Consider the following 57,671-nt stretch of genomic DNA (forward strand, 5'->3'; position numbering starts at 1 on the left):
TTTGGCCGTAACGGCCACGTGCGGCAGCACATAGTGCGAATTATTGATGCAGTAATCGATCATTTTGAGTGACAGATACATGGCCTCTTGATACGCCTCGTCGTCATTTTCGTCGATGGAGTCATACGCCGTTGCGCCCAGGGAGCACAGCGCAATTTCAGGCTCTTTGTGCAACTCGACGATACGCACGACCTCATAGCTTGCCCCTTCAGACAATATGGTGTCACCTGCCTGAACTTCGCCGGCAAAAACCACACGGGGCAGCATTGAGCCGGGTACGGCGAGCGTTAGCGGTTCGTTGAAGTTAAACGTTTTGGTCGACGAGTCGGCCAGCTCGACCGTGACATAACCGACCTCGCTGTCTGAGTACAGGTCGCGCATATCTTGGTAAGGCCAGTTTGGCTCACTGATCTCCAGGCACAGGTTACTGGAGTGAATGGTTTCTTTGAACGGCGTATGACGGTTCATCTCATCAATACTGGCCAGGTAGGCGACCCCGGTTTCCAGTGCTTCATTCAGAGAGGTAAGGATCAGGTCACGTGGCTTGAAATATTCTTTCTTGAACGACGGATCTTGTTCCAGACGTTCGTATTCGCGCTTGAAGGCCGCCGTGTCAGCGCTGAAAAACAGCCGGGTCAGCTGGGGTGCCGTGCGCACGTTGAATGAAAAAGCACTTTCGTTGCGTGCAACTTTCTCGGCGAAGAACTTGTTGGTGACCAGGGCGTAATGCAGATCACGGTTTTTGCGGTCTTCGGTGCTGCGCGGGTTGCGCAAGTGGGCGATGATTTCGGCCTCGGGGTCGAAACCTGAGTAGTAAGTGGTGCACGCACCGCCCCGCCCTGCCTGCATGTTGGCATGTACCGCCTTGCCCAGGGAAGCCAGATAGGGCAGCTTGCCCTGATGCTGGATGAGGCCACCACGCACGGAATCGCCCTTGCTGCGGGTGATGAGGTGGCTGCCGATGCCGGCCGATGCAGCCGTCATGCGGTAAGCAATATGGTCACCAATGGCCAGAGATGCTTCGCTGTCATCGACAACGTACAGGCAACACGAGGCGAAACCACGCAGCTTGGTACCCAGGTTTACGTAGTTGGGCGTAGGGGCAGAGATGCGTTTGGCGGCGAATTCGTTATAAAAGCGCCGAACCAGCTCCATACGCTGCGCCTTGGGCTCCTTCTCGGACAGGGCCATGGCCATGCGCATGTAAACAAATTGCTGGGTTTCGTATTCTTGCCGGGTAACGCGGTTCTGCAGACTATATTTCTTACGAATATAGTGCAGGGAAAAATGCGGGGTGTCGTAATCTAGCTCATGGTTGATAAAGGATTGGACCAGATCGTATTCCGACTGGTCGTAATCCATGCGAACCATAACCTGGTCGGCAATCATTTTTTCGTGCAGCGCCTGAACGGTCGGGATCTCTGCACCATGAATGGTTTTGTGCAGGTGCGAGGCATAGAGCCTGCCTGCCATCAGGTAATAGCTCCAGGTGCCTTTATCGAGGCAATTCTGGATCAGTTTTTCTTGAAGGTCAGCGGTTTGGACCGTATCGGGCATGGTGCTGACGGCCTGGATTACAATGCTGCTCCAGTCGACTTTATTACCCAGGTTGGCTGCCGCCCAGCGGCCCCAGCCATTCAGTTTGCTGGGGATATAAGGTTCGATGCGTCCATCACGCTTGACGATATTTTTGATCACTGCTTATTACCTTGGTGTTTGTTTGTTGGTTGGTGGTTTGTTGGCGTATTTATTGGTTTATTGACTTGCTGTTAGCCTATTTGACGTGGCACCGGGTGCCATGGCCGGGCTACAAGGCTGATCCGCTGCTAATGCAGGCCCGCTACATATGGTGCGAAAAGAAGAGTATAACCACAACATCTAGTGTCATCAAATCAAAAACTTGTAAGCGTATCTTCAATCGCGCTATCAGCCCTGCACGACACCGAAGAACAAACTAGCCTGCCCATGCCTGAAAAATGCATAGCCCATTTCGTTAATAAAGGCCCATAAAAATCAAGTTCATAGGGCCCAGACGGAAGCGGAAAAAGCACGTAAGTGCCAATAGCGAGCCGCAAGGCTCGTCAGCACCAGATTTACGTATTTTTAGAGGTTTTAAACTGAGTGCCAACAGCTCGAGACTCAATAAAAACCCGCAGATGCGGCCCTCTTGATACCGACCTGCATTAAAGTGCGCAAGGCCAAAACTATCTCGAAATCCCTGGCTCCACATGTTTGGGCGTCTGTGCCCTGGCCGCAGCCGCAGCCACGGCCGTCAACTGTCCCCCTGAACCAGCGACGACGGGCGTTTCTCCCGCTCCGGGCTGGCGCACGGGGCGGTGATCGAGGCCTGCTGCTACCAGGCTGTAAAGCATCCAGCCTGCGAAGGTAACGAGGCCACCATACAACATGGCCTGAGTGCCCGTTGCGTAGAGCGCGTACAGGCTGTAGAGGCCAGCAATAAAGGCAACCACGTTGGCGGTTCGCGCCGAAGCTGGTTGCACGTTCTCCGCCCTCTGCAAGGAACTGAGCGCGGACATGGATAAAATATACGGAATCAGGTTAGTCATCACCGCCAGGTTCACCAAGGTCGTGAACTGTCCATTCAGCGTGGGGCTGATGGTCAGCAAGGAGAGCAGCGTCTGGGCCCCAGTGATCACGCAAATACCGATAATCGGCGCACCGGATGCGGTCGCTTTGGCGAAAAACGGAAGAAAATACCCCGTTACAGCGGATGACCGCGCCACCTCGGCAATGGTGAACTGCCAACCCAGCAGGGAACCAAAGCATGAGATGACCATCAAGCCAACCACGATCTTGCCAACCGTCGGGTCCAGAATTTGCGTGAATACCAGGCCAAAGGGCGCATTGGACTTGGCAAGCTGGTCGATTGGCACGATGCCAGCGATGACACTGGTCGAAGCAATATAGAGAACTGCCGTGAACCCTGTCGCTATCAAGACCGCCAAGGGTACGTTTCGCTTTGGGTTGTCCACCGTATCTGCGTTAGCACTGGCGGACTCCAGACCCAAAAAAGCCCACAGTGTGATGGATATTGAAGCGCTTAAGGCCTGAAACGTAGGCATATCCTTAGGGTTCCAGGCGTTGGCATAGAGTTGCGGATCAAACCAGAACCAGCCGATCACTGCAATTCCCGCCACTGGGATGATTACGCCCCATATGGTGAAGTTACCGATCTTGCCTGTGATCTTTGGACCACCAAAATTGAGCACCGAGGCCAACCACAGGCAGGCGATGGTGAGCAACCCAGTTGTAATCGGCGACAGTTTCACGCTTAGAAGCGTGGCGCCGTAGCCTACGGTGGTCACAGCGATGGCGATATTGGCGATGGCCAGTGACACAAAATAGGTGTAGTTGGTCAAGAAATTGCCGGAACGGCCGTGGGCATACTCGGCATACCCGCCCATGCCGCCCTGGTGGTTGGAATAGGTACCCGCCCGGGCAAAGCCATAGGCGAGCAACATAGCCCCAATCGCCGTCACCACCCATGACAATACCGAAATATTGCCAACCTGGGCCAAATTAGCCGGCAGCAGAATAATGCCCGAGCCCATCATGTTGATGATGGTGATCACAGTGAGCGAAACCAGGCCCATCCGGTTTTCAGTCTTGTGTGACATGTCTTACCCCTTGCCCTGGTTTTTCAGCACATAGCCGTAAGCACGGATGTGCCCATTGAGCTCAGTTGTTAAATGCACGCCTTGCAGTTCGGGAGCGAAACCCGGCAAGTTATTGATCCCCTCCTCAAGCGTGAGAAAGTAATCACGAGCCAGGTCAGTCCATTGCTCCCCAGGTATCACACAGATAATGCCCGGGGGATAAGGCAGCGCACCTTCGGCGCAGGTGCGCCCGGAAATTTCGGACAACGGCACCAGATCCACCTCGCCTCGCTGAAACTGCCAGTTCGCCTCGTGGACGGGCATCTGAACGGGCGGGAAGTTTCGCTCGCGGAATAAGTCCTTTTGCATCTGTTTGATGTTCTTTTCTTTGTAAAAATCGTGCATCTCCTGACAGAGCTGGCGGATAGCGTAGCCTTGATAGCGACTCGCATAGCGTTCATAGATGCCAGGCAGCACCTGGGCCAAAGGCGCATTTGACTGGATGGCGTCCTCAAAGCGGATAAGCGTGGCCACCAAATTTTGCATCTTGGTGATCAATTCCGCAGGCGTTATCAGAAATAAAATCGAGTTCAGGTCGGCTTTTTCATTGATAACGTTGTTGTCCCGCAGATAGTTGGCCAAAATGTTTGCAGGAATGCCAAAGTCTTCGTATTCAAACGTCTCGGGCTTTAGACCTGGCGTCGTCAACAGCAACTTGTTCGGGTCTACAAAATACTGGCCTTTCTGATAGCCCTCGAATCCATGCCAGTCGTCGTTCGGGTCAAACGCGAAGTAAGCGCGATCGTTCATGATCTCGTCGGTAGGCGCATCTTGCCAGGGACGGCCGTGAACATTTTTGGGCACAAACGGTTTAATCATCGAGCACTGCTCAAGAATCATTTTCCGTGCTTCGATGCCCACTCGTAGCGCATGAGCCCACAGTTTCTCGCCGCTGCCATCGGCATGCATTTTTGCGTTCACGTCCAGAGACGCAAATAGCGGATAAAACGGGCTCGTGGAGTAATGCATCATGTATGCATTATTAAATCGATCGTCGTTGACGTAACGCGCCTGGCCTCGCACGTGGGCGTCTTTCTTATGAATTTGCGATGCCTGCGAAAAACCAGCCTGTTGTTTGTGTACGCTTTGCGTGACGATAATTCCAGGATCATCTGCAGTAAGGTCCAGCAGCAGTGGCGAGCAGTCTGACATGATAGGAATAAACTGCTCATACCCGACCCAGGCACTGTCAAACAGGATGTAGTCACAAAGTTTTCCGATTCGATCTACGACCTGACGGGCGTTGTAAATGGTTCCGTCATAGGTTCCCAACTGGATAACAGCCATCCGAATGGGGCGTTCAGCCTGAGCTTTGGCGGGATCTACCCGTGCTATGCGCTCGCGAATATAGCTTTCTTCAAAACAATGCTGATCTATGCCTCCGATAAGGCCGTAGGCATTGCGCGCGGTCTCCAGATAGATGGGCGTGGCCTGTGACAGAAACAAAGCACCGTGATGCACTGACTTGTGATTGTTACGGTCGAACAGAACAAGGTCGCCAGGCGTCAGAACTGCGTTAAGGCATATCTTGTTCGATGTGGAAGTGCCGTTTAACACCAGATAAGTGTAGTCAGCGTTAAAAACCCTGGCCGCATGCAATTCGGCCTGTTTTGCGGGCCCATCGTGGATCAGAAGGTCCCCCAACTTCACGTCGGCATTGCAAAGGTCGGTACGAAAGATATTTTCGCCGTAAAAATCGTAGAAGCGGCGGCCAGCAGGATGGCGCTGAAAGAATTGACCACCTTGGTGACCTGGGCAGTCAAACTGCGCATAACCCTGGCGTTCATACTGCGCCAATGCGCGAAAAAAAGGAGGCAGAACATCGTGATCAAACTTTTGCGCAGCAACCTCGACCATACGCCCAAAGTATTCTGAGTTGATCGCCTCGCGGGCTATGACACCGCTCAGCCCTTTGATCCTCGGCGTCGTGCTTGGGTCTTCATCTGACACTGTAAAGATCGGGATGCCGTAACCAAGTGAGTGGATGTGGTCCAGCACACCCGCATCGATGTCTTTTTCTGACAAGACCACCGCCGAGACATCGGTGAAATTGGTAGCGCCAACAGCAACCGTCTCTCGCTTGGTCTTCACATACTCCTGCACATCCGGGCTAAATGCGATTTTCCCTTCAGGTAGATTTGTCATGTTGTTCCTTCTGTTTTGATTGGATCTAAAACTCGATACGCGAGAAGCTTCACCCCGTCATTTACCAAAAACCAGATCAACGCATAGCCCCAAACCAACCCGGCCCACGCCCAGCCCAGCGGTGTCATGAACAGCCCATACACTGCAATCAAAGTGGCCGAAATTTGCGTGCCGAGTACCGCGACCCAAAGTATCTTGGCTGGACGAATAGACCAGAACGGACCGCGGGTCCGTGTCAGGAAAATCGTAAGGTGTCCTGCTACCGACAGCATCAAGTACATGAGCGTCTGGAGATGTGGATGATCAAGATGAAATACTCTGTCGCCCAAGAAGAACAGGCCAAATGCGGCGATCGGGCCGATGATGCCCAGCACGGTGGCGATCCCCAGAACCAATCGCATATTCCATGCCTCAGGCTGGTTTTTGTAATGAACATTGTCATAAGCAATGGAAAGAATGGCGCCGTCATTAAGCAAGGCGAGCATCACAATCATCACTGCCGTCAGTGGGTAAAAGTTAAACACCAGAATCGATAGCGTGATGAACAACAGCACCCGCAAGGTTTCGGCGATGCGGTAGATCGCATAGCTGTTCATACGTTGAAAAATACAGCGGCTTTCCTTGATCGCATCGATGATTACCGACAGGCCCGGTTTCATCAGAACGATGGCCGCAGCCGCTCGTGCAGCGTCGGTCGCGCCTGATACAGCGATGCCGCAGTCAGCTTTCTTGAGCGCCGGAGCATCGTTCACCCCATCACCCGTCATGCCAACGATATGCCCTCGCTTCTGCAACACCTCGACGACGTGAAACTTGTGTTCAGGAAACACTTGCGCAAATCCATCTGCTTTTTCGATGGAATCAGCCACTTCCTTGTTCTCCCACGTTTTGGGGTCACCCAGGCTGGCGGCATCCAGGATATTTGCTCCCATGTCCAGTTTTTTTGCAGTTTCCTTGGCAATGGCCAGTGCATCACCGGTCACCATCTTGACCTTGATGCCCATCTGTTCTGCTGTTGCGATCGTTGTCTTGGCGTCTTCCCTTGGCGGATCAAACAACGGCAGCACGCCAACAAACTGCCATGGTCCTTGACCATCTGAGCGCGCCACACCCAACGCGCGAAAGCCGCGTGCTGCGAAATCGTTGACCGCCTTGTCGACTTGCGCCTTTATGCCGTTCGCATTGGCCATCAGCGCCAAAATCACCTGCGGCGCGCCCTTGGTGCATCTGAATTGTTTTCCGTCTTTATCCTTTACGGTGGCTTCGGTGCGCTTGTGCACCGGATCGAACGGCTGAAAATGCAGCACCTGATAACCGTCCAATGCATTTGCATCTTTCAGGCCGGCTAGAACAGCCAGATCAATGGTGTCGTTGTTTTCTTTGCGCGACGCCAGCGCACCGAAAAGGACCACATCCTCGGCGCTGGCATCCTTGATGCAAAAGGGATCGCCCAGCGTCAGCTTATTTTGGGTCAAGGTACCCGTTTTGTCGGTGCATAAGACGTCTACGCCCGCTAACTCCTCAATCGCCACCAGGCGGCTGACAATCGCCTCTTTCTTGGCCAACAAGCGAGCGCCAACCGCCATCGTGACCGACAACACCGTCGGCATTGCGACAGGAATCGCCGCTACGGTCAGCACCAAGGCAAACTGCAGGGTGGTAAGTAGGGGGTCACCACGGTAGACGGCCACTCCAATGATCAACAGCACCAAAACAACTGCAAAGACAATCAGATAATTGCCTATTTTTAAAACAGCTTTTTGAAAATGACTGACCGTGTGCGCTTCCTGAACCAGCCGCGCGGTCTTGCCGAAGTAGGTTTTGTCACCTGTGGCATAGACCAATGCGCTGATTTCTCCACGGCGAATGATCGAGCCGGAAAACACTGCCTCGCCGCTGGCGCGCGTGGTAGGCAACGACTCACCCGTGAGCGCAGACTGATCGACCTCCACATCGTCGCCATCCAGCAGACGGGCATCAGCCGGCACAATGTCGCCTAGACGCATGCGAATTACGTCACCCGGCACCAGCTCACGCGATGCCGGCGTAACCCACTTGCCGTCTCGCATGACGCGGGCCTTGCTCGCCAGCTTGGCCTTGAGCGCCTCGATGGCATTACCTGCCTGGTGCTCTTCCCAAAAACCAACCACAGCGTTGGCCACCAGCAGCAAAAGAATGATGCCAAAGTCGGGCCAATGCTTGGCAATGGCCGAAAGAACCACCGCCGCTTCGATCATCCACGGGATCGGCCCCCAAAAGCACCCCAAAAACTTTAGAAGTGAACTGGTTTTCTTTTCTTCGATTTCGTTCGGTCCATATTGAACCAGTCGCTTCGCCGCCTCGGCTTGCGTGAGGCCGTCTGGTGAAGATTCCAGTTTTTTCTCCATCTCCGGCAAAGACAGGTCTTTAATGCTGCCGTCCAGATCAGGCTTTATTTGGGGTGTCGGACCGGATGTCTTTGGCTGGCTGGAATCGGATTTCATTTTGGATTCCTTGTCCTTATTTTTGTGACATCCATTAGGCGACCAAAACAAGGCTCGACATACCAGCAGGTTATCGATGCTCAAAACTCTCGTCTGTGCGGTGGCACACACGGGCCTCTTCACGTCTCGGGCGGTTACATACCGCGATGCACAGAGCCCAGCCCGGTCGACTCTGCGCGGTACCGCACAGACGGAGCCTGGCACGCAGACCTACAACCAAGTCGATGTAACTCCGAGATCACGCTCATGACAAATGCCGCCCTCAGTCAGGACCTGCTGAACAAGATGGACGCCTATTGGCGCGCCGCTAACTATCTCTCGGTCGGGCAGATCTACCTCTACGACAACCCGCTCCTCAAAGAGCCATTGAAGCTTTCGCACGTAAAGCCCCTGGTGGTCGGTCACTGGGGAACGACGCCAGGTCAGAACTTCATCTACGTCCATCTGAATCGGATAATCAAGGAGCACGACCTGGACATGTTCTACATCGCCGGGCCTGGGCACGGCGGTCCGGCGATTGTCGGCAACGTGTATCTCGAAGGTACCTGGAGCGAGATCTACCCGGACATCACACAGGACGAGGCGGGTCTAAAGAAATTGTTCAAGCAGTTTTCCTTCCCCGGAGGTATCTCCAGCCATGTGGCGCCAACGACGCCGGGCTCGATTCATGAGGGCGGCGAACTGGGCTACTCGCTCAGCCACGCGTTCGGTGCGGCGTTTGACAACCCCGGGCTGATCGTCGCCTGTGTGGTCGGAGATGGGGAGGCCGAGACTGGTCCGCTCGCCACCGCCTGGCAATCGACCAAGCTGCTTGACCCCATGACCGATGGCGCCGTGCTGCCGATCCTGCATCTGAACGGCTTCAAAATTAGCAACCCGACGGTGCTGGCGCGTATCGAGCACGAAGAGCTTGATCAGTTCTTCCGAGGTTGCGGGTGGACCCCGCTGTTCGTCGAGGGCGATGATCCGGCGAAGATGCACCAATTGATGGCCAGTGCGTTGGACGAAGCCATTGCGATGATCCATCAGGCACGGCGCAGCGCATACGAGAACAAAAGCACGAACCGCCCCCGGTGGCCGATGATCGTGCTCAGATCGCCTAAGGGCTGGACCGGACCAAAGATCGTCGATGGACTTCCGAATGAAGGCACGTTCCGGTCGCACCAGGTTCCGCTGCTGGTCGATGCAGAGCACCCTGAGCATCTTGCGCAACTCGAGCGCTGGATGAGGAGCTACAAGGCCGAAGAACTGTTCGACCAGCATGGCCGGTTGATGCCTGAACTGGCGGAGCTGGCGCCGAGTGGAAATCGGCGCATGGGCTCGAATCCACACGCCAACGGTGGCCTGCTACTGCGCAGCCTGCATATGCCAGACTTTCGTGACCATGCGGTATCGGTGCCCTCACCCGGCGCCCGGCAAGAGCAGGACACAATGGTGCTGGGCAAGTTTTTGCGTGACGTGGCGGCATTAAACCGGGAACAGCACAATTTTCGTATTTTCGGCCCAGACGAAACGCTCTCTAACCTGCTGGGCGCGGTCTTCGAAGTAACGAGTCGGCAATGGGACGCATCAACGTTAAAGAACGACGAGTTTCTCGCGCCCGCAGGTCGCGTACTCGACTCAATGCTCAGCGAGCACCAGTGTGAAGGCTGGCTCGAAGGCTACCTGCTGACCGGTCGGCATGGCATGTTCAACAGCTATGAGGCATTTATACGCATCGTCGATTCGATGTTCAGCCAGCACGCCAAATGGCTAAAGGTGACACGCGAACTGCCATGGCGCCGCCCCATCGCGTCACTGAATTACCTGCTGGCCTCTCACGTCTGGCAACAAGACCACAATGGCTTCACACACCAGGACCCAGGCTTTCTTGATCACGTCATCAACAAGAAAGCCGACATTGTGCGGGTGTATCTGCCGCCCGACGCCAACTGCCTGCTCTCGGTCTTTGACCATTGCCTGCGCAGCCGTAACTATGTGAACGTGGTGGTCGCCGGCAAGCACGCGCTGCCACAGTGGCTGACCATGGACGCCGCCGTCGTTCATTGCACCGAGGGTATCGGCATCTGGCCATGGGCAAGCAACGATCAGAACGGAGAACCCGACGTGGTGATGGCCTGCTGTGGTGATACGCCGACCCTGGAGATCCTGGCCGCAGTCTCGATTTTGCGAGAGTATTTGCCTGGGCTAAAGATCCGTGTGATCAATATCGTCGACCTTATGCGCCTGCAATCTAGCTCCGAGCACCCGCACGGCCTAAGCGACGCCGACTACGACTCACTGTTCACGAAAGACAAACACATCATCTTTGGTTTTCACGGCTACCCGTGGCTGGTGCACAGGCTCACTTACCGGCGCACTAACCGCAATCTGCACGTACGCGGCTACAAGGAAGAAGGCACGATCACCACGCCTTTCGATATGCGAGTGCAAAACGAGCTTGACCGCTACCATCTGGTTCAGGATGTAATCGATCGCCTGCCACACCTGGGCAGCCAAGGCGCCTACCTGAAGCAGATGACGCAGGACAAGCTCATCGAGCACAAACTCTACATTAACGCGCATGGCCAGGACATGCCTGAGATCCTGAACTGGAGGTGGACGTCATGACTATTCACGCACTAACGGAGATAGCCAACGCCATGGTGACCGAAGGCAAGGGCCTGCTGGCTATGGATGAAAGCACAGACACTTGCAACCGGCGATTCGCGAGCGCAGATATCTCGCAGACGGAAGCAGCCCGTCCTGGCAGCCTGGGCCGGCGACGACATGCACCGTACTGCCGCACAAGCCGCCCTATTGCACCGAGCTCAATGCAATAGTGCAGCGCTGCGTGGCGAGTATCGATCGGCGATCGAAGACATGTAACCGAATCTTTGAGTGATGAATCAGCCAGCCAGCGGATCCCAGGGGCGACCCATAGATACCTTGGACATAGGATGCTAAGCTACTTGCAGGAATTTCCATCGGGGCTATTTTCATTTCCCCCCCACTTCCGCGCAGGAGTTTATGCATGGCCATTTCTTTTCAGCCCAAAGAAAACCACCTGCTTGCGGCACTGCCAGCGGCCGAATTTGATGCCTGGTTGCCCCATCTGGAACAGGTCGATTTGCCACTGAGCCAGGTGCTGTACGAATCTGGCAGCACCATGACGCATGTGTATTTCCCCATCAACGCCATCGTCTCGCTGCTGTATGTGATGGAAGATGGCAGATCGGCAGAAATAGCCGTTATCGGAAACGAAGGCATTGTCGGAATTTCTCTCTTTCTGGGGGGCGAATCTACGCCCAGCCGTGCGGTGGTACAAAGCGCCGGCGTGGGCTTTCGCCTGAAAGCCCAGATCGTGAAAGATCAATTTGATCGAGCCGGTCCGGTGCTACACCTGCTGCTGCGTTATACCCAGGCACTCATCACACAAATGGGCCAAACGGCCGTCTGCAACCGTCATCATTCCCTGGACCAGCAATTGTGCCGCTGGCTGTTGCTCAGCCTCGACCGCCTGCAAGGCAGCGAACTCATCATGACCCAAGAATTGATTGCCAATATGCTCGGAGTTCGCCGCGAGGGGGTGACCGAGGCCGCTCTGAAGTTGCAGTCCGCTGGACTCATTCAATATGCACGCGGTCACGTCTCCGTGTTGGATCGTGTGGGTCTCGAAAGGCGTACCTGTGAATGCTATGCCGTCGTCAAGAATGAATACGAACGCTTGCTCCCTGGCAAGGCGCCTACGTGACCCGCTTTGTCGCCTTCAGGCTGATGCCCCGTTATGTCGTAAAACCCCGGCTTCATGAGGGCCGATAGCAAGAAACCGTCAGGATGAATGATAACCAATATCGTTCATTATCCAATTTAGCACTCATGCTCTACAGGTATTTACCCAGTCAGATCTGCTTGCCGAAATGCTGAGCCTTACTGTATTCTCGATCAACAGTTATAGTTTTTGCGTGACCCTTGCACCGTTTGCGTTCGCGTACAGTCAAAGCGTATCCACACATAATCAGACCCTCATTCTTCAACGGGAGGAGTCAATGGCTTACAACATTTCTCTTCGACATGGTTTAAGTTCGCTGTCTTTCGCAATTGGTGCTGTAGTTCTTGTGGCACCTGCTATGGCCGATATTGTGTCAGACGGCCAGACGATCGCCACCTCTGGCGTCAAGGGCGTGGTCGCTTGCGCTACCTGTCATGGCGCCAAAGGCGAAGGCATGGCAGCGGCTGGTTTTCCCTATTTGGCAGGACAAGGCGCCGCCTATCTAATGCTGCAGCTGCAGGGCTTTGCCAATGGCACGCGACACAATCCCATCATGGAACCTATCGCCAAAGCGCTTAGTCCCGTTCAGATTGCAGCGGTGACCGCCTACTTTTCGCAGCTACCCAAAATCTTAGATGCAAAAGCCTTAAGCGCGCAAGCCCCCACCTACCCCGACAAAGACGCCATGGGTGCATGGGTGGCCAATCGCGGCGACTGGGACAACAACATACCCGCCTGTGCGCAGTGCCACGGCCCAGGTGGCATTGGTATCGGCCAGAACTTTCCCGCCCTTGCGGGCCTACCTGCCACCTACATTCGAGAGCAGCTCAATGCGTGGCAACAAGAAAAGCGCGCGCCGGGGCCATTGTCTCTCATGGGGGATATTGCAAGCCGCATGAGCGAAGCGCAAATTACCGCTGTCGCCGATTATTTTTCAGGCCTGCCCGAAGCCGTAAAAAGCGCAGCACCGGCGTCTGCGCCTGCATCGCAAGGAGCACAGTAATGAAGCCGACATCCATGCGCATGATCCAGACAGCATTTGCGCTGTCGGTCCTAAGCCTGGCGTGCACAGCCGCTGCGCAGTCCAAGCCGCCCGCAACCGAAAGCGGTACCCCCAGCACGCCCGCAAAGCCGAGCAACAAAGCCTTCACGCCACCACCCGCTACATCCATTCCCGACAACGAATTCGGTCAGGTAGTAAAGAAGGGACAAAATATCTTTCTGCACACTGGGGAGTACGCCAAGGAGTATGTTGGCAACACGCTAAATTGCGTCAGCTGCCATCTGGATGCCGGTCGTCGTGCGAATGCCTCGCCGTTATGGGGCGCATATGTGCTGTATCCGGCCTACCGCTCCAAAAACAAGCATGTCAACACGCTTGCCGAGCGCCTTCAAGGCTGTTTTCAATACAGTATGAATGGCAAAGCGCCGCCAGCAGATAGCGAGACAATCGTCGCGCTTGAAAGCTACATGTTCTGGATGGCTCAGCAAGCACCTACGGGGGTCAAGCTCGACGGTCAAGGGTATCCGCGCCTCGCAAAACCTGATCAAACGCCCAACTATGACCGCGGACTCGCTGTCTACAAACAAAACTGTGCACTGTGTCATGGTGCCGACGGCCAAGGGCAGAGCGTAGAAGGCAAAATGGTTTTCCCGGCCTTATGGGGCGACGAGTCTTTCAACTGGGGCGCAGGGATGCAAAGCGTTTCGACGGCAACGGCGTTCATCAAAGCCAATATGCCGTTGAGCAGAGGCGGATCGCTCTCCGACCAAGAGGCCTGGGATGTAGCGTTTTATATGAACAGCCACGACAGACCGCAAGATCCTCGCTATAACGGCTCGGTGGATGAAACGCGCAAGAAGTATCACGACGACCCTTCTGACCTTTATGGACAGACCGTAAACGGCAAGATATTGGGCGAAAATTCGACCCCCTCAGGCCCAAGATCGCAGCAAAAGCCCGGCTAGGAACTGCGCGCATGGTCGGAACTTGCCCGAAATTCTGAAACAGAGGTAAACCTCATGACTATTCACGCACTCATGGAGACGGCCAACGCCATGGTGGCCGACGGCAAAGGCCTGTTGGCCATGGACGAGAGCACAGGCACCTGCAACCGGCGGTTCGCGAGCGCAGGTATCCCGCAGACAGAAGAAGCCCGACGTGCCTACCGTGAACTGCTCGTCTGCACACCAGGGCTCGCGCAATACATCAGCGGCGCCATCCTCTTTGACGAGACCATCCATCAGCGAACTACGACCGGTGTGCCATTTACCAAGGTGCTCAGCGATGCCGGAATTATTGCCGGCATTAAGGTTGATCTCGGTGCGCAAGCGTTGGCCGGTCACCCCGGCGAGAAGGTTACCGAGGGCCTTGACGGATTGCGCCTACGACTCACGACGTACTACTCAATGGGCGCAAGGTTTGCCAAGTGGCGCGCGGTAATCACGCCCGGAACCGACCTGCCGTCGGCTGCGTGCATGGACGCCAATGCCCACGCGCTCGCTCGCTATGCTGCGTTGTGTCAAGAAGCTTCGCTGGTCCCCATTGTTGAGCCCGAAGTGCTAATGGACGGCGACCACACGCTCGAACGCTGCAGCACGATCACCCATGAGCTACTGCTGCGCGTGTTCGACCAGCTCGATCGGCAAGGTGTCATCCTCGAGGCCATGATTCTTAAGCCCAACATGGTCTTGCCCGGCCTGAGCTGCGCGTTACAGCCTGATGCCGAAACAATTGCCGAGGCTACCGTAAGCTGCCTGCTCAGATCCGTACCGGCCGCCGTGGCGGGCATTACGTTTTTGTCGGGGGGGCAGTCTGCCGAGCAGGCATCCGCACGCCTCAATGCAATGCACCAGCCGCGCTTTTCGATACGGCGTCCCTGGCCGCTGTCGTTCTCGTTCGCTCGCGCACTGCAGCAACCCGTTCTGGCAGCCTGGGCTGGCGACGACGCACACCGTACTGCCGCACAAGCGGCCCTGCTGCACCGAGCCCAATGCAATAGTGCGGCGCTGCGTGGCGAGTACCGATCGGCGATGGAAGACGCGTAACCGAGTTTGGCTATTTTTAAATACCTGCATCTGCCCAAGTGTCATTCAACTCGCTTATTCTTTAGCGGAAAAGAGTGAGCTCGGATCAATAGTGACAGCGGCAAGAAATGACCGTAAAAAATGGGGGGCTACCCACGAACCGTCTTGGCTGGCTATTTTTCCAGCCAGTTCTCTACGTGGAGGCCACGGATGCGGCTGAATTCGCGCGTGTTGCCTGTCACTAGAGTGAGGCCGAGCGCATGGGCGTGCGCAGCGATCAGTAGATCATTCATGCCGATAGGCTGGCCAGCCGCCTCCAGCTCAGCCCGGATGCCGCCATATTCGGCATCAGCCGGAATATCCAGCGGCAGCACCGGGATGGTTTCAAGGATGCCCTCCACCTTAGTGCGCAGTTTGAGCGATCCCTTCTTTGCGCAGCCATAGCGCAGCTCGGATGCGACGACGATGCTGGTGAAAATAACCTTCGCTCCGACCTGCTCAATACGACGTGCGGCAGGCCCGTCTGGGTTGCGGATCACGTCGCTGATGATGATCGTGTCCAGCAAATAGCCTTTCAAAATATGTCATCCGCCCGGGCGGGCATATCATCAATGACGGGAAGCTGATCTTCTGGCCCAAGCGGCGCCTCCTTCCTCCACAGGGCCAGCAGTTCGACGATGTTCGTTGGCCTGGTCACTGGCTCAATGATGAGTTTGCTGCCTTCGCGGTGGATCATTACACGATCCCCTGGCAACTCGAACTCCACAGGAATCCGCACTGCCTGGCTGCGGTTGTTGCGAAACAGCTTGGCCGTTTTGGGTCTGGATGGTGGCGATAGGATAGGCATGTTATTATCCTCCTTTGTATATGTCATATTGTATATACCAGACTGCACTGCGTCAATCGTGATGACGAGGCTTCTACGTACAACTATTGACAGTGTCCTTGTCCGTTAAACGACCAGTAACCGGACAAGGGAACAAGAAACAGTTCCAGCTTGCGTTCGAGCCTGACTGATGTCGAGCGCCACTCACGCGGCTGGCCAGAACGCCCAGGCAGCTCACCCATGCGGCTTCGATTGCCAAACTGAATGACCTAATTGCCAAACTCAGTGGCAAGCAACAAAACCCATATTTAGGCCAAAAAAAACTGCCAGACCGCGCCAATTATGTTTCTTCTTGATCTTGAGAGTTCCAAACTGAGTGACGGAAATTCTAAACTCAATGAAAATCGACAACAAGAACAGCACGCCAAACGTATCAAATTGCAACCGTTTCATCTTGCCCTCTTGAAGAATCAGACTTCGTCCTTATAATTAGCACTCGTAGGGGTAGAGTGCTAACAATGCCAACCGCCCCTCGGCCTTAGGGCTTTATCTCAACTAATTTTATATTTAACAGGAGTTCCTCCATGGCACTGCGTCCTTTGCACGATCGCGTGATCGTCAAGCGTCTGGACAACGAGCGCACAACTGCCTCGGGTATCGTCATCCCTGAAAGCGCTGCTGAAAAACCCGATCAGGGTGAAGTCGTGGCTGTAGGCCCCGGCAAAAGAACCGAAGACGGCAAAGTACTTCCTGTTGACTTGAAAGTCGGCGACAAAGTTCTGTTCGGCAAATACGCCGGCCAATCGGTCAAAATTGATGGCGAAGAGCTGCTCGTTATCCGCGAGGAAGAAATTCTCGCTGTGATCCAGTAATCCGACACCCAATCAACAAAGGAATTTAACAATGGCTGCTAAGCAAGTCCTATTTGGCGATGACGCACGTACGCGCATCGTCCGTGGCGTAAACATTCTCGCCAACGCTGTTAAAACAACACTGGGCCCTAAAGGCCGTAATGTTGTGCTCGATCGCTCTTTCGGCGCACCTACCGTCACTAAAGACGGCGTATCGGTTGCCAAAGAAATCGAACTGAAAGACAAGTTAGAAAACATCGGCGCCCAGCTGGTCAAGGAAGTTGCTTCCAAAACCTCCGACGCTGCTGGCGACGGCACCACCACGGCTACCGTGTTGGCTCAAGCTGTTGTTGAAGAAGGCCTGAAGTACGTTGCTGCTGGCATCAACCCCATGGATCTCAAGCGCGGCATCGACAAAGCGGTAGCTGCTGCTGTGGCCGAGTTGAAAAAGCTGTCCAAGCCTTGCACCACCAGCAAAGAAATCGCTCAGGTTGGCTCCATCTCTGCCAACAGCGATGCCTCTATTGGCGAAATCATTGCCAATGCCATGGACAAGGTCGGTAAAGAAGGCGTCATCACAGTTGAAGACGGCAAGTCGCTCGACAACGAGCTCGACGTCGTTGAAGGCATGCAGTTTGACCGCGGTTACCTGTCGCCCTACTTCATCAATAACCCCGACAAGCAAGTGTCTATGCTTGAAGACCCGTATGTGTTGATCTTCGACAAGAAAATCAGCAACATTCGTGACCTTCTGCCAATTCTTGAGCAAGTTGCCAAGTCCAGCCGTCCGCTGCTGATCATCGCTGAAGACGTCGAAGGCGAAGCGCTGGCCACTCTGGTTGTAAACAACATCCGCGGCATCCTGAAAACGACAGCAGTCAAGGCTCCTGGCTTTGGCGATCGTCGCAAGGCCATGCTCGAAGACATCGCTATCCTGACGGGTGGTGTGGTCATTTCCGAAGAAACCGGTATGTCGCTTGAAAAAGCCACAATCGAAGACCTCGGCCAGGCCAAGCGCATTGAAGTCGGCAAAGAAAACACCATCATCATTGATGGCGCAGGCGACAGCAAGTCGATCGAAGCGCGTGTCAAGCAAGTACGTGTACAAATTGACGAAGCCACATCCGACTACGATCGCGAAAAACTGCAAGAGCGCGTTGCCAAGTTGGCAGGCGGTGTTGCCGTGATTCGTGTTGGTGCTGCTACCGAAGTCGAAATGAAAGAAAAGAAAGCCCGCGTCGAAGATGCTCTGCATGCTACCCGTGCAGCCGTCGAAGAGGGTATTGTTCCTGGCGGCGGTGTAGCACTTATCCGCACCAAGGCAGCCATTGCAGCCGTCAAGGGCGACAACCTCGACCAGGACGCCGGCATCAAGCTGATCCTGCGCGCTGTTGAAGCTCCCCTGCGCACTATTGTCGCTAACGCTGGCGAAGAGCCTAGCGTTGTCGTCAACCAGGTAGCTGGCGGCACCGGTAACTACGGCTATAACGCCGCTACCGGCGAGTACGGTGATCTGGTTGAGCAAGGCGTTCTTGACCCAACCAAGGTTACCCGTACAGCGCTGCAAAACGCTGCTTCGATTGCCAGCCTGTTGCTGACAACTGAAGTTGCAGTGGCCGAAATCGCAGAAGACAAGCCTGCTGGCGGCGGCATGCCCGACATGGGTGGCATGGGCGGCATGGGTGGCATGGGCGGTTTCTAACCTGCCTTGCACACCTGCCAGGGCCCTGTGCCCTGGCATCGCACTGCGTTTACGCACTAACCTCCGGCTTCGGCCGGAGGTTTTTTGTATTGGTGCGCCCGGCATGACGCACTCTCGGAGGTGAAAGTTTGCTGATCAATGAATAAAAGGGCATTTATTCGAATATTTAAAGCTACTTCCAGCACCGCTTCAACACCCATGACCTCTGCATACTTCGCGGCGAGGTCTCAACCTGCGACAACGCTGGTATCAGCAGGCGCAGCGTAAGAAATGGCGGCTGCAGTGAGTCGTTAGGTTGCAGGTACAATCGTTAGCTGGTCGCCTTATCGACCACACCCTGTTCGCCGCATGAAAATCAGGCTTGGTATCCTTTGCCGCTGGGTCAGCAAGAATAGCAATGTTCAAAGGCCAATAAACCTGAAAATGCTGACTGCCGCGAAAGATGCAGCGCTTACCAGAGACGGCCGGGTAATCTCAGCGCCGCCTACCCCCCCCCGGCACTCCACCAAACTGTCGTCGCAGTTCAAGCGGCCGCCTGCCCGACATTGGGGCACGGATATCTGGCCTTTTCAAAGGAGAAACAAACGTGTTACGCATGTTGGCTTTATGGGTATTATTGAGTGTAGTCGCAGGATTTCTGGCTCGAGCCCGCGGCCGCAGCTTGATAACATGGTTGTTGATCGCCCTGCTCGTGTCGCCGCTCATTGCGGCCGTACTGCTGCTGTCCATCAGGAATCTTGCGGTCGAAGATACTCCCCAGCCACAGCCATCCCGCAAAAGCCGCTTTATCCGAAACGTGCTCAATATTATGATGGCCGTGGCTGTGCTGGGAATCTTCTATGGCTTATTTAATCGGGGCCCGATGCCGGTGATTAAACTTTTCTAGCATCAAGATCGCTTCGCTGCCGGGAAGCAGATTGTCAAAATAGTTGTAGATCGCAGGCCCCATCCTACCTCAGCAAACACGGGACGCCGTCCAGCCTCAGCGAGCTGTCCAAGCATGCATAGACTTTATTGCCGCTCATCCCGTCACGACACGGTAAGCGGCGGCACGTCGGTGAAACAACGCGTCTCTCTCTATAATGCAAGGCTGGCATTCCGCCTTTATGATCGATACTGATGCATTCCACCTACAAAAGCAAAGGCGGCCTGGGCCGCATTTTCAAAGCATTCCGCTATTCGGCCCAAGGGCTAAGCGCCGCTATTCGTCATGAGGCGGCGTTCCGGCAAGAGCTATTTCTGGCGCTTGTACTGACCCCCATCGCATTCTGGATTAGCCGCACAGTGGGAGAGCTGCTGTTGCTGCTCGGCACGCTGGTCTTTGTGCTGGTGATCGAGCTGCTTAACTCTGCCATCGAGGCCATCGCCGATGCGGTCACCATTGAGCACCATCCATTAATCGGTCGCGCCAAAGACCTTGGCAGTGCAGCGGTACTGTTGTCTTTGCTGTTTTCTGCCGTCGTGTGGCTGACAGTAATCGGCTCGATAGTGCTCAACCGCCTATAATCGGCTCTGCTTATATAGACAAATACTCATGAACTTTACGCAAAAACTAGAGCACGCCTGGGCAGGCACAGACTCCATGCTCACGATCGGGCTAGACCCAGATCCACAACGCTTTCCGGCAGAACTATCGGGCCGGCCAGATGCCATTTATGAGTTTTGCCGGGCCATCATTGATGTCACCGCGCCTTATGCCTGCGCAGTCAAACCACAGATTGCTTACTTTTCGGCAGCACGCGCCGAAGAGCAGCTTGAAGCGCTATGCGCCTACATTCATGATGAGCATCCGGGCCTACCCATTATTCTGGACGCCAAGCGTGGCGATATCGGCTCGACAGCCGAGCAATATGCACGCGAGGCGTTCGAGCGCTATGAAGCCGACGCGGTCACAGTAAGCCCGTATCTTGGCTATGACAGCCTTGAGCCTTATCTTGCCTGGCGCACCAAAGGCGTTATCGTGCTCTGCCGCACGTCCAACAAAGGCGGTTCTGACCTGCAGTTTGTCGAGTCGCGGGACGGCGTGCCGCTATACCTGCATGTGGCAGGCCTTGCAGCTGATCAATGGAACACCCACGGCCAATGCGCATTAGTCGTTGGTGCTACGTTTCCGGAAGAAATTGCCAAAGTTCGTGCACGCGTTGGTGATATGCCTTTGCTGATCCCCGGCATAGGCGCACAGGGTGGTGACATACCCGCGACCGTAAGAGCGGGGCGCGACAGTAAAGGCACCGGCATGATGATTAACTCGTCACGTGCCATTTTGTATGCAAGCGGCGGAGATGACTGGCGCGAGGCAGCGGCACATGCGGCAAGAATAACCCGTGATGCCATCAATGCAGCGAATGGCAAAGGCCCTGACAACGCCATTGCCCGTTAAACAGCCAGGCGCTGGTTGACCACCGGTTGACCAAGCCCATGCATCAACGCCATGAGACTTGCTGTGGGGCACGCTCGACCGCTGCACGTGCAAGCCCGGGCCATAGCACCCCGACAACGCTTATGGCCCACTACTGACGGCTAGCCAGGCGGTTACAGCTCGATCAGCTCAATGGCCTTACGCAGGGCAAATTCGACCGTAGCGCGACGTATGGCCGCCCGGTCGCCGCCAAAAATGTGGGTAACAGCTCGGGTGGTTACGCCTTGTGCTGTGCGCTGAGCAAAGCCGAAACACACCATGCCCACGGGCTTTCCGGGAGTGGCCCCGCCAGGCCCGGCAATGCCGGTGATCGAGATGGCAAGGCTGGACAGCTGTGTTGTCGTTAGCACACCCGCCGCCATTTCCATGGCGGTTTCTTCGCTGACGGCGCCAAAACGATCAAGCGTGTCTTCATTGACCAGCAATTGCTCTACTTTTGCCGCATTGCTGTAGGTGATAAAGCCACGATCAAACCACTGGCTGGAGCCCGGCGTTTCTGTCATGGCGGCGGCCAGCAGCCCGCCTGTGCATGACTCTGCGCAAGAGAACATCCAGCCGCGATCGATCAGAAGCCGACCCAGATGCGGTGCAAGCGACGTGTCATTGTTTGTGTTCATGCCAACACCCTCGGTAAACGTTAACCCAGCAGCCCAAACCTGACCAGCACAGCCACAACCAGCAAGCTGTAGACGGCAGCGAGGATATCATCCCACATAACGCCAAAGCCGTTTTTTAAATGGCGGTCAAAATAACGTATGGGTGGCGGCTTGACGATGTCAAAGGCACGAAAAAGCACGAATGCCACGACCTGCGCCTCGATGGCCGATGGCGTCAACCACAGCACGATCCAGAACGCGACAATCTCGTCCCACACCATGCCACCATGATCGGGCTGCCCCATTTCTTTGCCGGTACGATGGCAAACCCAGCACCCCAGCGCAAAGGAAAGAGCCAGCACCACCCCAATGAGCGTGTCGGGCAGGCGCGACACGGCAACAAACCACAACAGCCACCCGGCCAGCGTGCCCCAGGTGCCCGGTGCTGGTCGCAGCAGACCACTGCCGAAGCCAAATGCGACTATGCGCGGAAACGACCGGAATACCCAGCCAGCATGTGGCTTAAAACCGCGTTCAGGAACGGAAGAATTGCTGGTATGGAGCATGAAATAGACACTTTCGGCTACGAAAAGAGAAATCGAAGAATCAGGAAAAATGGTCGAAGCCTGCCGCCCCCAACTGCATAAGCGCCCCCTGCGAATTGACCACCTGTGTACCTGAACCCTGAACAATGGTGCCGATACGGGTAACCCGTGTCGCCGTTTGGCTAGCCAGCGCCTGGATGGCATTACGCCGGCCAGGCAACGCTGTAAAGCATAATTGATAGACGTCGCCGCCCGCAAGCACTGCATCTTGTACGACGGCAGCATCCACACGGCTAAGGTCGGCATGCACAGGCAGTGCTGGATACTGCAACTGGGCGCCACAGTGGCTGGACTGCAGGATGTGGCCCAAGTCTTGCAGCAGGCCGTCAGAAATATCAAGCGCCGCGTTGGCTATGCCAGCCAGGCCCGCCGCAAAGGCCAGTGGCGGCTCTGGCCGTTCAAGGCTGGGCCGTACGGCGGCCAGTATGGCATGGTCGACTGGCAGGCGCCCCTGCAGCATGCGCAGGGCGATATCGGGGGCTCCAAGTGTGCCCGTCACCCAGATGTCGTCACTAACCTGGGCAGCGTTGCGGCGCAACGCCTGTTCGGCACGAACCTGCCCCATGACGGTGACACTTATGACAATGCCTGTATTGCTACGCGTGGTGTCGCCACCCACCAGAGGGCAACCCGCTTCATCGGCAATACGGTAAAAACCTTTGGAAAATGCCGCCAACCATTGATGATCAACAACCGGCAGAGAAAGGCCAAGCAGGCACGCCAGCGGCGTTGCTCCCATGGCAGCCAGGTCGGACAGATTGACGGCCAACGCTTTGTGACCAAGCGCCTGTGGATCAACCTCAGGCAAGAAATGACGCCCCTCAATGAGAAGGTCTGTACTCGTGGCAAGCTGGAAACCGGGCTCGACCGTAAATAGCGCGCAATCATCACCCACGCCCAACATACCTGCAGGCGCGGGCCTGGAAAAATAGCGCCCTATCAGGCCGAACTCGCTTTCCATCGAAATACCGCTTTAACGGCGTGCCGCTGCACTGACCTCGGCACTACGCACGTCTGCCGCCATTTTATCGAGCACACCGTTGACGAACTTGAACCCATCGGTGCCACCAAATGATTTGGCCAACTCTACCGCTTCGTTAATGGCCACTTTGTAAGGCACTTCTACATGATTGACAAGCTCAAAGCTACCGATGAGCAAAATAGCATGCTCAATGGGCGAAAGCTCTACGAGAGGCCGGTCTAGATAAGGCGTGAAATGTTCGCGCAATGCGGGCGCTTCACGCATGACACCGTGCAACAGGGTGCTGTACCAGGCCATGTCAGCCTCATGAAACTCAGGATCATCGCGCAGATGCGCGTCGATTTCACCCGCTTCGCGCATGCTTTCGTCGCCATGCAACAACCACGCATAAACGCCCTGCAGGGCGAACTCGCGCGCGCGACGACGCGCGCTACGGGCGTTTACTCGAGCGCCCTGCGATTTACCGTTTGTCAAGATCTTCGTCCTCGTCTTCGTCGTCATCTTCGTCGTCGTCGTCGTAATCATCATCGTCTTCAGAGTCAGGCTCGAGTGCGGCGACAAGATTTGCCATTTCAATGGCAGTGCGTGCGCAATCACGCCCTTTTTCAGCGGCACGGGCCTGGGCCTGCTCTTCTGTGTCGGTGGTGAGTACACCGTTGGCAACCGGAATACCCGTTTCAAGCGCAACACGACTAATGGCTGATGCGCTTTCGTTGCTAACGATCTCGAAATGATAGGTTTCGCCTCGGATTACCGCGCCCAGCGCGATCAAAGCGTCGAACTCAAAGGTTTCGGCCATTTGCGCCAGGGTCACACCCAGTTCGAGCGCGCCCGGTACTGAAACAACCATGATATCGCGCTCATCGACGCCCAGCTCGGCCAGCTCAGCCAGACACGCCTCGATTTCGGTCTGCCCGATTTCTTCGTTAAAGCGGGCACGCACGATGCCGATGTGCAAGCCTTCCCCGTTCAGGTCGGGAGTCAAAACATATGGGTTCATGGTGAAGGTTCCTATCAGGCGGTTGGTAGAGGGTCACTATCGTAACCTGTTATTGTCAGGGAAAAGCCGGCCATGCTTGGCATTTTACGGGGACGAGCCAGCAGTCTGGCCTTGCCCACGTTAAGGTCGCGCATTATTTGCGCGCCAATGCCGTATGTGCGCAGCCCGTAACGGCTATCGCGGTCGGACATTACGTTTTCTGCGTTATGAGCAAGATTCCAGGCTTCAAACTGGCCAAACAGCAATTCGGCAGACTCTTGGCAGTTAAGCATAATCATTAAACCAGAAGGCGCAGCGGCAATTTTCTGAAGTGCCCGCGGAATGCTCCAGCTATGCGTACTGCTGTCTTCAATTAGTACATCAACCAGTGTAGTGGGCTCGTGCACGCGCACCAGTGTTTCTGTGTCTGGCTGAATTTCACCGTGGCTCAGTGCAAGATGCAGGGCTCCTGAGGCCAGATCGCGGTAGGCTGTCGCCTGGAACGGGCCCCATACGGTTTGCACCGCGCGACTTGCCAGTCGTTCGACCATAGACTCATGCTCGCTGCGGTACTGAATGAGGTCAGCGATAGTGCCGATTTTAAGCCCATGCTCGCGGGCAAACACCATGAGGTCGGGCAACCTGGCCATGGTGCCATCAGGTTTGAGAATTTCACAAATGGCTGCAGCGGGGGTCAGGCCGCCAAGCGCGGTAAGGTCACAGCCGGCTTCAGTATGGCCGGCACGCACCAAAACGCCACCGCGTACCGCCTGCACCGGAAAGATGTGGCCTGGTTGCACCAGATCAGAGGGCTTGGCATCGCGAGCCACGGCAGCCTGTATGGTGCGTGCGCGGTCGGCTGCCGATATGCCGGTATCGACGCCTTCGGCGGCTTCGATAGACATAGTGAAGTTTGTGCCAAAGCGCGTACCATTATTGGACGCCATAAGCGGCAGGTTTAGCTGCTGGCAGCGCTCTTCAGTCAGTGTAAGACAGACCAGCCCCCGAGCATGTGTGACCATAAAGTTTATGGCTTCTGGGGTAACAAATTCGGCAGCCATGAGCAGGTCACCTTCGTTTTCTCGGTCTTCTTCATCCACCAGAATGACCATACGGCCAGCTCGAAGCTCTGCCACAATTTCGGCGACGGGAGAAATCTCACAGGCGAAGTCTGTATCAACAACGGTTTCAGGGGAAGTGGACATTACTCTAGCGCTCGGTTAACTAAGTTGGGCCATTTTAACCCCGTAGCCGCGGGAATACCCGAAGCCACTGTAAAGACGCGGAGCGACGTGCTGTTGTGGGCGTTGTATAGTCCAGAAAGTGCGCAGCCGCGCCACTGCTTAACGCTATAACAACAAGCCCTGCGCCGCACAGCAAGGGCTCTGCCACAATGAAAGAAACCAGACCAGATACCAACGACGGACGACGCAGCATCCAGTCAGTGGAGACCGGCTTTCGTCTTCTGCAAGCTCTGGTCGAGGCCGCCGTGCCGCTTAACCTACGTGACCTTGCCGCGCGGGCCGCCATGACATCGGCCAAGGCACACCCTTATCTCGTAAGCTTTACGCGGGTAGGGGTAGTGCAGCAAGATGCAGTCACCAGCCAGTATGAACTTGGCCCTTTTGCCTTGCAAATGGGCCTGATCAGCCTGCAAAGGCTAGAACCCGTGCGGGTCGCCCTGCCCCATGTAAAACGCCTTGCCGGGCAAATAGGGCACACCCTGGCCATCGCTGTGCTGGGTTCGCACGGCCCCACCATGATCCATATCTCAGAGGCCAGCTATCCGGTGCACGTCAACATGCGCCAGGGTACGGTGATGTCCATGCGACATACCGCAACCGGCCATGTCTTTGCCGCGTGGCTGCCGCACAAGGTGGCAAAGCACTATATTGATCGCGAGATCGGCGATCTGGCTGTGGTAACCAGCATCAGCCCTGATCGCCCCGACGACGACGCGCTACAGGCATTGGCCGCCAACGTGCGGCGCGCCGGCCTTGCGCAAGCTCTGGGCAACCCCTTGCCGGGCATCGATGCGCTCTCGGTACCCGTGTTTGATCACTCGGGCCACATTGTGCTGGCCCTGACCAGCCTTGGCCCCAGCTCGCTGTTTGATGCCAGCGAAAACGGGCCACTGGCGCGCGCCCTGCTAGCCTGCGCGGCCGATATTTCGGCGCAACTAGGGTACAGGCCATCGGGATAACCCCCGTAAACTCACAGCCACGATGCATATTCATGGCTGATTAATTTTGTTAGCATGCTCCGACGGCATATAAAAAATAATGCCTAATAAAAAAATTACATCAGGAGACAAAACATGAAGCTTCGCACCACGCTGATGCTGTCAGCGCTTTTCGCGTTTTCCGGGCTTACCGCCACCGCCAGCGCGCAGGACAACTGCCCTAATCGTGGCGATCTGGACACCATGTACTGTGACGCCAATAAGGACCTGGTTGCGGATGCTCCTACAGACCCTTCCAAATGGAAGGATCCGTCCACGCTGGTGTTCACCTACACGCCAGTTGAAGACCCCGCCGTTTATGCCGACATTTTTTCACCGTTCACCAAGTACCTGTCTCAGTGCGTAGATCGCAAAGTTGTTTTCTACCAGGTACAGAGCAATGCGGCCGAGATTGAAGCCATGCGTTCAAACCGTCTGCATGTGGGCGGTTTCTCCACCGGGCCAACCAACTTCGCGGTGAACCTGGCAGGCGCCGTACCCTTTGCGGTTAAAGGTTATGCCGATGGTTTTCAGGGCTACAACCTGATCATGATCGTTAAAAAAGATAGCCCCTTCCAGAAGCTTAGCGACCTGAAAGGCAAGAAAGTCGCGCACACGTCGCCGTCATCCAACTCGGGCAATATGGCGCCGATTGCGCTATTTCCTGAAGAAGGGCTGGTTCCAGGCACAGACTACAAATTTTTGTACTCGGGCAAGCATGACCAGTCTGTTATGGGTGTGAATTCGGGCGACTATGATGCGGCTGCAGTGGCATCTGACGTATTCCATCGTATGGCAGAGCGCGGCCAGATCAAGGAAGATGATTTCCGCATCATTTATACGAGCCAGAAGTTTCCGACCTCTTCGTTTTCGTATGCCTACGATCTGAAACCTGAGTTCCGTGACACCATGCTTAAGTGCTTCTACGACTATCGCTTCCCCGCCGAAATGAAAGAAGCCTTCGGTGGCGCAGACCGCTTCTACCCGGTCACGTATGAAAAAGACTGGGCAATTGTGCGCCGAGTGGCCCAATCGGCCGGTGAGAGCTTTACCCGCTCTGCCTACGACGAAGCCGCCAAGAAGAAGAACTGAGGCATTATGGGGGCATCGCTGCACATAAAAAACCTGGTCAAGGAATACAGGGCTAACACCCCTGTTCTCAAAGATATCAGCCTTGATATCAGCGGCGAGGGCCTGACGGCCATTATTGGTCCGTCAGGCACTGGGAAAAGCACGCTGCTGCGCTGTGTGAATCGTCTTGTCGATCCCACCCGGGGCAGCATTGTGCTCGATTACGGCGGCGCGCGCGTCGACCTTGCCAAGGTTCGGGGCGCGGCCTTGCGCAAGGCAAGGCGCAATATCGGCATGGTGTTCCAGGAGTACAACCTGGTCGAGCGCCTGACGGTCATGGAAAATCTGTTAACGGGACGGCTGGGATATACCTCAGCGTTCAATGCCTGGCGACGTCATTTTGAAAAAGAAGATATCGAGCACGCCTTTGATCTGCTCAATACCGTGGGGCTGGGCGGGTTTTCCAACCAGCGGGCCGATGCACTGTCGGGTGGGCAGCGCCAGCGTGTGGGTATCGCGCGGGCCCTGATGCAACGCCCGCAACTGCTGCTGGCCGACGAGCCCACCTCATCGCTTGACCCCAAGACCTCTGTAGAAATTATGGAGTTATTGCTGGAGCAAGGTCGCGCTTTCGGCATTCCGGTCATCGTAAACATGCATGATGTCGAGCTAGCCAAACGCTATGCCAGTCGTATTGTCGGGATGTCGGGGGGGCATATTGTGTACGATGGTCAGCATGACGGCCTGAGTGGCGATGTACTCAAGCAGATCTATGGAGGCGAGTCGTGGCTGCAGTAAACACGCCACCAGCAACCCTTGATCACCCTCGCCCGTTCGCCCTTTCCACAAAAGCAAAGCTGGCGCTGGTGCTGGTTGTCATTTATGCGATATTTGCCGCGACGCAGCTGGGTTTTTCGTGGGAACGGTTTGAGGCCGGGCTGGGCCATGGCGCCCGCTTTCTGGCCCGTATGTTTCCACCCAGCACCGAACGCTTGGGCATACTTTGGCAAGGCATAAGCGAAAGCCTGGAGATCGCCGTTCTGGCTTCTACTGCAGGTATTTTGCTGTCACTACCCCTGAGCCTGCTGGCTGCACGCAATTTAATGCCTGTTTGGGCAACCTGGCCTGCGCGTGCGGTGATTTCACTTTGCCGGGCATTGCACCCGGTGATTGTCGCAATTTTGTTCGTGAAAGCCGTCGGCTTTGGCGCCCTGGCTGGCGTGTTGGCGCTTACCGTGGCATCAATAGGCTTTATCGGCAAGCTGTTTACCGAATCTATTGAAGAAATTTCCCTCAAGCAAGTGGAAGCGATTCGTGCTTCGGGCGCGTCCTTTGCCAACGTGATTACTTTTGGCGTGCTACCGCAGGTTTTCGCGCGCTTTGTGGGTTTTTCGACCTACCAGCTTGACTCCAACCTGCGCAACTCAACCATGGTAGGTATTGTGGGTGCAGGTGGTATCGGCGGCACGCTGTTTTCGGCCTTTCAGCGTTTTGATTATGACTTTGTTGCAACCATACTGATCACCATCATTGCCATCATTATGCTGGGCGAGGTGCTGGCTCGCATTGTACGTGCCATCTTGCTCGACAACGTGACGCTAGGCCAGTTGCTGCGGCGCGCCCCACGCGGCGCACCCAGCACCTTGCGACCCGAAGGAGATGATGCATGAGTAGCGCAACAGCCGTCATTGGGCTGAGCAGCAAAGTATGGATCCGATACACGCCTGGGCAGCGACTGCTGCGTTTCGCACTGTATCTGGTCTTCGTGCTGGCGGTCGTGCAATCTGTACGCTCGATCGATGTTATCCCTGAGTTTTTATACGATGCGCCCACGCAAATGGCCGATCTGCTGCATCGCATGTGGCCTGTGTCGTGGCGAAGCTTTCCGGGAGAAATCCAGAGCGCCCTGATCGAAACCCTGCATATGGCCACACTGGGCACCATCCTGGCTGTCATCATGGCTGTGCCTGTAGGCCTGGCCGCGGCCACTAACCTTACCCCGAATCGCGCCATCAACTTTCTGGCCAGGCTTGTTCTGGTATCGAGCCGCTCCATCAATTCACTGGTGTGGGCCTTACTGTTTATTGCCGTGTTTGGGCCGGGCGCACTGGCCGGTACCATCGCCATTGCCTTCAGATCGATTGGCTTTATTGGCAAGCTTCTGGGCGAAGCCATTGAAGATGCCCAGCGTGGCCCTGTCGAGGCCTTGACCGCAACCGGTGCCAGCAAAATGTCTATTATTTTGTATGGCTACTGGCCGCAGATCAGGCCCGCCTTTTGGTCTATCGTGCTATTGCGCTGGGACATCAACGTACGCGAATCGGCGGTGCTGGGGCTGGTGGGCGCGGGCGGCATTGGCATGGCGCTTAACAGTGCCATGGACTTGTTTCAGTGGGACAAAGTCTCGCTGATTCTCGTATTGATCTTCGCCATTGTTATCATTGCAGAAGTGATCATAACGCGCGCGCGTAAAACCTTGCTCTGAACGCAGGGGGTGCTGGCGCAACCCCAACGACATCTTTGGACAAATGGCTGACTTCGCAAAACTTCAAGGGCGGCAAGGACGCTGGCGGGCCCGATGCCTGTACACGGGAGTGTGCCAACGTGCTTGAGCGCGAACTTAAACTCCATGTACCAGGGCCCAGTCGCGAGCCACTAGCTAACGCGTTGCGCCATATGGGTGCCCGTGATCAGCGCCTGCGTGCGCGTTACTTTGACACGCAAAACCGCGACCTGGCCCGTGCTGGCGTTGCGCTGCGGCTGCGCCTGGAAGGCGACCAGTGGGTGCAAACGATTAAAGCCCCCGGCCCTGACGAGCTGTCGCGTATAGAGTTAAACCACCCATGCCCCAACTCAGAGCTCGATCTGACGCTCTATAAAGACAGCGTTATAGAGCCTATGTTGGCAGGCCTGGAGCATGCCCTCAAAGTACGTTACGAAACCGATGTCAACCGCCTGACGCTGGTTCAGGAAACCAGCCACGGCGTGGTTGAACTCGCCTGCGACCGTGGCGTCGTCAGATCAGGCAAGCTGGTGTTTGAGATCTGGGAACTTGAGCTTGAGCAAGTGTCGGGGCATATGAGCGCCGTATTTACACTTGCCAGGCAATGGCTGCAACAGTATGGCCTGATTCTTGACCTGCGAAGCAAGGCCGAGCGTGGTGATCAGCTCGCACGCGCTATTACGATGCCAGCGCCCAAGCGCGCAGGCAAGGTCAGGCTGGAAAAAACCATGACGGTACGGCAGGCCTATGCGCTATCCCTGGGAGAATGCGTCAGCCAGATCATTCGCAATGCCACCAGTTTGGCTGGCGTCGATACCGCCGAGGCGGACACGCATGCAAAATTTGAGTACGCGCAGTATTTGCGGGTGGGCATGCGGCGCCTGCGTTCTTGCCTTAAGTTTTATGGCAAGTGGGAAAAGGTCAACAAGCTGCTGAATGATCAGCGGCTGCGTGATTACTTTGATTTTCTGGGCGATGTGCGCGACCAGGACGTTCTGCGATTTCACATTGCGCCACAACTGGTTAAGGCAGGTATGCCTGATCTGCCTGTGCCCGTTACGGCGCCGGCAACGGCGAACACCTCCACAGGCTCAGCGGCAGCACGGGGAGCAAACCAGAACGCGCCAAAGAATGGCGCGCCGCCGCAAACACAAACATCACTACCTGCGGTCTATACCGCTTCGGCCGGGCCAGCCCAACTCGCGGGCAATGTTGCATTCCAGCTATACCTGCTCGATTTGCTCGAAACCTTGCTCTCGCTGGGCGACCAGCAAAAGCCCAGAAAGGTCGACGAGCGGGAACTGGGCGACGTGCTGGGCAAACGTCTGAAAAAATGGCTAAAACAGATATGCCGGCGCGGTGTCCATTTTGAGCACTTGGCTATAGAGGCCCAACATGATTTGCGCAAAAAGCTCAAACGACTGCGCTATTGTGTAGAGCTTTCCTCGTCTGTCTTGTCTGACACAAAACTGGTGGCGCTACGCCCCTTGCTCAGACAAATGCAGCACACCATGGGTGATCTTAATGACCTGTATAACGCTGAGGTTGCCTACCAGGGGCTGGCAACCACCGATGCAGCCGCGTTCAAGGCAGTGAGCTGGACCAAAGAAAGGCAAAGTCAGATAAAGCACCAGATTGAGGTGGATTTCAGGATGCTTACCCGGGAAGTTCTTGGAGAAGAACCGGACGAGGCTTGATGTTGCCGCAGGCTTGATGTTGCCGCAGGCTTGATGTTGCCGCAGGCTTGATGTTGCCGCAGGCTTTTTTGGCTGCGGTAAACGCCTTAGCCAAAAAAGCCTGCGGTACTCCTGCCGTATCTCCGCTGCCTCACTGTGACCCGGTGGCAATCTTGCTGCTGCCCTTCTTCCACCTCTCAGTCACCCAACAGGGCTGCGGCAAATTCTCTTGCAACAAAAGGCTGGAGGTCATTTAACCCTTCGCCCACGCCTATCCAGTAAACCGGAATGGGGCGAACTCCCTGACTGCCTGCGGCAACGGCGGCAAGGGTGCCGCCTTTGGCCGTACCATCGAGCTTGGTCACTACCAGGCCAGTCAGGTTGATGGCGGCATCAAAAGCGCGAATCTGTGCGAGCGCATTTTGCCCGGTGTTGCCGTCAACCACCAGCAGCACCTCATGCGGCGCACTGCCGTCAGCCTTGCCAATGACGCGCTTGATCTTTTTGAGCTCTTCCATCAAGTGCAGTTGCGTGGGCAGCCTGCCGGCCGTATCAACCATGACAACATCGGCCTCACGGGCACGACCCGCGTTAACCGCATCGAACGCCACAGCTGCGGGGTCACCGCCCTCTTGTGCGATGACGGTCACGTTGTTGCGCGCCCCCCACTCCATTAGCTGTTCTCGTGCAGCGGCGCGGAAGGTGTCCCCGGCAGCAAGCAGAACTTTGGCATTCTGGGCCTGAAAGAGGAAGGCAAGCTTGCCGATTGACGTTGTTTTGCCCGCGCCGTTCACGCCGGCAATCATCATGACTAGCGGTTTAACCTGCCCCAGCGGGAAGGCCTTTTCGAGCGGTGCAAGGTGATCGGTCAAGATGTCACGCAGTGCATTTTTTACCTGGGCGGCGTCCTCTAGCCGCTCTTTGCGAACACGTGCACGCAATGCCGCAAGCAATTTATCAGTCGCCTCCATGCCCGCGTCCGCCATGATGAGTGCAGTTTCGAGCTCTTCAAACAGGTTTTCGTCGACTTTTACGCCCACAAAAAGGCCACCAATGCTCTGACCTGTACGGGCCAGGCCTTTTTTCAGACGCGCCAGCCACGAAGTTTTTACGGGGGCTGCGGGCGCAGCCTGCGCTGCCGCCTGTTGATCTGCTTCAGCCTGTCGATCTGCTTCAGCCTGTCGATCTGCTTCAGCCTGTCGGTCTGCTTCGGCTTGTCGCTTTGCTGCTGCCTGTCGTTCTGCCTCAGCCTGTCGCTCTGCTTCGGCTTGACGTTCTGCTTCGGCTTGACGTTCTGCCTCAGCCTGTCGTTCTGCCTCAGCCTGTCGTTCTGCCTCAGCCTGTCGTTCTGCCTCAGCCTGTCGTTCTGCTGCTGCCTGACGTTCTGCTTCGGCCTGACGTTCTGCCTCAGCCTGTCGTTCTGCTGCTGCCTGACGTTCTGCTTCGGCCTGACGTTCTGCTTCGGCTTGACGGTCTGCTTCGGCTTGACGGTCTGCTTCGGCTTGTCGCTCTGCTGCTGCCTGACGCTCTACTTCTTCCTGGCGCTCCGCCTCAGCCCGTCGCTCTACATCAACCTGCCGCTCTGCCTCGGTCTGTCGTGCAGCTTCAGCCAGCCGTTCTACCTCAACCTGCTGTTCCGCCTCAATTTGCTGCCCTACCCCAGCCAGACGTTCTATCTCTGCCTGCCGCTCTGCTTCAACCTGACGTTCTGCTCCAGCCTGCTGCTCTACCCCAGCCAACCGCTCTACCTCGGCCTGCAGCCCGTCGCCCGCCTGTCGCTCTACGCCAGCCAGCCGTTCTACCTCGGCCTGTCGTGCTCCCGCGTCATCGGCAACATGGGCGGATTCTGCCGCCTCTGTTGTCGGCTGTGCGGTGGCGGATTGGTCGCTCTGGCCAACAGCAGGTGCACCCTCGTCGGGAACCGACGCTGGGTCTACCTTGTGCTCATCGTTTTCAGAGGCCGCACGCTTTTTTCTTTTAAAAAAACTGAACATACGTTTTACACTACCCAATTAAATACAACTCGGCCCGGCATTACGCCCGGGCCTGAAGAACCGACCACGCATGAAAAAACATGTAGTCCGTATTGTAGGCGGTGATTATCGCAAAACGCCCATTACGGTTATTGATGCCCCCGACCTGCGACCAACTCCCGATCGTGTGCGTGAAACACTGTTTAACTGGCTGCGCCACTTCTGGGCTGATGATTTTACGCACAAGCGTGTATTAGACCTTTTCGCCGGCACAGGCGCTTTGGGCTTTGAAGCGGCTTCGCACGGCGTAGCGCATGTACAAATGGCTGAAACCAACCCTGCCGCGGTAGCTGCCCTGCGTGCCTTGCGCACACGACTCAAGGCTGATTGTGTACGTATCCATGCGGGTGACGCCTTGACGGTTCTCGACCGCAGCAGTGCCCCTTTTGATCTGATTTTGCTTGACCCTCCTTTTGGTCAAGCTTGGCTAGACCGCCTCTGGCCGCGCTTGCCCGCTGTGCTACACCCTGATAGCCTTGTATATGTGGAGTCAGAAGCGGCATTCATACCACCCGAAGACTTCCAGGTATTACGCCAATCGCGGGCTGGTCAAGTGCATTTCCAACTTCTGCGATTTGCTGCATTGCAAAAAAAAGTCAATAATTAGCCGTCAGAATTAAAATCGGCCCGGCCTCGGGATCTTCCTGCGCTGGGCTGCCATCGTGGCGAGACAACACATTTTTCAAAGCGCACTACCCCATGATCATTGCAATCTACCCCGGCACATTCGACCCCATGACACGCGGACATGAAGATCTGGTCAGAAGGGCAGCTGGTCTTTTCGACCAGGTGGTAGTCGGTGTTGCCCACAGCCATGCCAAAAAGCCTTTTTTCAATCTCAATGAGCGGGTAGAAATCGCCCAAGAAGTCCTCAGCCATTACCCAAATGTTCACGTGCGCAGCTTTGCAGGCCTGCTTAAAGACTTTGTGCGCGAACAAAATGGACGCGTGATTGTGCGAGGTTTGCGGGCGGTGTCTGACTTCGAATACGAATTTCAGATGGCCGGCATGAATCGCCACCTGTTGCCTGAGGTCGAAACCCTGTTCATGACACCCTCCGACCAATACCAGTTCATTTCGGGCACGATTGTGCGCGAAATTGCCACGCTGGGCGGCGATGTCAGCAAATTTGTGTTTCCGTCAGTGGAGCGCTGGCTGCACACCAAGGCCAAGCAAGTGCGCACTGAGCGAGAGCAGAACGACAACGGGTAATCGCGACGCCGGCGCGTATCGGCATTACACTATCAGGTGTAGTTGCCGACTTCCGGCTGTTTTTCACTTTTGCAGGAAACCATCATGGCGCTTCGCATTACCGAAGAATGCATCAACTGCGATGTCTGCGAGCCGCAATGCCCTAACACCGCGATTTACATGGGCGAAGAGATCTACGAGATCGACCCTTCGCTGTGCACCGAATGCGTGGGCCATTTTGATGAGCCCCAATGCCAGGTAATATGCCCGGTTGAGTGCATTATTATCGACGAAAACCACACTGAAAGCCCCGAGCAGTTGCAGGCCAAGTACGAACACCTAATCGCCGAAGCCTAAACGGCTAGCCAGGCCAGGTTACTGGTTTCTGATCAGGGTGCAACTTCATGAGCCGGCATGGCTGCTTCAGATAGGTTGAAAACCACACGGCCGCCATCTCGCCCTCATCAACCACATCGAGTGTCTGCGCCCCCAGCGTCGCTTTTGTGCGCACACTGTCATCGTCTTCGATGACATCAAGGGGAATATCAAGGCGCAGCATGCCGGGTGCGCGCAAGACCAGATACCCGAACCGCAGCTGTACATTGATCTTACCCAGATCTGGCTGCTGAACCGGCGACATCCAGACGCCTTGCGGATCAACAACCATCCAGCGCCTGTCATAGCTGGCGGCATCATCGCTGGCGACACCGCTGCAGCCAGCCACTGGAAAATAATCAGTAGTCATTGTTGTCATTGCCCCAATAGCCCTTTTAGTGCATCGCCGATACTTTTGATCGTGTCTGATTGCTTTTCCGATGCCGCCGGCCCGTCTTCAGCCTCGGCAGCACCTGCTTTTGCTTTCTGGTTGGACAGCATATCGATGAGCCCTTCCTTAACCGCTTGCTTGACCACCTTGCTGCGAATGTCTTGCCACTGCACCTGATAAGACGGTTTGGAAAACTTGCCCGAGATGCGTACCGGCACGGTTACGCCTTTGAGGTCTGCGAGGCGCTTGCCCTCGTCGCTGCCGCTGTCCGTGACTCGGACATTAACCAGCACATCAAGCTGGCTGTTAACCAGATCGAGGGTTGAGGGGGTGCCCTGCGTGATGCGCAGCGGCGGTGCTTGGACATCAAGCTTGCTGATCTTGCCCTGCCCCAGACTGAAGTCAACACGCGCGTCAAGAAGACTAAAAGCGGTTTGACGCGACATATCAACTTGCGAAACCACTTGAGGCAACTGGCCGCTGAATACATTGCGTACAACTTCGTTGACCTCATTGAGCGTTTTGGCCAGATCAACCCCTCTGACAGCGCCATCGCGCATCGTGATACTGGTTGAGCCCGTTAACCCTGCCGTAAGCGCCGCAGTGGTTGCCCCTTTCGAGGTTAGGTCAAGGTTGACAGTGCCATGCCCCACGAGACGGTCTTCGCCCGAGTAGTCGTGCAAAAACGCGCCAACATCGACATCTTTTAGTTCAAGGTTCAAGCCAATGTTGTTTTTTGACGTAGCGGTAACCATGCCACTGAGCACACCGTCATAAAGCGTTGCATGTATGTCGGAAAGTTGCAGCTTGCCCTCGGCGGCCTGCAGTGTTGTCTTGAAACTACTGGCGTGCAACGCCTTGACCTGGAGCTGGTCTATGGCAAACGTGCCGTAGACATCAACCGCATCGAGAAACCCGAAGTCAAATTTTTCTGGGGGTGCAGCGGGTTTAGCCTGGGCGGGCTTGGCCTGAGCCGGCTTGGGGGCAGGCTTGGCGGCAGGTTTTTCAGATGCCGAAGCTTCTTGGGATGGCTTTTCGACCTCCACCAGAGCCGCTGAGGGAAACAGCGTATTGAAATCAAGCGTATCGGCAACCAAGGCGAAGTTGACCTTAGGATCTTTGAGCTGAGTGGCGTTGAGTGTGAAATTAAGTTTACTGCCACTAAGCACCGCATTGATCTCAGTATCAAGCCGGTCTTTGAACAGGTCAGCTTGCAAGCTGCCTATAAAGGGAAACTCGAAATTGCCACCCGGAAGTGCCTTGTCTTCAATACGGATATCACCCCGCATGGCCGATAGCCCTCCCAGTTTTCGGAACACCTGCCAACTGGCGGGCGAGGTCATCTTCAAGCGCACGACCCGGTCACCTTTTTTATCGGTGGCATCGACCTTGAGCTCTTTAAGCGTGAGTTTGCTGGCGTCTCCGCCCAGGCCGTTCATGGCCATGGAGACACCGAGCACACCTTTGGGGTCAACCAGCTTAAACGTGGCCTGCACAGGCTCGCCCGAAGCTCTTTCGGGCGAAACTGCCAGACTGGGCGCATCAAGCGCAATGTCAAAGGTCTGGTCTTTCTGTTTTCCTTTGGCGCGATAGGCGAGCTTTTCAACTTTAAGCTCTGCACGACTGCGATCGATCTTGAGCTTGGGTGCCACCAACGTGGTGTCAAGCCCCGTAATAGGGGATGCTCCACCCACCTCACCCTGCACAGAGAGCTCAAAGTTGCTGACGTTAAGCATGCGCGAAAAGGCTTCATAGGCAAGATTGCCTCGAAGCGTCGCCGACTTGGCGTCAAGGTCTGCCAGTTTGCCCTGCACTTGCAAGTTAAGTTTTTGTGCTGAGTAGGTTTGCTCTGCCGGATCAAAACGTACCAGAGCCTGGCCGGCCAGCGCTGCATCGGCAGCGGGGTACTGGCCCACCAGGTGGCCTTTCAGGGCCACGTCAAATGCCTGATTGAAGGTAACGCGACCGGTGTTCGCTTCTAGTTTTTCAATACGGCCCACGGTGCCAGAGGCCACATCATAGAAATGGATCTCACCGTTTTTCACTTCGAGCCCGGCGATGTCTATCTGGAAATCGGTTTGCTCAACGCCGTCTTGCGCACTCACAGTTGAAAACGGCAGCAAACGCCCAAGAAGGTTGGACAAATCAAAGGTACCTGACTGGTCTTGCGCTGCCGCCTCATCGCGAGCAGCCCCTACAGAGGGGCTCTGAGCAACGTCGGCCGTCGTGATGCCCAGTTGTGGTTGTGCCGCCACGCCTGCAGGTACCTGGCTATTTTTATGACCCGCAGCGCCTACCAAGCTGCCGGGCGCCGCCAGAGATACGGCTGCCGGTGCGCGACCGAGCAAGTCGTCAAAATTGAACTTGCCATGCTCATTCCGGCGCACCCATGCCTTAAAGCCGGACACGGCCACATGATCGACGACCAGACGATTGGACAGCAAGGGCCAGATAGCGACAGCAAAACGCGCGCTATCAATGGACGCAAACGTATCTTCGCCCTCGCGATCAGACAGGGACACGTCTTCGACCGCAAGCCCGATACGCGGAAACAGCGACAACTGAATGTCGCCCTTAATGGTAAGCGTGCGATGAAATCGGTTGTAGACGATTTCTTCGAGTTTACTTTTGTACGCGTTGGGATCGAACGTGAGCAGAAAGATCGCTATGCCTACCAGCGCGACGATCATCAGAGCGACGATACCAATTAGTACCCGTTTCAACCAGAATTTCATTAACAGCCTCAAAAACCACCGGAGAGGTCCCCGGTGCCGGTTACGGCAAATACCGAGAATGCTAACCCATCATAGGGGTAAACGATAGGCAAAACCAAACTGAATGTACACGCTGAAGGCAGGCAACCACTTCGTGTCAGGCTGTAAGCCTGGCGCTGGTTAATGCAAGGATACTGGCAATCTGCACACTACTTTATTACTATGGCTTATAACAAAAGAAAACAATTTTCTATCGGTTCGCGTGCAATGCCCGTTACGATGCAACATGCTCGCCCATTTTTCAATTCTTTTCCAAGACCATAACCACAAGCCATGAAATTTGAAACTCTTGCCGTCCATGCCGGATTCAAGTCCGACCCCACGACCAAATCTGTTGCGGTGCCTATTTATCAAACCACCTCGTATTCGTTTGACAGCACCCAACACGCTGCTGACTTGTTTGACCTGAAGGTGCCTGGCAACATCTATACCCGTATCATGAACCCCACCAATGCCGTGCTCGAAGAGCGCGTGGCAGCGCTGGAAGGCGGCGTTGGCGCACTGGCCGTTGCATCGGGTATGGCTGCAATTAACTATGCGATCCAGACCATTGCGCAAGCTGGTGACAACATTGTATCGGTCGCCAAGCTATATGGTGGCACGTATAACCTTTTCGCTCATTCATATCCGCGCCAGGGTATCACCGTTAAGTTTGCGCCACACAATGACGTGGCGGCTATCGAAGCACTTATCGATGAAAACACCCGCGCCGTATTTTGCGAAAGCATCGGCAACCCGGCCGGCAATATTGTTGACATCGAAGCCATCGCCGAAGTCGCCCACCGACATGGCGTACCGCTAATTGTGGATAACACCGTTGCCTCGCCCGCCTTGTGCAAACCCTTTGAATATGGTGCAGACATCGTCGTACATGCGCTTACCAAATACATGGGCGGGCACGGTACCAGCATTGCCGGTGCCATTGTCGATTCAGGCAAGTTTCCGTGGGCTGAGCACAAAGACCGATTCGCCATACTAAATGAACCTGACCCTTCTTACCACGGTGTCGTCTACACCGAAGCATTTGGCCCCGCTGCCTTTATCGGACGTTGCCGCGTCGTGCCACTGCGCAATACCGGTGCTGCGCTGTCGCCATTCAATGCGTTTTTGATTCTTCAAGGTATTGAAACGCTGTCCTTGCGCATGGAGCGTCATACCGAAAACGCCCTGCGCGTTGCCCAATACCTTAAAGATCACGAACTCGTATCGTGGGTGCAATATGCAGGCCTTGCAGACCACCCCGAGCACGCGCTGGCGCAAAAGTACTTTGGCGGCAAGCCTGCCAGTATTCTTTCGTTTGGCATCAAAGGCGGAAGCAAAGCCGGCGCACGGTTTATCGACGCACTGCAGCTTATCCTGAGGCTGGTAAATATTGGCGACGCCAAGTCGCTTGCCTGCCACCCTGCTTCAACCACCCATCGTCAGCTCAGCCCCGAAGAGCTCGAGGCAGCGGGCGTGGGCGAAGACCTGATCAGGCTGTCGGTTGGCATTGAGCATATCGATGACATTTTGGCCGACATTGAACAGGCTCTGGTTGCCAGCAAAGGCTAACTAACCCTACCCCATGGGCAGACGACTGCACAGTACCTACTATGCGGACGCCTGCCCATGCTTGCAAGCACACTGGCTCAACTTCGTCCGTCACCCGCTTCCATCGCCTTGCCCGCTCACGCACAGCCAGGCTCAAGATACGCGTTTACAACTAAAAAAGAATGCCCTTACATCCTGTATAGTTATTGGCATTACTAAGAATTAACTTACCGAGAGGAGCCATATGCAGATAGGAATTCCCCGCGAAACTCTGCCGGGTGAAACCCGTGTGGCCGCGACGCCCGAAACTGTTAAAAAATACATTGCTGCCGGGCATACCGTAGTCGTTGAACGCGGCGCCGGAACGCAGGCACATTTTCCTGATGACGAATATGCGCAAGCGGGTGCACAGCTCGTCGACCAGGCCCAAGCGCTAGGCTCGGCGCTGGTGTTCAAGGTGCGCGCTCCGTCCGCCGACGAACGCACCCTGATGAAGCCAGGCACAGTGCTTGTCGGTATGCTTGACCCCTTTAATGCCCAAGGGCTGGCTGAACTGGCCGCCGCAGGGCTTACTGCTTTTGCGCTTGAAGCCGCACCGCGCATTACCCGGGCGCAAAGCCTCGATGTGCTGTCATCCCAGGCCAACCTCGCTGGCTATAAAGCGGTGCTGCTGGCCGCCAATCAATACGGGCGCCTCATCCCCATGATGATGACGGCAGCAGGCACGCTGAAGGCAGCCCGTGTAGTTGTACTTGGCGTTGGCGTAGCAGGCTTGCAGGCCATCGCCACGGCCAAACGCCTGGGGGCGGTTGTTGAGGCCTCCGACGTACGGCCGGCCGCTAAAGAGCAGGTCCATTCACTGGGTGCCAAGTTTATCGACGTACCGTTTGAAACTGACGAAGAGCGCGAGATCGCTGAAGGCACTGGCGGCTATGCACGCGCCATGCCGGCCGCCTGGATGGCCCGACAGGCCGCACTGGTGGCCGAACGGTGCAAGCAGGCCGACATTGTGATCAGCACGGCGCTCATACCCGGCAGGCCCGCACCCGAATTGATCAGCGCTGAAACCGTACATGGCATGAAGCCTGGCTCGGTCATTGTTGATCTGGCGGTCGAGCGTGGCGGCAACTGCCGTCTGTCAGAACTAGACAAAATCGTCGAAATAAACGGTGTGTCACTCATCGGGTTAAGCAACCTGCCCGCACTGGTTCCTCATGACGCCTCGGCCCTGTATTCCCGCAACGTTCTTGATTTCAGCAAACTGATCTTTGACGCAGAGGGCCAGTTGGCCATACAGAAAGACGACGAAATTATCGCCGCCTGCCTGGTCTGCCAGGACGGCAACGTACTTAGGAGCGCCTGATGGAAGCGGTTAACCCAACTCTGATCAATCTTATTATTTTTGTGCTGGCCGTGTATGTGGGGTTTCACGTGGTCTGGAACGTTACGCCAGCACTGCATACGCCACTGATGGCCGTAACCAATGCCATCTCAGCTATTGTGATCGTGGGCGCCATGCTGGCGGCCGCGCTCACCCAAGACAGTCTGGCGCATTACATGGGCATCTTTGCCGTGGCACTGGCGGCCGTCAACGTGTTTGGCGGCTTTCTCGTCACCCAGCGCATGCTTGAAATGTTCAAGAAAAAAGAAAAGAAGACGGGAGGTAAAGCATGATTTCCGCGAATCTCGTCACCCTGCTGTACCTGGTCGCCTCCGTGTTTTTCATACAGGCCCTCAAGGGGCTGTCACACCCGACCACTTCGCGAAAGGGCAATATATTTGGCATGGTGGGCATGGCTATTGCAGTGCTGACCACTGCAGCACTCATTGTCAGCCTGGCCGTTGAAGGAACAGTGGGCATAGGTCTTGGCCGTGTCATCATCGGGCTGCTCATTGGTGGCACTGTCGGCACCATCATGGCAAAGCGCGTCGAAATGACCAAAATGCCAGAGTTAGTGGCCTTTATGCACAGCATGATAGGCCTGGCAGCAGTAGCCATTGCCATTTCTATCGTGGCCGAACCTTCTGCGTTCAATATCACCGCTCCTGGTGGCCCCATACCCATGGGCAACCGGCTTGAGTTGTTTATTGGCACGTTTGTGGGAGCACTTACCTTCTCAGGCTCGGTCATTGCTTTTGGCAAGCTGTCTGGCAAGTACAAGTTCCGTCTGTTTCAGGGCGCTCCGGTGGTGTTCTCCGGCCAGCACATGTTCAACCTGGGCCTGGCCATTGCCATGGTGGCCTGCGGCTTATGGTTTGTGGCTACCCAGGCATGGATGCCGTTCATCATCATGACAGTGCTGGCCTTTGTGCTGGGTGTCATGATCATCATCCCCATTGGTGGTGCTGACATGCCGGTCGTGGTATCCATGCTTAACAGCTATTCTGGCTGGGCAGCGGCGGGTATCGGGTTTTCGCTCAACAATCCCATGCTGATCATCGCCGGCTCGCTGGTAGGGTCATCCGGTGCCATTCTGTCCTACATTATGTGCAAGGCCATGAACCGGTCTTTCTTTAACGTGATTCTTGGCGGTTTTGGCGGCGCAGGGGCCACCGCCGCTGGTGGGGCAGACCAGGCCCAGCGCAATGTGAAATCAGGCAGCCCTGACGATGCGGCCTTCATGCTAAACAATGCCGAAACCGTCACGATTATTCCAGGCTACGGGCTGGCAGTTGCACGTGCCCAGCATGCCCTGAAAGAACTTGCCGAAAAGCTGACTGACAATGGGGTAACGGTTAAATACGCCATTCACCCGGTGGCCGGTCGCATGCCGGGGCATATGAACGTGTTGCTGGCTGAGGCAGAAGTGCCATACGACCAGGTGTTTGAGATGGATGACATCAACGGCGAGTTCTCACAGACCGATGTGGTTCTGGTACTGGGTGCCAACGACGTGGTTAACCCTGCAGCCAAAAACGACCCGGCTTCGCCTATTGCAGGCATGCCCATACTTGAGGCCTACAAGGCACGCACCGTCATCGTCAACAAACGCTCAATGGCCTCTGGCTACGCCGGGCTGGATAACGAACTGTTCTACATGGATAAAACCATGATGGTATTTGGCGATGCCAAAAAGGTTATCGAGGATATGGTCAAGGCCATTGAGTAGCAGCCACGCCGCCATCGCATGATGGCCGGTGATGGCCCTGCAGGCTGAGGCAACTCCGCAACCTGTAGTCAGGGTAGGCAAGCCACTTTGCCACCCCTAGGCCATTTGGCACATGCAAAAAACCAAACCCCGCACAACCAGACATTGTTCTGACTGTGCGGGGTTTGAGTTTATGAGTGCCACAGAACCAGTGCGCTTTTCAGACTAACGCGCTGGACGCGGCGTTATAGTGCCGCGTGCCGTAGCTTTATCTTATTGAAACACCAATATTCATCAAGCTTGTACTGCTCTGAGCCACGAGTAGCTAGCGCGATTTACGTCGACTTACGCCGCAGCGCTAGCTGGCTGACGCATTAATCATCACCAAACTTGATGCCCTGAGCCAGGGGTAGTTCACGCGAATAGTTAATGGTGTTGGTGGCACGCCGCATGTAGACCTTCCAGGCGTCAGAGCCAGACTCGCGGCCACCGCCGGTTTCTTTCTCGCCACCAAATGCGCCACCAATCTCGGCGCCTGAGGTACCGATGTTGACGTTGGCAATGCCGCAGTCAGACCCAGAGGCCGACGTAAACTGCTCGGCCTCGCGCAAATCAGTAGTAAAGATGGCCGAGGACAGCCCCTGAGGCACGTCGTTATGCATGGCAATGGCGTCATCAAAGGACTCATAGCGCATGACGTACAAAATGGGAGCAAAGGTTTCGCTACATACGACTTCGGTCTGAGCGGGCATTTCGACCAGCGCGGGCTTTACATAAAACGCGTCAGGATACTGATCAGCCAACTGGCGCTCACCACCATATACCGTACCGCCTTGTGCACGAGCCTGTTCAAGTGCAGCCTGCATGGCTTCAAACGAGGCGCGGTCAATAAGTGGGCCAACCAGCGTGTCGGCGTTAAGCGGGTTGCCGATGCGCGCGCTACCATAGGCCTTTTTAAGCCGGGCGACGAGGTCGTCAGCCACGCTGGCGTGCACGATGAGGCGGCGCGTGCTGGTGCAGCGCTGCCCTGCTGTGCCGACGGCACCAAAAAGAATACCGCGTGCGGCCATGTCGAGATCTGCCGAGGGGGTGACGATAATGGCGTTATTGCCACCCAGTTCAAGCAGGCTGCGGCCAAAGCGCTCGGCGACACGGGGGCCAACTTGCCGGCCCATGCGCGTGGAGCCTGTGGCCGACACCAGCGCGACGCGCGTATCTTCAACCAAGGCTTCACCCACCTCTCGACCGCCCACCAGTACATGCAACAGGCCTTCAGGCGCATCGCCAAACTTATCGAGCGCGCGTTTGAACAGCGCCTCGCAGGCAAGCGCGGTAAGTGGTGATTTTTCAGATGGTTTCCAGACGATGGGGTCGCCACACACCAATGCCAGGGCGGTATTCCATGACCAAACCGCCACAGGGAAGTTAAAGGCAGAAATAACCCCAACCACACCCAGCGGATGCCAGGTTTCCATCATGCGGTGACCAGGCCTTTCTGATGCAATCGTAAGGCCGTAGAGCTGGCGCGAAAGACCAACAGCAAAATCACAGATATCGATCATTTCTTGCACTTCGCCCGAACCTTCGGCCAGAATTTTGCCGGCTTCGACCGACACCAGCTTACCCAGTGACTCTTTATGCGTGCGCAGCTCTTCGCCAAGCAACCGCACAAGCTCGCCACGCCGGGGCGCGGGCACCTGGCGCCAGGCCTCGAACGCCTTATGGGCGGAGGCAATGGCATCGCGGGTTTGCTGGGCAGAGTGTTGGTGAAGCTGAGCAATAACTGCGCCATCGATGGGCGAATGCACTGCCAGCGAGCCCCCCTTGAGCGTTGCGCCGTCCACACCCAGAGCGTGAAGCAGTTGATTGGTATCCATGGTTTTGTCCCCAAGAAAGTGGGCGCCCGGCCACACTGCGTGCCGCGCGCTATTTAGCCGAAAGCCAGCATAGCATACAGATATTTCCGATAGGAAATTATTTGGCTTAAGGGAAAACACCAAGTCGATACGCGAAATTTTCTGGAACAATAGGCGACACGGTGCCATAAACAAAACAAAGCCAAGAGCCATTGCAACGCCCGTGCACAAACGCGCAACAGGAGACAAGCAGTATGCAGAACAGCCGATATGATGTGGTCATAGCAGGAGGCGCGGCGGTCGGCAGCGCCGCTGCCTATTTTTTGACTGCAGACAGCGGTTTCAAGGGCACGGTGCTGGTGGTAGAGCCCGACCCAAGCTATCAGCACTGCGCTACCGCACTTTCGGCCGCATCCATACGTCATCAGTTTTCAACACCTGAAAACATTCGCATGTCGTTATTTGGCACGGCATTCTTGAGGCAGTTTGGCTCGCGCCTGGCCGTCAATGGTGAGCAACCTGATCCGGCTTTTCACGAAGGCGGCTACCTGTTTCTCGCGACGAGTCAGGGCGTGGACACCCTGCGCGAGAACCACATCACGCAACTGGCAGAAGGGGCCGAGATCGCCCTGATGGATGCGGCAGAACTTGCCAGCCGCTATCCGTGGATGAACACTGACAACCTCGCCGCAGGCGCGCTGGGCCTATCGGGTGAAGGCTGGCTGGATGCCTACGGCATGATGCAGGGGTTCAGAAAAAAAGCCATCGCCCAGGGGGCAATCTATATTCAGGACAAGGTAACAGGTCTGAAGCGTGATGGTCACCGCATCGTGGGTGTAGAGCTGGCCAGCGGCAGCACAGTTGCCTGCGGCACAGTCATCAACGCTGCCGGCACCGGTGCGGCCACACTGGCCAGAGCCGCCGGCATTCAATTGCCGGTCGAGTCCCGCAAGCGCAGCGTTTTTTATTTTTCGAGCCCGGCAACGCTCGCTAACTGCCCCATGGTTATTGACCCCAGTGGCGCGTACTTCAGGCCCGAAGGCCAGGGTTATATCGCTGGCATCGCGCCCACTGAAGACAATGACCCACCGTGTGACGATTTTGAGGTGCAGCACGAGCTGTTCGATGACGTGCTGTGGCCACTGCTTGCCGATAGAGTGCCTGCCTTTGAGGCCTTGCGTTGCATACGTAGCTGGGCCGGCCATTACGACATGAACATCATCGACCAGAACGTCATTCTGGGACTCCACCCCGACGTCGATAACATGTATTTTGCCAATGGTTTCAGTGGCCACGGCATGCAGCAGTCGCCAGCCGTAGGCCGGGCACTGGCGGAGCTGATCACGCATGGCCAGTACCAGACGCTTGATCTGAACCGCATGGGATGGACCCGCATTCTGGAAAATAGACCAATTATCGAAAAAAACGTTGTGTAGTTTGCAGGTCTGAAAAGGCCTTTAACCAAAAAGGATGGGTGCTTCAGACGGGCGCAGCCCGCAACAGCAGAGTATGCAACCCCAGCCAATAACATCAGGAGACACTACTATGAAAAATCACCTCAGACACTTTCTTGCCGTCACCGCGCTCGCCAGCGCGCTGCCTTTTGCTGCACACGCCGCAGATGTGGTGAAGATAGGCGTTGCAGGGCCGTTCACCGGCGCCAACGCTGCATTTGGAGAGCAGCTGTGGATAGGCGCTACCGGTGCCGCCGATGCCATTAATAGCAAAGGAGGTATTAACGGCAAGAAGATCGAGTTGATCAAGGCAGACGACGCTTGCGAACCCAAGCAGGCCGTGGCTGTAGCCAACCGGCTGGTTGATCAGGACAAGGTAGCCGCCGTGGTCGGGCACTTTTGTTCATCAAGCACTATCCCCGCCTCAGAGATCTACGATGACGCTGACATTCTCTCCATGGCAACCGGGTCAACCAACCCCGAGGTCACCGAGCGCGACCTGCCGACCGTAACCCGCATTTGCGGGCGCGATGACCAGCAAGCGCGTGTGGTCGCCGATTTTCTGGCCAATCATCTGAAAACAAAGCGCATTGCCGTTATTCACGACAAGGACACCTATGGTCGCGGTGTTGCCGATGCAACCCGTGAAGAAGCCAAACGCCTGGGTGTTGAGACCGTGCTGTATGACGGCGTGACCCGGGGCGAACGTGACTTCAATGCGCTGGTAACCAAAATCAAGGCGGCCGACGTGGATGCCGTGTTCTTTGGCGGCCTGTATGCCGAGGCCGGCACACTTGCACGTCAGATTCGCGAGCAGGGTCTGACCATACCGTACGTATCGGATGATGGCATTGTTGACCCTGCATTCGTCACTGCAGCCGGCGGCAAGCCGTTCGCCAAAGACGTGTACATGTCGTTTCCCGCTGACCCACGCAAGCTTGCATCGAGCAAAGACATCGTGGCCAAGCTGACGCAAGAAGGCAAGAAAGCGGATGGGTTTGTTCTTTATGCCTATTCAGCCGTAGAGGCCGTGGCAGCAGCCCTGGCCGCCACCAACAGCACCAGCGGCACTGAACTGGCTGACTGGCTGAAGAAAAACAAAGTTGCGACCGTACTGGGTGACAAAGAGTGGGATGACAAGGGCGACCTGACCGTTCCGAGCTATGTGATGTACCAGTGGGACGCCGACGGCAACTATGCCGAGTTTGCCTACTGAACAACGCCGTAAGGCACGACGGGCGATGACCGCGTGAGCGGCCTCGCCCCGGCAACCTGCTTTGAACAAAGAGGCGCATGAATGGATGGCTACATTCTCGGCCAGCAGCTCATCAATGGCTTGACGCTGGGCTCTATCTACGGCCTGATCGCCATTGGCTACACCATGGTGTACGGCATTATTGGCATGATTAATTTCGCCCATGGCGATGTGTACATGATCAGTGCCTACGTAAGCGCCATTACCCTGGCGGTTGTTACGTTTTTTGGGCTGCACTCAGTGCCCGCCGCGCTGCTGGTGACACTGGTGATTACTATGGTTATTACCGGGCTTTACGGGTGGTCTATAGAGCGCACCGTGTACAGGCCTTTACGTGGCACCAACCGGCTCGCGCCGCTGATTACCGCCATCGGGGTTTCACTGGTGCTGCAGAACTATGTGCAGATTTCACAAGGCCCGAATGTACAGGGCGTACCCACGCTGATAAATGGAAGCCTGCGCCTGGGCGATGCTGAGCATTTTATTCAGATTAAATACATGAGCCTGATGATTATTGTGATCAGCCTGCTTGCCATGGCCCTGCTGACCTGGCTAATACACGGCACCAGTCTTGGGCGGCAGTGTCGTGCGACACAGCAAGACCGGAAAATGGCCACCATACTGGGTATCAACACGACACGCGTCATCTCGCTGGTGTTTGTCGTGGGCTCCGTCATGGCCGCCATTGCTGGCGTGCTCGTCACCATGAATTATGGCTCTTTCGATTTTTTTGTCGGCTTCATCATTGGCATCAAAGCCTTTAGTGCCGCCGTGCTCGGTGGCATTGGCTCGCTACCTGGCGCCATGCTGGGCGGTCTGCTGCTAGGTTCGCTTGAGTCACTGTTTTCAGGCTATGTCAGCAGCGACTACAAAGATGTGTTTTCTTTTTCGGTGCTGGTTCTTGTGCTGATTTTCAAACCCAGCGGCCTGCTCGGCCGACCCGCCGTAGAGAAGGTATGACATGACGACACTCGAGTCTACCCAAACGCTGGACACGCCACAGAGGTTTGACACGCCCCGCATCGATGTCATGCACTCGATTAAAGACGCACTCATTGCAGGCGTGCTGACAATGGTGGTGCTGGGCCCCATTACCAATCTGGTGCTGGATCAGTACGAGTTCGGGTTTGAACTGCTGCGCACCCCACTTCTGGTCAACGGCATCATGCTGGGCGTTGTGGTGGCCATCGGACGGCTTGTTTTTTCACTGTTTTCCCAGACGAAGATTGGCCTGAACTTGCTGAATGTGGTGGGGCGCAAGTCGGGTAAGGTACAGACCGAAAACAAAGGTTTTACGCTGAAGAACAAGCCTGGTGCCCTGCTGGGTCTAAGCGCTCTGCTTTGTGCGGTGCTGGCGGCGCTGGGCCTTACGGGTGTCATGCATGTTGGCGCGGCCTTTGCTCTGGTGCTGCTGGTCGTTTTCATGTTGCTCAGCTACGGCGTGAGCATTCCGAAAACACCCGGCAAGTTCAATATATGGCGGCATTTGACCCCACTGCTTTTTGTGGCGGGCTTTATTCTGCCTATTCTTTTGAATCAGTTAGGCGTGCTTCCAAGGGTGTGGGTCAGCAATCTGACGCTGGCGCTTATTTATGTGCTGCTGGGGCTGGGGCTAAACATTGTGGTGGGCCTGGCCGGGCTGCTCGATCTAGGGTTTGTGGCGTTCTATGCCGTAGGTGCATATTTTCTGGCGCTGGGCGCGCAGTACCTTGATATTGGTTTCTGGACAGCGCTGCTTTGCGCTCCCCTGCTGGCGGCAATTTGCGGCGCGATACTGGGGTTTCCGGTACTGCGCATGCATGGCGACTACCTGGCCATTGTGACCCTGGGCTTCGGAGAAATTATCAGGCTGGTGCTAACCAACTGGATCGATTTTACCGGTGGCCCCAACGGCGCCTCGGCGCCCGCCCCCACGCTTTTTGGGCTCGCCTTCAGCCGACGGGGCAGCGAAGGCAACCCGCCTTTTCATGAGTTTTTCAATATCTCGTACAGCCGCGACTACGAAGCCTTGTTTATCTATCTGACGCTGTTCGTGGTGGTGGTGATTATGCTGCGGCTGTTCAACCGCTTGCGCCACATGCCTATTGGCCGATCATGGGAAGCCTTGCGCGAAGACGAGATTGCGTGCCGCTCACTGGGCATTAACCATGTGACGGTCAAGCTCTCGGCATTCATGATGGGAGCCATGACGGGCGGTATTGCCGGCGTATTTTTCGCAAGTTATCAGGGCTTCATCAACCCGTCTTCTTTCAACTTTTTTGAATCCGTGCTGATTCTCTGCATTGTGGTACTGGGCGGCATGGGCTCCACACTAGGCATTATTATCGCCGCGCTGGCGCTGACGCTACTGCCAGAGCTAATGCGCGATTTTGCCGATTACCGCGTGCTGATGTTTGGCGTGTTGATGATCATCATGATGATCTGGCGACCGCATGGCCTGATCCGGCCCAAACGCCCCGTATTTTCAAGAGGGAAACCGTCATGAGCGCACCGGCCTTGTTGCAGGTAAAGAATTTGACGCAACGGTTTGGCGGCATTATTGCCAACGATCACATCAACTTTGAAGTAGCGCGAGGGTCAATCACGGCACTCATAGGGCCAAATGGTGCGGGCAAAACAACGGTATTCAACTGCGTCACGGGGTTTTACCGTGCTTCGGAGGGCGAGATCTTCTTTCGCGATGGCGATAAACAGCTTGAAGTGGGTAAGCTGCTCGACCGGCCATTTATCGGGGGGTCGCACCTGGTGGCTCGCGCAGGTATCGCCCGAACCTTCCAGAACATCAGGCTGTTCAAGGAGATGACGGTTGTAGAAAACCTGCTGGTGGCCCAGCATCGGCGCATGGACGGCAATTTGCTGCGCGGCATGATTGCCAGCCCGCATTTTATGCAGCGTGAAAACCATGCGCTAAATGAAGCTTACCGCTGGCTCGACGTGATGGACTTGCAGGCAGAAGCCAACAGGTTGGCAGGAGAGCTTTCATATGGGCGTCAGCGCCGCCTGGAAATCGCCCGCGCCATGTGCACAGCGCCTCAGCTGATCTGCCTGGATGAACCCGCCGCCGGCCTGAACCCCAGCGAAACCGAGCTGCTGTCTGATCTTATTTTAGAACTGCGTGCACATCATGACGTTACGGTGCTGCTGATCGAGCATGATATGGGTCTGGTCATGGACATCTCAGACCATGTGGTTGTACTCGACCATGGCCAGGTCATTGCTCGTGGTGACCCCGACACCGTACGCAACTCACCTGAGGTCATCACGGCCTATCTGGGTGCCGACATCGAAGAGGTCTTATGACGCAAGCCGTACTCGAACTGAAAAACTTAAATTCAGGCTATGGATCTATTCAGGTTTTGCATGACGTGAACCTGCATATCAACAAAGGCGAAGTGGTGTCGCTGATCGGCGCCAACGGCGCTGGCAAGAGCACATTGCTCATGACTATTTTCGGCAACCCCAAGGCCTGGTCAGGGTCGATCTTGTACAATGGCCGCGACCTGACGAGCCTGCCGCCGCACGATATTGCCCGGCAAGGCATAGCCCAGGTTCCCGAGGGCCGGCATATTTTCCCCTCTATGTCGGTAGAAGAAAACATCGTTATCGGCACTCTGCCTGTAGGCATGAAACACGTGGACGAAGACCGGCAGGCCATGTTCGATATGTTCCCGCGACTCAAAGAACGGCGTAATCAGCGCGCAGGTACGCTTTCAGGCGGCGAACAGCAGATGCTGGCCATTGCGCGGGCACTCATGGGTCGGCCCGACACCATTTTGCTCGATGAACCCAGCCTTGGGCTGGCGCCGTTGGTGGCACGGCAAATTCTCCAGACACTCAAAGAAATTGCTGGTTTGGGCAAAACGATTTTTCTGGTGGAGCAGAACGCACACCACGCCCTGCGCATGGCCGACCGGGGGTACGTGCTGGTCAATGGGCACATCACGCTTACGGGCACAGGCGCGGCACTTCTTGACGACCCGCACGTGCGGGAAGCGTATCTAGGCAAGAAGAAGGCAGCCGCCTGACCACAACCGCATTTTTATGGAAACCCGACCGTGAATGAAACGGCCTTACAACAAAGTGAATCAGCGCTCGCCGACCGCCTGAAAATGCTGCGCGTTCAGCGCGGCTGGACGCAAGGGCAGGTTAGCAAGGCCAGCGGCATTGCCACCTCTACGCTTTCAAAAATTGAAAACGGCCTGATGTCGCCCACCTACGACGTACTGCTAAAACTGGCACACGGCCTGGGCGTCGATGTCGCCGAGCTGTTTGCACCGGCTCAGGCGCATATGGGTGCGGGGCGACGCAGCGTGGAGCGCAAAGGCCACGGTGAGGTTCATAAAACCCCTTTGTATCACCATCGCCTGCTCTGTTCACAGCTTTCGCATAAGCGCATGATGCCTTTCTTTACACGCATCAAGGCCCACCAGATCGGGGAAAACGAAGGCTGGAGTCACCATGAGGGTGAAGAGTTTGTTTACGTGCTCAGTGGTGTCATTGAGCTGCACACTGAATACTATGCCCCTGCCATTCTTGAGGCTGGCGATTGCTTTTATATCGACAGTCGCATGCGTCACCGAGTTATCAACCGCAGCGATGACGACGCCGAAGTCATTTGGGTCAGCACCAAGCCCGATGTCCACGAGCACAGTCAGTCAGCAACCTGATCAGCCAGCCTGATCCTTTTTCATGAGCCCGTCTATGTCTTCGATCAATGTCCACAATGCCGAGCAAACGGCTGCACTTCTTGATTTCCCGAGCCTGGTTGCTACGCTGGCCGAAAGTGTCCCCGAATACGCACAGGGCGGCATCCATGCTCCAGAGCGACAGGCCGTCGCGTTTCCGCAAGGCGGCATTATGCTTTCTATGCCGGCCACCGCGCACGATATTGCCGTTCACAAACTGGTAAACGTAGTACGCGAAAACCGTGCACGGGGTCTTGCAACGATTAATGGCGTTGTCAGTGCTTACGACGGCGCAACAGGGTGCCCACTATTCATGCTGGACGGGCCCACGGTCACGGCCCGGCGCACGGCCGCAATATCGATGCTGGGGCTCAAGACGCTGCTGGCAAGAACACCACACTGTGTGGTGTTGATTGGTACAGGGGGGCAGGCTTCAGGCCATCTGGACGCCCTGAGCGCGCTTTACCCTGGCTTGCGTACGGTCATCATTGGGCATGCTGAAGGCAAGGCCGAAGCGTTTATCGCCGACCACATGCACCTGCCATTGCTGCTGGAAGCCGCCACAACCATCCCTGACGAGGCAGACGTAATCATTACGCTGACCACCAGTGCCACCCCCGTTTACAACGCTGTTGCAAGGCCTGACCGCCTGATTATCGGCGTAGGCGCATTCAGGCCAGACCTTGCCGAGATCGGTGCCGACACCCTGAGCGGCAGCGTACTTTATATTGATGACCCCGCAGGTGGGCGGCATGAAGCGGGTGATTACATACAAGCAAATGTAGACTGGAACACAGTGCGCAGCCTGGACGGCGCCCTGCGCGACGGCCCCGCTGAAGGCCAACCCATGGTGTTCAAAAGCGTAGGCTGCGCCGCATGGGACCTGGCTGCCGCGCGCTGTGCACGGAAAAACGGGGCGGCCCAAAGCGAATAAAACCGTATCCGGGTTCGGCTGGCCCTGCGCATTGGACGCTCTGGCCATTAGTGTGCAAAGATAACAACTACCAGAACAATGACAAACCCCAGGGCGCAGTCGCTCAACCAAGGCCAAAGCGGCCCGCGCAATGCGATTGCAACGTGGGTGGAGACAACATGGCAAAGCCGCCGTTATTGCGCTGTTTTGTCGATGGCCAATGGGTCACGACCAAACAGCGATTTCCCAATATAAACCCCGTCGACGGGCAAGTCGTCAGCCATGTGTGCGAGGCAGACGCCCAAACGGTAAGCCGCGCTGTCGCGGCCGCGCGTGCGGCCGGGCAAGGCCCCTGGAAGACGCTGACAGCCAACCAGCGTGCCGCCATACTGCATCGCATTGCAGACGGCATCGAACAACGTTTCGAAGAATTTGTGGCCGCCGAGGTACTGGACACCGGGCGGCCTGTGCATCAGGCCCGCACCCTCGATGTGCCGCGCGGCATCGCCAACTTTCGCACTTTTGCTGACCTTGTTTCTACGGCAGGCAGTGAAATGTACGACAGCACCGCCCCTGATGGCGCGCGGGTGATCAGTTACGTGAATCGCAAACCCGTAGGCACCGTCGGCATTATTTGCCCATGGAATCTGCCGCTGTTGCTGCTAACCTGGAAGGTCGCGCCCGCATTGGCTATGGGCAACTGTGTTGTGGTCAAGCCTTCTGAAGAAACCCCCTCTTCGGCAACCTTGCTGGCCGACGTGATCAGAATGGCCGGCCTGCCCCACGGGGTTTTTAACCTGGTGCATGGTTTCGGCCCTGAATCTGCTGGCGAGTATCTCAGCACCAGCCCAGACATCGACGCGCTTACGTTTACAGGGGAATCCCGCACGGGCACGACCATTATGAAGGCCGCCGCCGAAGGCATCAAAAAAGTATCGTTTGAGTTGGGAGGCAAGAACGCCGCCGTGGTGTTTGCCGATGCCGATTTTGAAGCCGCTGTTGCCGGGGTGATGCGCTCCAGCTTTACCAACTCAGGCCAGGTATGCCTCTGCTCCGAGCGCGTGTATGTGGAGCGGTCTATTTACGCCCGTTTTCTGGCCGAGCTGAAAAAACGCTGTGATGCGCTGGTCCTTAGCTACCCCCAAGACCCCGATGTCGACATGGGCCCGCTAATTTCGCATGCACACCGTGACAAGGTGCTGTCGTATTACCAGCTTGCACAAGAGGAAGGTGCCACCGTCATCAGTGGTGGGGGCGTACCCGAATTTGGCGATGATCGCGATCAGGGCGCCTATGTACAGCCCACCATTTTTGCGGGGCTTCCCGATTCGGCCCGCTGCGTACGCGAAGAGATTTTCGGGCCGGTATGCCACGTGGCGCCGTTTGACACGGAAGACGAAGTCATCGCGCGCGTCAACGACAGCGCCTATGGCCTTGCGGCCTGTATCTGGTCGACCAAGCTCTCGCGCGCACACCAGGTGGCTGCCCGCCTGAACACAGGCATTGTGTGGGTGAACACATGGTTTACACGCGACCTTCGCACCCCATTTGGTGGCACAGGCCTGTCGGGCCTGGGTCGTGAAGGCGGGCGTTACTCGCTTGATTTTTATTCTGAACTGAGCACCGTGTGCATAAAACTCTGATATTTTGTGCCGCTTAAGGAGTCGCGCATGAACAACACTGCAAAATCTACCGTGGTAAGCGGCAAAGCCACACCACGGGGGGCTTTCCCTCATATCAAGCGGGCTGGCGACTTTTTATTTGTGTCGGGCACCAGCGCGCGCCGCCCGGATAACAGCATCGCAGGTGCCACGGCTGACGCCATGGGCACAACACAGCTCGATATACGCGAACAGACGCGCGCCGTCATCGAAAATATTCGCGACATTCTGGCCAACGAAGGCGCCGGGCTGGAACACCTGGTCGAAGTTTCGGCCTTTCTGGTCAACATGAATGACTTCGGTGGTTACAACGAAGTATACGGTCAGTTTTTTACCGCCGACGGCCCTACCCGCACCACGGTTGCCGTTCATCAATTGCCACACCCGCACTTGCTTGTGGAGATAAAGGCGGTGGCATGGCGTCCGCAGACTGCAGCATCGTAGAACACCGGCATCACCGCAAAGAAAAACAACCTGTAACCCCTCCCCCCACATGGAGACCATGATGCTGGCCTACGGAAAACCCTTCAATTTTGTTCGCTGGATAGACGAGCACGCACACTTGCTGCAACCCCCTGTCGGCAATCAGCAGATCTGGCAGGACAGCGATTTCATTGTTACCGTGGTCGGAGGCCCCAACCGCCGCACCGACTATCATGACGACCCCTATGAAGAGTTTTTTTATCAGATGCGGGGCAATGCCTTTCTGAACCTTTGGATCGAAGGCAAGCGCGAGCGCATCAACCTGAAAGAAGGCGATATATTTTTAATGCCGCCCCATGTGCGTCATTCGCCCCAGCGCCCGGAGGCAGGCAGTGTCTGCCTGGTCATTGAGCGGCAACGCCCCGAGGGCGTCAAGGACGGGTTTGAGTGGTACTGCGAAGGCCCTGAGGGGTGTGGCAGCCTGGTCCATAGGGTAGAAACCCAACTCAAGAGCATTGTTGCTGACCTACCCAAACTGTTTGATGCCTTTTATGCTTCTGAAACACAGCGCCGCTGCCCCGGCTGCGGTACCGTTCATCCTGGCAAATAAACCGCTGCCGCTGGCCGGGCGATAGCACACCCTCTGGCCCAATCATTTTTTCTGAGCCCTCAGCCCCGCCATGACAAAAATCGATATACATGCACATTTTCTTCCACCCATTACGCAACAGGATGCCGCTTTGCTCGACGAGCACAAGGCACCCTGGCTAGCCATCGACAGCTCGGGAGAAACCGGTCAGATCATGAAAGGAAATAAGCCTTTCAGGCCGGTATACCGTGCGCTGTGGGATTCTTCTTTGCGGCTTGAAGAAATGGACCGGCAAGGCGTGTCTGTACAGATTATTTCTGCCACGCCCATTATGTTTGGCTATGAATTTGACCCCGTGCGCGCTGCATCGTGGTGCGAACGCATGAATGACCTGGCCCTGGAACAGTGCGCCGCCAACCCGCGCAGGCTAAAGGCCCTGGCACAGGTGCCTTTGCAAGATCTTGACCTGGCCTGTGCCGAGGCATCACGCGCCAAGGCAAGTGGTCACGTCGGCGTGCAAATTGGCAACCATTTGGGGCCTCGTGATCTCGACGACGAGCATCTGGTGCAATTTTTGATCCACTGTGCCAACCATGACATCCCAATTCTGGCGCACCCCTGGGACATGATGACAGACGGGCGCATGAAAAACTGGATGTTGCCTTGGCTGGTGGCCATGCCTGCAGAGACACAACTGGGTATTCTGTCGCTGATACTTTCAGGAGCATTTGAGCGTATACCCACTACGCTCAAGCTGTGCTTTGCTCATGGCGGTGGCAGCTTCGCTTTCTTGCTGGGGCGTGTTGACAATGCCTGGAAGCACCGCGACATCGTACGGCAAGACTGCCCTTCTTTGCCTTCCAGCTACGTAAACCGGTTTTACGTGGACAGCGCCGTCTTCGACCCCGGTGCGCTGCGACTGCTGGTGGATGTTATGGGTGCCGAGCAAGTGATGTTGGGGTCAGACTACCCGTTTCCATTGGGCGAACAAAACATAGGCAGCCTGGTCAACGAGCACCCGTCACTGACGCCTGCGCAAAAGCAATCCATAACGGCGGGCAACGCAGCACGATTTTTTTCACTTAACGTGTAAGGCTGTGGCCATGCTGCGTATGTCACGGCCACGCATGCATTCTCGCCACGTGCCATCTACCGCCGCAGCAGTTCTGACGGATTCAACCGCTCAGTGCAACGCTACGTCAAACATTTGGGCTGGGGGGGGGTAGATATCAGGGTCTTTCTGGGCCGCGAAATTAATTTTGCAGCGACCCTATCCAACTGCTCTTGGGACTATATCGCCAGCCCTGGGCACGTCCAGTGCTCGACCAACCTCGGCGTTCAGGCACAGGCTGGATAGCTCTACAATACGCCATACCAAAACACAGAGAGACACACGATGGACGCAGAATTCTGGCTCGAACGGTGGCGTGAAGGGCAAACCGGCTTTCACTTGCAGCGCGTAACGCCCTTATTGCAAAAGTACTGGCCCACACTGGCCATACCGGCAGGCAGTCGTGTATTGGTCCCTTTGTGCGGCAAGTCGCTCGATATGGCCTGGCTGGCTGGTCAGGGCTTTCAGGTGCTGGGCGTCGAGCTTTCAGAGCTTGCCGTTGAGGCGTTTTTTGAGGAAAACAAACTGCATCCCGAGGTAAGCACGTCACCATTTGGCAAGCATTACACCGCAGGTGCGATAGAAATCATCTGTGGTGATATTTTCGGGCTGGATGCACAAACCCTGGCAAACTGCGTGGGCGTGTACGATCGCGCTGCGCTGGTTGCCTTGCCTGCAGACATGCGCCCCCGCTACGTCACGCATATATACAGCCAGCTGGCCGACAGTTATCAAGGCCTGCTACTGACGTTGGAATACGAGCAGTCACAAATGGACGGCCCGCCCTTTTCGGTGGCTGAAGATGAAGTGCAGGCGCTGTTTTCCAA

The 57,671-nt window shown here is 56.0% G+C and carries 53 protein-coding genes (2 of these 53 cut by a window edge); 37 read left to right on the forward strand and 16 right to left on the reverse strand.

Annotated features, from left to right (window positions below; all coding sequences use genetic code 11):
- The 4 genes from FQ179_RS13040 to FQ179_RS13055 all read right to left on the reverse strand — a co-directional run.
- Positions 1-1,698, reverse strand: partial view of a ribonucleoside-diphosphate reductase subunit alpha gene (locus FQ179_RS13040; protein ID WP_149397769.1) — the 5' portion only. 756 nt of this gene lie to the left of the window's left edge; 1,698 of the gene's 2,454 nt are visible here — the first part of the coding sequence; the start codon lies at positions 1,696-1,698; its stop codon lies beyond the left edge, outside the window.
- A gap of 506 nt (positions 1,699-2,204) precedes the next feature.
- Complete coding sequence (gene potE, locus FQ179_RS13045; RefSeq protein ID WP_149397770.1) at positions 2,205-3,638, reverse strand: putrescine-ornithine antiporter; 1,434 nt, start codon at positions 3,636-3,638, stop codon at positions 2,205-2,207.
- Between the two features lie 3 nt (positions 3,639-3,641).
- On the reverse strand, positions 3,642-5,822 hold the full coding sequence (gene speC, locus FQ179_RS13050; protein ID WP_149397771.1) for an ornithine decarboxylase: 2,181 nt from the start codon (positions 5,820-5,822) through the stop codon (positions 3,642-3,644).
- Positions 5,819-8,305, reverse strand: coding sequence for a plasma-membrane proton-efflux P-type ATPase (locus FQ179_RS13055; protein ID WP_223146264.1), 2,487 nt, complete (start codon positions 8,303-8,305; stop codon positions 5,819-5,821). Before FQ179_RS13055 ends, speC begins: the two co-directional genes overlap by 4 nt.
- Before the next feature lie 246 nt (positions 8,306-8,551).
- On the opposite strand from FQ179_RS13055, the gene FQ179_RS13060 reads away from it, so the two are divergent.
- The 6 genes from FQ179_RS13060 (at position 8,552) to FQ179_RS13085 (ending at position 15,104) form a co-directional block, all read left to right on the forward strand.
- The gene (locus FQ179_RS13060) at positions 8,552-10,915 is read left to right on the forward strand and encodes a phosphoketolase (RefSeq protein WP_149397772.1); all 2,364 of its coding nucleotides are present in this window, start codon (positions 8,552-8,554) and stop codon (positions 10,913-10,915) included.
- Between the two features lie 159 nt (positions 10,916-11,074).
- On the forward strand, positions 11,075-11,173 hold the full coding sequence (locus FQ179_RS22930) for a hypothetical protein (RefSeq protein WP_370459878.1): 99 nt from the start codon (positions 11,075-11,077) through the stop codon (positions 11,171-11,173).
- A gap of 145 nt (positions 11,174-11,318) precedes the next feature.
- Entirely contained in the window at positions 11,319-12,038 is a 720-nt protein-coding gene (locus tag FQ179_RS13070; protein ID WP_149397774.1) for a Crp/Fnr family transcriptional regulator, read from the forward strand.
- Positions 12,039-12,333: 295 nt separating this feature from the next.
- Positions 12,334-13,059 (forward strand): c-type cytochrome, encoded by a 726-nt coding sequence (locus tag FQ179_RS13075; RefSeq protein ID WP_149397775.1) that lies wholly within the window; start codon positions 12,334-12,336, stop codon positions 13,057-13,059.
- Entirely contained in the window at positions 13,059-14,024 is a 966-nt protein-coding gene (locus tag FQ179_RS13080; RefSeq protein ID WP_255474986.1) for a c-type cytochrome, read from the forward strand. Before FQ179_RS13075 ends, FQ179_RS13080 begins: the two co-directional genes overlap by 1 nt.
- A gap of 54 nt (positions 14,025-14,078) precedes the next feature.
- Entirely contained in the window at positions 14,079-15,104 is a 1,026-nt protein-coding gene (locus tag FQ179_RS13085) for a class I fructose-bisphosphate aldolase (protein ID WP_149397776.1), read from the forward strand.
- A 152-nt stretch (positions 15,105-15,256) separates the two neighbouring features.
- Here the strand turns inward: FQ179_RS13085 and FQ179_RS13090 are convergent, their stop codons facing one another.
- Together FQ179_RS13090 and FQ179_RS13095 are read right to left on the reverse strand one after the other, a co-directional pair.
- On the reverse strand, positions 15,257-15,661 hold the full coding sequence (locus FQ179_RS13090) for a type II toxin-antitoxin system VapC family toxin (RefSeq protein WP_149397777.1): 405 nt from the start codon (positions 15,659-15,661) through the stop codon (positions 15,257-15,259).
- Positions 15,658-15,930: an antitoxin gene (locus FQ179_RS13095; RefSeq protein WP_149397778.1), complete on the reverse strand. Its 273-nt coding sequence runs from the start codon at positions 15,928-15,930 to the stop codon at positions 15,658-15,660. Before FQ179_RS13095 ends, FQ179_RS13090 begins: the two co-directional genes overlap by 4 nt.
- Positions 15,931-16,493: 563 nt before the next feature.
- Between FQ179_RS13095 and FQ179_RS13100 the strand changes: the two genes are divergently transcribed.
- The 5 genes from FQ179_RS13100 (at position 16,494) to pyrF (ending at position 20,842) form a co-directional block, all read left to right on the forward strand.
- Positions 16,494-16,781: a co-chaperone GroES gene (locus FQ179_RS13100; protein WP_137236132.1), complete on the forward strand. Its 288-nt coding sequence runs from the start codon at positions 16,494-16,496 to the stop codon at positions 16,779-16,781.
- A 31-nt stretch (positions 16,782-16,812) separates the two neighbouring features.
- The gene (gene groL, locus FQ179_RS13105; protein ID WP_149397779.1) at positions 16,813-18,462 is read left to right on the forward strand and encodes a chaperonin GroEL; all 1,650 of its coding nucleotides are present in this window, start codon (positions 16,813-16,815) and stop codon (positions 18,460-18,462) included.
- Positions 18,463-19,048: 586 nt separating this feature from the next.
- Positions 19,049-19,348 carry a hypothetical protein gene (locus FQ179_RS13110; protein WP_149397780.1) on the forward strand — a complete coding sequence of 100 codons (300 nt, stop codon included), beginning with the start codon at positions 19,049-19,051 and terminating at the stop codon, positions 19,346-19,348.
- A gap of 233 nt (positions 19,349-19,581) precedes the next feature.
- Positions 19,582-19,968, forward strand: a complete 387-nt coding sequence (locus FQ179_RS13115; protein WP_149397781.1) for a diacylglycerol kinase — start codon at positions 19,582-19,584, stop codon at positions 19,966-19,968.
- 28 nt (positions 19,969-19,996) lie between these two features.
- The gene (pyrF, locus tag FQ179_RS13120; protein ID WP_149397782.1) at positions 19,997-20,842 is read left to right on the forward strand and encodes an orotidine-5'-phosphate decarboxylase; all 846 of its coding nucleotides are present in this window, start codon (positions 19,997-19,999) and stop codon (positions 20,840-20,842) included.
- A 152-nt stretch (positions 20,843-20,994) separates the two neighbouring features.
- Here the strand turns inward: pyrF and FQ179_RS13125 are convergent, their stop codons facing one another.
- From FQ179_RS13125 to ribBA, 6 genes are read right to left on the reverse strand one after another with little or no spacing between them, the layout of a single operon-like run.
- Positions 20,995-21,498 (reverse strand): CinA family protein, encoded by a 504-nt coding sequence (locus FQ179_RS13125; protein WP_149397783.1) that lies wholly within the window; start codon positions 21,496-21,498, stop codon positions 20,995-20,997.
- A gap of 20 nt (positions 21,499-21,518) precedes the next feature.
- Entirely contained in the window at positions 21,519-22,043 is a 525-nt protein-coding gene (locus FQ179_RS13130; RefSeq protein WP_149397784.1) for a phosphatidylglycerophosphatase A, read from the reverse strand.
- A 40-nt stretch (positions 22,044-22,083) separates the two neighbouring features.
- A complete protein-coding gene (gene thiL / locus FQ179_RS13135) occupies positions 22,084-23,043 on the reverse strand; it encodes a thiamine-phosphate kinase (protein WP_149397785.1) in 960 nt (319 codons plus the stop codon).
- A 12-nt stretch (positions 23,044-23,055) separates the two neighbouring features.
- A complete protein-coding gene (gene nusB, locus FQ179_RS13140; protein ID WP_149397786.1) occupies positions 23,056-23,565 on the reverse strand; it encodes a transcription antitermination factor NusB in 510 nt (169 codons plus the stop codon).
- Positions 23,525-24,064, reverse strand: a complete 540-nt coding sequence (gene ribH, locus FQ179_RS13145) for a 6,7-dimethyl-8-ribityllumazine synthase (protein WP_149397787.1) — start codon at positions 24,062-24,064, stop codon at positions 23,525-23,527. The genes nusB and ribH overlap by 41 nt, the downstream gene beginning before the upstream one ends.
- A 14-nt stretch (positions 24,065-24,078) precedes the next feature.
- The gene (gene ribBA / locus FQ179_RS13150; protein ID WP_149397788.1) at positions 24,079-25,248 is read right to left on the reverse strand and encodes a bifunctional 3,4-dihydroxy-2-butanone-4-phosphate synthase/GTP cyclohydrolase II; all 1,170 of its coding nucleotides are present in this window, start codon (positions 25,246-25,248) and stop codon (positions 24,079-24,081) included.
- A 188-nt stretch (positions 25,249-25,436) separates the two neighbouring features.
- On the opposite strand from ribBA, the gene FQ179_RS13155 reads away from it, so the two are divergent.
- From FQ179_RS13155 to FQ179_RS13180, 6 genes are all read left to right on the forward strand, one after another.
- Positions 25,437-26,246, forward strand: a complete 810-nt coding sequence (locus tag FQ179_RS13155) for an IclR family transcriptional regulator (RefSeq protein ID WP_149397789.1) — start codon at positions 25,437-25,439, stop codon at positions 26,244-26,246.
- A 135-nt stretch (positions 26,247-26,381) separates the two neighbouring features.
- The gene (phnD, locus tag FQ179_RS13160) at positions 26,382-27,356 is read left to right on the forward strand and encodes a phosphate/phosphite/phosphonate ABC transporter substrate-binding protein (protein ID WP_255475020.1); all 975 of its coding nucleotides are present in this window, start codon (positions 26,382-26,384) and stop codon (positions 27,354-27,356) included.
- 6 nt (positions 27,357-27,362) lie between these two features.
- Positions 27,363-28,133 (forward strand): phosphonate ABC transporter ATP-binding protein, encoded by a 771-nt coding sequence (gene phnC / locus FQ179_RS13165; protein ID WP_149397791.1) that lies wholly within the window; start codon positions 27,363-27,365, stop codon positions 28,131-28,133.
- Complete coding sequence (gene phnE / locus FQ179_RS13170) at positions 28,121-29,005, forward strand: phosphonate ABC transporter, permease protein PhnE (protein WP_149397792.1); 885 nt, start codon at positions 28,121-28,123, stop codon at positions 29,003-29,005. Before phnC ends, phnE (FQ179_RS13170) begins: the two co-directional genes overlap by 13 nt.
- Complete coding sequence (phnE, locus tag FQ179_RS13175; protein ID WP_149397793.1) at positions 29,002-29,820, forward strand: phosphonate ABC transporter, permease protein PhnE; 819 nt, start codon at positions 29,002-29,004, stop codon at positions 29,818-29,820. Before phnE (FQ179_RS13170) ends, phnE (FQ179_RS13175) begins: the two co-directional genes overlap by 4 nt.
- A 35-nt stretch (positions 29,821-29,855) precedes the next feature.
- Entirely contained in the window at positions 29,856-31,535 is a 1,680-nt protein-coding gene (locus tag FQ179_RS13180) for a CYTH and CHAD domain-containing protein (RefSeq protein ID WP_149397794.1), read from the forward strand.
- A gap of 176 nt (positions 31,536-31,711) precedes the next feature.
- Here FQ179_RS13180 and ftsY read toward each other — a convergent pair whose 3' ends face one another.
- Complete coding sequence (gene ftsY / locus FQ179_RS22730) at positions 31,712-33,160, reverse strand: signal recognition particle-docking protein FtsY (RefSeq protein WP_370459885.1); 1,449 nt, start codon at positions 33,158-33,160, stop codon at positions 31,712-31,714.
- Positions 33,161-33,578: 418 nt separating this feature from the next.
- Here ftsY and FQ179_RS13190 point away from each other — a divergent pair, with 418 nt between their 5' ends.
- From FQ179_RS13190 to FQ179_RS13200, 3 genes are all read left to right on the forward strand, one after another.
- The gene (locus FQ179_RS13190) at positions 33,579-34,154 is read left to right on the forward strand and encodes an RsmD family RNA methyltransferase (RefSeq protein ID WP_149397795.1); all 576 of its coding nucleotides are present in this window, start codon (positions 33,579-33,581) and stop codon (positions 34,152-34,154) included.
- Between the two features lie 92 nt (positions 34,155-34,246).
- Positions 34,247-34,759, forward strand: a complete 513-nt coding sequence (coaD, locus tag FQ179_RS13195; protein ID WP_149397796.1) for a pantetheine-phosphate adenylyltransferase — start codon at positions 34,247-34,249, stop codon at positions 34,757-34,759.
- 84 nt (positions 34,760-34,843) lie between these two features.
- The gene (locus FQ179_RS13200; protein ID WP_149397797.1) at positions 34,844-35,095 is read left to right on the forward strand and encodes a YfhL family 4Fe-4S dicluster ferredoxin; all 252 of its coding nucleotides are present in this window, start codon (positions 34,844-34,846) and stop codon (positions 35,093-35,095) included.
- Positions 35,096-35,099: 4 nt separating this feature from the next.
- Here the strand turns inward: FQ179_RS13200 and FQ179_RS13205 are convergent, their stop codons facing one another.
- On the reverse strand, positions 35,100-35,483 hold the full coding sequence (locus tag FQ179_RS13205) for an MOSC N-terminal beta barrel domain-containing protein (RefSeq protein ID WP_149398325.1): 384 nt from the start codon (positions 35,481-35,483) through the stop codon (positions 35,100-35,102).
- Positions 35,484-35,488: 5 nt separating this feature from the next.
- Entirely contained in the window at positions 35,489-38,239 is a 2,751-nt protein-coding gene (locus tag FQ179_RS13210) for an AsmA family protein (RefSeq protein WP_149397798.1), read from the reverse strand.
- Between the two features lie 312 nt (positions 38,240-38,551).
- Between FQ179_RS13210 and FQ179_RS13215 the strand changes: the two genes are divergently transcribed.
- From FQ179_RS13215 to FQ179_RS13230, 4 genes are all read left to right on the forward strand, one after another.
- Positions 38,552-39,829: a bifunctional O-acetylhomoserine aminocarboxypropyltransferase/cysteine synthase gene (locus FQ179_RS13215; RefSeq protein WP_149397799.1), complete on the forward strand. Its 1,278-nt coding sequence runs from the start codon at positions 38,552-38,554 to the stop codon at positions 39,827-39,829.
- 223 nt (positions 39,830-40,052) lie between these two features.
- The gene (locus FQ179_RS13220; protein ID WP_149397800.1) at positions 40,053-41,171 is read left to right on the forward strand and encodes a Re/Si-specific NAD(P)(+) transhydrogenase subunit alpha; all 1,119 of its coding nucleotides are present in this window, start codon (positions 40,053-40,055) and stop codon (positions 41,169-41,171) included.
- Entirely contained in the window at positions 41,171-41,482 is a 312-nt protein-coding gene (locus FQ179_RS13225) for an NAD(P) transhydrogenase subunit alpha (protein ID WP_137236156.1), read from the forward strand. Before FQ179_RS13220 ends, FQ179_RS13225 begins: the two co-directional genes overlap by 1 nt.
- Positions 41,479-42,918: an NAD(P)(+) transhydrogenase (Re/Si-specific) subunit beta gene (locus FQ179_RS13230; RefSeq protein ID WP_149397801.1), complete on the forward strand. Its 1,440-nt coding sequence runs from the start codon at positions 41,479-41,481 to the stop codon at positions 42,916-42,918. The genes FQ179_RS13225 and FQ179_RS13230 overlap by 4 nt, the downstream gene beginning before the upstream one ends.
- Before the next feature lie 353 nt (positions 42,919-43,271).
- Here the strand turns inward: FQ179_RS13230 and FQ179_RS13235 are convergent, their stop codons facing one another.
- The gene (locus FQ179_RS13235) at positions 43,272-44,774 is read right to left on the reverse strand and encodes an aldehyde dehydrogenase family protein (RefSeq protein WP_149397802.1); all 1,503 of its coding nucleotides are present in this window, start codon (positions 44,772-44,774) and stop codon (positions 43,272-43,274) included.
- A gap of 233 nt (positions 44,775-45,007) precedes the next feature.
- Between FQ179_RS13235 and FQ179_RS13240 the strand changes: the two genes are divergently transcribed.
- The 13 genes from FQ179_RS13240 to FQ179_RS13300 form a co-directional block, all read left to right on the forward strand.
- On the forward strand, positions 45,008-46,189 hold the full coding sequence (locus FQ179_RS13240; RefSeq protein WP_149397803.1) for an FAD-binding oxidoreductase: 1,182 nt from the start codon (positions 45,008-45,010) through the stop codon (positions 46,187-46,189).
- A gap of 109 nt (positions 46,190-46,298) precedes the next feature.
- The gene (locus tag FQ179_RS13245) at positions 46,299-47,423 is read left to right on the forward strand and encodes a branched-chain amino acid ABC transporter substrate-binding protein (protein ID WP_149397804.1); all 1,125 of its coding nucleotides are present in this window, start codon (positions 46,299-46,301) and stop codon (positions 47,421-47,423) included.
- Between the two features lie 81 nt (positions 47,424-47,504).
- Positions 47,505-48,422 (forward strand): branched-chain amino acid ABC transporter permease LivH, encoded by a 918-nt coding sequence (locus FQ179_RS13250; RefSeq protein WP_149397805.1) that lies wholly within the window; start codon positions 47,505-47,507, stop codon positions 48,420-48,422.
- A gap of 1 nt (position 48,423) precedes the next feature.
- Positions 48,424-49,947 carry a high-affinity branched-chain amino acid ABC transporter permease LivM gene (gene livM / locus FQ179_RS13255; RefSeq protein WP_370459879.1) on the forward strand — a complete coding sequence of 508 codons (1,524 nt, stop codon included), beginning with the start codon at positions 48,424-48,426 and terminating at the stop codon, positions 49,945-49,947.
- Positions 49,944-50,762, forward strand: a complete 819-nt coding sequence (locus FQ179_RS13260) for an ABC transporter ATP-binding protein (RefSeq protein WP_149397806.1) — start codon at positions 49,944-49,946, stop codon at positions 50,760-50,762. The genes livM and FQ179_RS13260 overlap by 4 nt, the downstream gene beginning before the upstream one ends.
- On the forward strand, positions 50,759-51,487 hold the full coding sequence (locus FQ179_RS13265; RefSeq protein ID WP_149397807.1) for an ABC transporter ATP-binding protein: 729 nt from the start codon (positions 50,759-50,761) through the stop codon (positions 51,485-51,487). The genes FQ179_RS13260 and FQ179_RS13265 overlap by 4 nt, the downstream gene beginning before the upstream one ends.
- A 30-nt stretch (positions 51,488-51,517) precedes the next feature.
- Positions 51,518-52,129 (forward strand): helix-turn-helix domain-containing protein, encoded by a 612-nt coding sequence (locus FQ179_RS13270; protein WP_255474987.1) that lies wholly within the window; start codon positions 51,518-51,520, stop codon positions 52,127-52,129.
- A 34-nt stretch (positions 52,130-52,163) separates the two neighbouring features.
- Positions 52,164-53,081 carry a bifunctional Delta(1)-pyrroline-2-carboxylate/Delta(1)-piperideine-2-carboxylate reductase gene (gene lhpI, locus FQ179_RS13275; RefSeq protein ID WP_149397808.1) on the forward strand — a complete coding sequence of 306 codons (918 nt, stop codon included), beginning with the start codon at positions 52,164-52,166 and terminating at the stop codon, positions 53,079-53,081.
- A 158-nt stretch (positions 53,082-53,239) separates the two neighbouring features.
- Positions 53,240-54,703, forward strand: coding sequence for a 2-hydroxymuconic semialdehyde dehydrogenase (locus tag FQ179_RS13280; protein ID WP_149397809.1), 1,464 nt, complete (start codon positions 53,240-53,242; stop codon positions 54,701-54,703).
- Between the two features lie 27 nt (positions 54,704-54,730).
- Positions 54,731-55,165: a RidA family protein gene (locus FQ179_RS13285; RefSeq protein ID WP_149397810.1), complete on the forward strand. Its 435-nt coding sequence runs from the start codon at positions 54,731-54,733 to the stop codon at positions 55,163-55,165.
- 61 nt (positions 55,166-55,226) lie between these two features.
- On the forward strand, positions 55,227-55,754 hold the full coding sequence (locus tag FQ179_RS13290) for a 3-hydroxyanthranilate 3,4-dioxygenase (RefSeq protein ID WP_149398328.1): 528 nt from the start codon (positions 55,227-55,229) through the stop codon (positions 55,752-55,754).
- A gap of 70 nt (positions 55,755-55,824) precedes the next feature.
- Positions 55,825-56,826 (forward strand): amidohydrolase family protein, encoded by a 1,002-nt coding sequence (locus FQ179_RS13295; RefSeq protein WP_149397811.1) that lies wholly within the window; start codon positions 55,825-55,827, stop codon positions 56,824-56,826.
- 303 nt (positions 56,827-57,129) lie between these two features.
- Positions 57,130-57,671: the 5' portion of a thiopurine S-methyltransferase gene (locus FQ179_RS13300; RefSeq protein WP_149397812.1), read on the forward strand. The gene runs 124 nt beyond the window's last position; the window shows 542 of its 666 coding nt (coding positions 1-542); it begins with the start codon at positions 57,130-57,132; its stop codon lies beyond the right edge, outside the window.

The sequence above is a fragment of the Pusillimonas sp. ANT_WB101 genome, from assembly GCF_008369125.1.
In the GTDB taxonomy this organism is placed as follows: domain Bacteria; phylum Pseudomonadota; class Gammaproteobacteria; order Burkholderiales; family Burkholderiaceae_B; genus Allopusillimonas.

What these genes read in the sequence shown, in the direction of transcription:
- potE (WP_149397770.1), bottom strand. Translation starts at nt 3,638, where the DNA reads ATGTCACACAAGACTGAAAACCGGATGGGCCTGGTTTCGCTCACTGTG.
- speC (WP_149397771.1), bottom strand. Translation starts at nt 5,822, where the DNA reads ATGACAAATCTACCTGAAGGGAAAATCGCATTTAGCCCGGATGTGCAG.
- FQ179_RS13055 (WP_223146264.1), bottom strand. Translation starts at nt 8,305, where the DNA reads ATGAAATCCGATTCCAGCCAGCCAAAGACATCCGGTCCGACACCCCAA.
- FQ179_RS13060 (WP_149397772.1), top strand. Translation starts at nt 8,552, where the DNA reads ATGACAAATGCCGCCCTCAGTCAGGACCTGCTGAACAAGATGGACGCC.
- FQ179_RS22930 (WP_370459878.1), top strand. Translation starts at nt 11,075, where the DNA reads ATGCACCGTACTGCCGCACAAGCCGCCCTATTGCACCGAGCTCAATGC.
- FQ179_RS13070 (WP_149397774.1), top strand. Translation starts at nt 11,319, where the DNA reads ATGGCCATTTCTTTTCAGCCCAAAGAAAACCACCTGCTTGCGGCACTG.
- FQ179_RS13075 (WP_149397775.1), top strand. Translation starts at nt 12,334, where the DNA reads ATGGCTTACAACATTTCTCTTCGACATGGTTTAAGTTCGCTGTCTTTC.
- FQ179_RS13080 (WP_255474986.1), top strand. Translation starts at nt 13,059, where the DNA reads ATGAAGCCGACATCCATGCGCATGATCCAGACAGCATTTGCGCTGTCG.
- FQ179_RS13085 (WP_149397776.1), top strand. Translation starts at nt 14,079, where the DNA reads ATGACTATTCACGCACTCATGGAGACGGCCAACGCCATGGTGGCCGAC.
- FQ179_RS13095 (WP_149397778.1), bottom strand. Translation starts at nt 15,930, where the DNA reads ATGCCTATCCTATCGCCACCATCCAGACCCAAAACGGCCAAGCTGTTT.
- FQ179_RS13100 (WP_137236132.1), top strand. Translation starts at nt 16,494, where the DNA reads ATGGCACTGCGTCCTTTGCACGATCGCGTGATCGTCAAGCGTCTGGAC.
- groL (WP_149397779.1), top strand. Translation starts at nt 16,813, where the DNA reads ATGGCTGCTAAGCAAGTCCTATTTGGCGATGACGCACGTACGCGCATC.
- FQ179_RS13115 (WP_149397781.1), top strand. Translation starts at nt 19,582, where the DNA reads ATGCATTCCACCTACAAAAGCAAAGGCGGCCTGGGCCGCATTTTCAAA.
- pyrF (WP_149397782.1), top strand. Translation starts at nt 19,997, where the DNA reads ATGAACTTTACGCAAAAACTAGAGCACGCCTGGGCAGGCACAGACTCC.
- FQ179_RS13125 (WP_149397783.1), bottom strand. Translation starts at nt 21,498, where the DNA reads ATGAACACAAACAATGACACGTCGCTTGCACCGCATCTGGGTCGGCTT.
- FQ179_RS13130 (WP_149397784.1), bottom strand. Translation starts at nt 22,043, where the DNA reads ATGCTCCATACCAGCAATTCTTCCGTTCCTGAACGCGGTTTTAAGCCA.
- thiL (WP_149397785.1), bottom strand. Translation starts at nt 23,043, where the DNA reads ATGGAAAGCGAGTTCGGCCTGATAGGGCGCTATTTTTCCAGGCCCGCG.
- nusB (WP_149397786.1), bottom strand. Translation starts at nt 23,565, where the DNA reads ATGACGACGAAGACGAGGACGAAGATCTTGACAAACGGTAAATCGCAG.
- ribH (WP_149397787.1), bottom strand. Translation starts at nt 24,064, where the DNA reads ATGAACCCATATGTTTTGACTCCCGACCTGAACGGGGAAGGCTTGCAC.
- ribBA (WP_149397788.1), bottom strand. Translation starts at nt 25,248, where the DNA reads ATGTCCACTTCCCCTGAAACCGTTGTTGATACAGACTTCGCCTGTGAG.
- FQ179_RS13155 (WP_149397789.1), top strand. Translation starts at nt 25,437, where the DNA reads ATGAAAGAAACCAGACCAGATACCAACGACGGACGACGCAGCATCCAG.
- phnD (WP_255475020.1), top strand. Translation starts at nt 26,382, where the DNA reads ATGCTGTCAGCGCTTTTCGCGTTTTCCGGGCTTACCGCCACCGCCAGC.
- phnC (WP_149397791.1), top strand. Translation starts at nt 27,363, where the DNA reads ATGGGGGCATCGCTGCACATAAAAAACCTGGTCAAGGAATACAGGGCT.
- phnE (WP_149397793.1), top strand. Translation starts at nt 29,002, where the DNA reads ATGAGTAGCGCAACAGCCGTCATTGGGCTGAGCAGCAAAGTATGGATC.
- FQ179_RS13190 (WP_149397795.1), top strand. Translation starts at nt 33,579, where the DNA reads ATGAAAAAACATGTAGTCCGTATTGTAGGCGGTGATTATCGCAAAACG.
- coaD (WP_149397796.1), top strand. Translation starts at nt 34,247, where the DNA reads ATGATCATTGCAATCTACCCCGGCACATTCGACCCCATGACACGCGGA.
- FQ179_RS13200 (WP_149397797.1), top strand. Translation starts at nt 34,844, where the DNA reads ATGGCGCTTCGCATTACCGAAGAATGCATCAACTGCGATGTCTGCGAG.
- FQ179_RS13205 (WP_149398325.1), bottom strand. Translation starts at nt 35,483, where the DNA reads ATGACTACTGATTATTTTCCAGTGGCTGGCTGCAGCGGTGTCGCCAGC.
- FQ179_RS13210 (WP_149397798.1), bottom strand. Translation starts at nt 38,239, where the DNA reads ATGAAATTCTGGTTGAAACGGGTACTAATTGGTATCGTCGCTCTGATG.
- FQ179_RS13215 (WP_149397799.1), top strand. Translation starts at nt 38,552, where the DNA reads ATGAAATTTGAAACTCTTGCCGTCCATGCCGGATTCAAGTCCGACCCC.
- FQ179_RS13220 (WP_149397800.1), top strand. Translation starts at nt 40,053, where the DNA reads ATGCAGATAGGAATTCCCCGCGAAACTCTGCCGGGTGAAACCCGTGTG.
- FQ179_RS13225 (WP_137236156.1), top strand. Translation starts at nt 41,171, where the DNA reads ATGGAAGCGGTTAACCCAACTCTGATCAATCTTATTATTTTTGTGCTG.
- FQ179_RS13230 (WP_149397801.1), top strand. Translation starts at nt 41,479, where the DNA reads ATGATTTCCGCGAATCTCGTCACCCTGCTGTACCTGGTCGCCTCCGTG.
- FQ179_RS13235 (WP_149397802.1), bottom strand. Translation starts at nt 44,774, where the DNA reads ATGGATACCAATCAACTGCTTCACGCTCTGGGTGTGGACGGCGCAACG.
- FQ179_RS13240 (WP_149397803.1), top strand. Translation starts at nt 45,008, where the DNA reads ATGCAGAACAGCCGATATGATGTGGTCATAGCAGGAGGCGCGGCGGTC.
- FQ179_RS13245 (WP_149397804.1), top strand. Translation starts at nt 46,299, where the DNA reads ATGAAAAATCACCTCAGACACTTTCTTGCCGTCACCGCGCTCGCCAGC.
- FQ179_RS13250 (WP_149397805.1), top strand. Translation starts at nt 47,505, where the DNA reads ATGGATGGCTACATTCTCGGCCAGCAGCTCATCAATGGCTTGACGCTG.
- livM (WP_370459879.1), top strand. Translation starts at nt 48,424, where the DNA reads ATGACGACACTCGAGTCTACCCAAACGCTGGACACGCCACAGAGGTTT.
- FQ179_RS13260 (WP_149397806.1), top strand. Translation starts at nt 49,944, where the DNA reads ATGAGCGCACCGGCCTTGTTGCAGGTAAAGAATTTGACGCAACGGTTT.
- FQ179_RS13265 (WP_149397807.1), top strand. Translation starts at nt 50,759, where the DNA reads ATGACGCAAGCCGTACTCGAACTGAAAAACTTAAATTCAGGCTATGGA.
- lhpI (WP_149397808.1), top strand. Translation starts at nt 52,164, where the DNA reads ATGTCTTCGATCAATGTCCACAATGCCGAGCAAACGGCTGCACTTCTT.
- FQ179_RS13280 (WP_149397809.1), top strand. Translation starts at nt 53,240, where the DNA reads ATGGCAAAGCCGCCGTTATTGCGCTGTTTTGTCGATGGCCAATGGGTC.
- FQ179_RS13285 (WP_149397810.1), top strand. Translation starts at nt 54,731, where the DNA reads ATGAACAACACTGCAAAATCTACCGTGGTAAGCGGCAAAGCCACACCA.
- FQ179_RS13290 (WP_149398328.1), top strand. Translation starts at nt 55,227, where the DNA reads ATGCTGGCCTACGGAAAACCCTTCAATTTTGTTCGCTGGATAGACGAG.
- FQ179_RS13295 (WP_149397811.1), top strand. Translation starts at nt 55,825, where the DNA reads ATGACAAAAATCGATATACATGCACATTTTCTTCCACCCATTACGCAA.